This window comes from uncultured Acetobacterium sp., assembly GCF_927416815.1.
Lineage (GTDB): Bacteria > Bacillota > Clostridia > Eubacteriales > Eubacteriaceae > Acetobacterium.
Genome location: NZ_CAKMJU010000005.1, coordinates 1 through 57,671 on the forward strand (window position 1 = coordinate 1; position 57,671 = coordinate 57,671).

At 43.9% G+C, this 57,671-nt stretch carries 52 protein-coding genes, 1 tRNA gene and 1 CRISPR repeat array (1 of these 54 running past the window's edge); of the genes, 6 read left to right on the forward strand and 47 right to left on the reverse strand.

Annotated elements, in window-relative coordinates:
- Positions 1 to 161: direct repeats of the CRISPR family, unit length 31 nt; unit sequence GCCGAACCATAACATAGGATGTTTTTAAATA.
- A gap of 130 nt (positions 162 to 291) precedes the next feature.
- From QZ998_RS00540 to aroF, 17 genes are all read right to left on the reverse strand, one after another.
- A complete protein-coding gene (locus QZ998_RS00540) occupies positions 292 to 795 on the reverse strand; it encodes a GNAT family protein (protein ID WP_296557149.1) in 504 nt (167 codons plus the stop codon).
- A 174-nt stretch (positions 796 to 969) separates the two neighbouring features.
- Entirely contained in the window at positions 970 to 3,147 is a 2,178-nt protein-coding gene (locus QZ998_RS00545; RefSeq protein ID WP_296557150.1) for a PTS transporter subunit IIABC, read from the reverse strand.
- Between the two features lie 302 nt (positions 3,148 to 3,449).
- On the reverse strand, positions 3,450 to 4,352 hold the full coding sequence (locus QZ998_RS00550; RefSeq protein ID WP_296557152.1) for an FMN-binding protein: 903 nt from the start codon (positions 4,350 to 4,352) through the stop codon (positions 3,450 to 3,452).
- Positions 4,353 to 4,493: 141 nt separating this feature from the next.
- Complete coding sequence (locus QZ998_RS00555) at positions 4,494 to 5,084, reverse strand: chromate transporter (protein ID WP_296557153.1); 591 nt, start codon at positions 5,082 to 5,084, stop codon at positions 4,494 to 4,496.
- Entirely contained in the window at positions 5,081 to 5,674 is a 594-nt protein-coding gene (locus tag QZ998_RS00560) for a chromate transporter (RefSeq protein ID WP_296557155.1), read from the reverse strand. Before QZ998_RS00560 ends, QZ998_RS00555 begins: the two co-directional genes overlap by 4 nt.
- Positions 5,671 to 6,423: a 4'-phosphopantetheinyl transferase superfamily protein gene (locus tag QZ998_RS00565; protein WP_296557157.1), complete on the reverse strand. Its 753-nt coding sequence runs from the start codon at positions 6,421 to 6,423 to the stop codon at positions 5,671 to 5,673. The genes QZ998_RS00560 and QZ998_RS00565 overlap by 4 nt, the downstream gene beginning before the upstream one ends.
- 111 nt (positions 6,424 to 6,534) lie before the next feature.
- On the reverse strand, positions 6,535 to 6,744 hold the full coding sequence (locus QZ998_RS00570; RefSeq protein WP_296557158.1) for a (Fe-S)-binding protein: 210 nt from the start codon (positions 6,742 to 6,744) through the stop codon (positions 6,535 to 6,537).
- 106 nt (positions 6,745 to 6,850) lie between these two features.
- A tRNA-Gln gene (locus QZ998_RS00575) sits at positions 6,851 to 6,925 on the reverse strand.
- 99 nt (positions 6,926 to 7,024) lie between these two features.
- Entirely contained in the window at positions 7,025 to 7,813 is a 789-nt protein-coding gene (locus QZ998_RS00580) for a TatD family hydrolase (protein ID WP_296557160.1), read from the reverse strand.
- Positions 7,807 to 9,141, reverse strand: coding sequence for an HD domain-containing protein (locus QZ998_RS00585; protein WP_296557161.1), 1,335 nt, complete (start codon positions 9,139 to 9,141; stop codon positions 7,807 to 7,809). The genes QZ998_RS00580 and QZ998_RS00585 overlap by 7 nt, the downstream gene beginning before the upstream one ends.
- On the reverse strand, positions 9,131 to 9,709 hold the full coding sequence (locus QZ998_RS00590; protein ID WP_296557163.1) for an HDIG domain-containing metalloprotein: 579 nt from the start codon (positions 9,707 to 9,709) through the stop codon (positions 9,131 to 9,133). Before QZ998_RS00590 ends, QZ998_RS00585 begins: the two co-directional genes overlap by 11 nt.
- A gap of 171 nt (positions 9,710 to 9,880) precedes the next feature.
- Positions 9,881 to 10,702, reverse strand: a complete 822-nt coding sequence (locus QZ998_RS00595; protein ID WP_296557164.1) for an aminotransferase class IV — start codon at positions 10,700 to 10,702, stop codon at positions 9,881 to 9,883.
- 28 nt (positions 10,703 to 10,730) lie between these two features.
- On the reverse strand, positions 10,731 to 12,101 hold the full coding sequence (pabB, locus tag QZ998_RS00600) for an aminodeoxychorismate synthase component I (RefSeq protein ID WP_296557167.1): 1,371 nt from the start codon (positions 12,099 to 12,101) through the stop codon (positions 10,731 to 10,733).
- A complete protein-coding gene (locus tag QZ998_RS00605) occupies positions 12,095 to 12,682 on the reverse strand; it encodes an aminodeoxychorismate/anthranilate synthase component II (protein ID WP_296557169.1) in 588 nt (195 codons plus the stop codon). Before QZ998_RS00605 ends, pabB begins: the two co-directional genes overlap by 7 nt.
- 324 nt (positions 12,683 to 13,006) lie before the next feature.
- Positions 13,007 to 13,591 carry an FUSC family protein gene (locus QZ998_RS00610; protein ID WP_296557171.1) on the reverse strand — a complete coding sequence of 195 codons (585 nt, stop codon included), beginning with the start codon at positions 13,589 to 13,591 and terminating at the stop codon, positions 13,007 to 13,009.
- Positions 13,592 to 13,796: 205 nt separating this feature from the next.
- Positions 13,797 to 14,690 (reverse strand): prephenate dehydrogenase, encoded by an 894-nt coding sequence (locus QZ998_RS00615; RefSeq protein ID WP_296557173.1) that lies wholly within the window; start codon positions 14,688 to 14,690, stop codon positions 13,797 to 13,799.
- Positions 14,690 to 15,700: a 3-deoxy-7-phosphoheptulonate synthase gene (aroF, locus tag QZ998_RS00620; RefSeq protein ID WP_296557174.1), complete on the reverse strand. Its 1,011-nt coding sequence runs from the start codon at positions 15,698 to 15,700 to the stop codon at positions 14,690 to 14,692. Before aroF ends, QZ998_RS00615 begins: the two co-directional genes overlap by 1 nt.
- 615 nt (positions 15,701 to 16,315) lie before the next feature.
- On the opposite strand from aroF, the gene QZ998_RS00625 reads away from it, so the two are divergent.
- Both QZ998_RS00625 and metA read left to right on the forward strand, forming a co-directional pair.
- A complete protein-coding gene (locus QZ998_RS00625; RefSeq protein ID WP_296557176.1) occupies positions 16,316 to 17,605 on the forward strand; it encodes an O-acetylhomoserine aminocarboxypropyltransferase/cysteine synthase family protein in 1,290 nt (429 codons plus the stop codon).
- 28 nt (positions 17,606 to 17,633) lie between these two features.
- A complete protein-coding gene (gene metA, locus QZ998_RS00630) occupies positions 17,634 to 18,554 on the forward strand; it encodes a homoserine O-succinyltransferase (protein WP_296557185.1) in 921 nt (306 codons plus the stop codon).
- 390 nt (positions 18,555 to 18,944) lie between these two features.
- On the opposite strand, the gene QZ998_RS00635 is transcribed toward metA, so the two are convergent.
- The 23 genes from QZ998_RS00635 to QZ998_RS00745 all read right to left on the reverse strand — a co-directional run bounded on the left by QZ998_RS00635 (position 18,945) and on the right by QZ998_RS00745 (position 45,379).
- Complete coding sequence (locus QZ998_RS00635; protein WP_366512364.1) at positions 18,945 to 19,049, reverse strand: putative holin-like toxin; 105 nt, start codon at positions 19,047 to 19,049, stop codon at positions 18,945 to 18,947.
- A gap of 148 nt (positions 19,050 to 19,197) precedes the next feature.
- Positions 19,198 to 19,491 carry a hypothetical protein gene (locus tag QZ998_RS00640; protein ID WP_296557188.1) on the reverse strand — a complete coding sequence of 98 codons (294 nt, stop codon included), beginning with the start codon at positions 19,489 to 19,491 and terminating at the stop codon, positions 19,198 to 19,200.
- Positions 19,492 to 19,513: 22 nt separating this feature from the next.
- Positions 19,514 to 19,933, reverse strand: coding sequence for a hypothetical protein (locus QZ998_RS00645; RefSeq protein ID WP_296557189.1), 420 nt, complete (start codon positions 19,931 to 19,933; stop codon positions 19,514 to 19,516).
- 320 nt (positions 19,934 to 20,253) lie between these two features.
- The gene (mtnK, locus tag QZ998_RS00650) at positions 20,254 to 21,525 is read right to left on the reverse strand and encodes an S-methyl-5-thioribose kinase (protein WP_296557190.1); all 1,272 of its coding nucleotides are present in this window, start codon (positions 21,523 to 21,525) and stop codon (positions 20,254 to 20,256) included.
- Between the two features lie 110 nt (positions 21,526 to 21,635).
- Entirely contained in the window at positions 21,636 to 22,409 is a 774-nt protein-coding gene (locus QZ998_RS00655; RefSeq protein WP_296557192.1) for an ABC transporter permease, read from the reverse strand.
- Complete coding sequence (locus tag QZ998_RS00660) at positions 22,409 to 23,029, reverse strand: ATP-binding cassette domain-containing protein (RefSeq protein ID WP_296557194.1); 621 nt, start codon at positions 23,027 to 23,029, stop codon at positions 22,409 to 22,411. Before QZ998_RS00660 ends, QZ998_RS00655 begins: the two co-directional genes overlap by 1 nt.
- A gap of 44 nt (positions 23,030 to 23,073) precedes the next feature.
- Positions 23,074 to 23,895: a nitroreductase family protein gene (locus QZ998_RS00665; RefSeq protein ID WP_296557196.1), complete on the reverse strand. Its 822-nt coding sequence runs from the start codon at positions 23,893 to 23,895 to the stop codon at positions 23,074 to 23,076.
- A 40-nt stretch (positions 23,896 to 23,935) separates the two neighbouring features.
- Positions 23,936 to 24,766 (reverse strand): undecaprenyl-diphosphate phosphatase, encoded by an 831-nt coding sequence (locus QZ998_RS00670; RefSeq protein WP_296557198.1) that lies wholly within the window; start codon positions 24,764 to 24,766, stop codon positions 23,936 to 23,938.
- 233 nt (positions 24,767 to 24,999) lie between these two features.
- Positions 25,000 to 26,244 (reverse strand): serpin family protein, encoded by a 1,245-nt coding sequence (locus QZ998_RS00675; protein WP_296557200.1) that lies wholly within the window; start codon positions 26,242 to 26,244, stop codon positions 25,000 to 25,002.
- A gap of 144 nt (positions 26,245 to 26,388) precedes the next feature.
- Complete coding sequence (locus QZ998_RS00680; RefSeq protein ID WP_296557201.1) at positions 26,389 to 26,961, reverse strand: carbonic anhydrase; 573 nt, start codon at positions 26,959 to 26,961, stop codon at positions 26,389 to 26,391.
- A 25-nt stretch (positions 26,962 to 26,986) separates the two neighbouring features.
- On the reverse strand, positions 26,987 to 28,885 hold the full coding sequence (locus tag QZ998_RS00685; RefSeq protein WP_296557203.1) for an HD domain-containing protein: 1,899 nt from the start codon (positions 28,883 to 28,885) through the stop codon (positions 26,987 to 26,989).
- Positions 28,875 to 31,901 (reverse strand): response regulator, encoded by a 3,027-nt coding sequence (locus QZ998_RS00690; protein ID WP_296557204.1) that lies wholly within the window; start codon positions 31,899 to 31,901, stop codon positions 28,875 to 28,877. The genes QZ998_RS00685 and QZ998_RS00690 overlap by 11 nt, the downstream gene beginning before the upstream one ends.
- Positions 31,902 to 32,028: 127 nt before the next feature.
- A complete protein-coding gene (locus QZ998_RS00695; RefSeq protein ID WP_296557205.1) occupies positions 32,029 to 32,859 on the reverse strand; it encodes a protein-glutamate O-methyltransferase CheR in 831 nt (276 codons plus the stop codon).
- Positions 32,860 to 32,902: 43 nt separating this feature from the next.
- A complete protein-coding gene (locus QZ998_RS00700) occupies positions 32,903 to 34,828 on the reverse strand; it encodes an HD domain-containing protein (RefSeq protein WP_296557207.1) in 1,926 nt (641 codons plus the stop codon).
- 46 nt (positions 34,829 to 34,874) lie between these two features.
- The gene (locus tag QZ998_RS00705) at positions 34,875 to 35,876 is read right to left on the reverse strand and encodes a sensor domain-containing diguanylate cyclase (protein ID WP_296557209.1); all 1,002 of its coding nucleotides are present in this window, start codon (positions 35,874 to 35,876) and stop codon (positions 34,875 to 34,877) included.
- 68 nt (positions 35,877 to 35,944) lie between these two features.
- Positions 35,945 to 37,204 carry a UV DNA damage repair endonuclease UvsE gene (gene uvsE / locus QZ998_RS00710; protein ID WP_296557211.1) on the reverse strand — a complete coding sequence of 420 codons (1,260 nt, stop codon included), beginning with the start codon at positions 37,202 to 37,204 and terminating at the stop codon, positions 35,945 to 35,947.
- A gap of 342 nt (positions 37,205 to 37,546) precedes the next feature.
- Positions 37,547 to 39,952 carry an HD domain-containing phosphohydrolase gene (locus QZ998_RS00715; RefSeq protein ID WP_296557213.1) on the reverse strand — a complete coding sequence of 802 codons (2,406 nt, stop codon included), beginning with the start codon at positions 39,950 to 39,952 and terminating at the stop codon, positions 37,547 to 37,549.
- A 176-nt stretch (positions 39,953 to 40,128) separates the two neighbouring features.
- The gene (locus QZ998_RS00720) at positions 40,129 to 40,812 is read right to left on the reverse strand and encodes a CDGSH iron-sulfur domain-containing protein (protein ID WP_296557215.1); all 684 of its coding nucleotides are present in this window, start codon (positions 40,810 to 40,812) and stop codon (positions 40,129 to 40,131) included.
- Between the two features lie 60 nt (positions 40,813 to 40,872).
- Positions 40,873 to 41,607, reverse strand: a complete 735-nt coding sequence (locus QZ998_RS00725; RefSeq protein WP_296557216.1) for an amino acid ABC transporter ATP-binding protein — start codon at positions 41,605 to 41,607, stop codon at positions 40,873 to 40,875.
- The gene (locus tag QZ998_RS00730; protein WP_296557217.1) at positions 41,579 to 42,364 is read right to left on the reverse strand and encodes an amino acid ABC transporter permease; all 786 of its coding nucleotides are present in this window, start codon (positions 42,362 to 42,364) and stop codon (positions 41,579 to 41,581) included. Before QZ998_RS00730 ends, QZ998_RS00725 begins: the two co-directional genes overlap by 29 nt.
- Positions 42,365 to 42,372: 8 nt before the next feature.
- A complete protein-coding gene (locus QZ998_RS00735) occupies positions 42,373 to 43,185 on the reverse strand; it encodes a transporter substrate-binding domain-containing protein (protein ID WP_296557219.1) in 813 nt (270 codons plus the stop codon).
- A 24-nt stretch (positions 43,186 to 43,209) separates the two neighbouring features.
- Positions 43,210 to 43,509 (reverse strand): cupin domain-containing protein, encoded by a 300-nt coding sequence (locus QZ998_RS00740; RefSeq protein ID WP_296557220.1) that lies wholly within the window; start codon positions 43,507 to 43,509, stop codon positions 43,210 to 43,212.
- A gap of 112 nt (positions 43,510 to 43,621) precedes the next feature.
- Entirely contained in the window at positions 43,622 to 45,379 is a 1,758-nt protein-coding gene (locus QZ998_RS00745) for a GGDEF domain-containing protein (RefSeq protein ID WP_296557221.1), read from the reverse strand.
- Between the two features lie 225 nt (positions 45,380 to 45,604).
- Between QZ998_RS00745 and QZ998_RS00750 the strand changes: the two genes are divergently transcribed.
- Entirely contained in the window at positions 45,605 to 46,774 is a 1,170-nt protein-coding gene (locus tag QZ998_RS00750) for an iron-containing alcohol dehydrogenase (protein WP_296557222.1), read from the forward strand.
- The gene (locus QZ998_RS00755; RefSeq protein WP_296557224.1) at positions 46,752 to 48,248 is read left to right on the forward strand and encodes an HD domain-containing phosphohydrolase; all 1,497 of its coding nucleotides are present in this window, start codon (positions 46,752 to 46,754) and stop codon (positions 48,246 to 48,248) included. The genes QZ998_RS00750 and QZ998_RS00755 overlap by 23 nt, the downstream gene beginning before the upstream one ends.
- A gap of 40 nt (positions 48,249 to 48,288) precedes the next feature.
- Here QZ998_RS00755 and QZ998_RS00760 read toward each other — a convergent pair whose 3' ends face one another.
- Positions 48,289 to 50,172: a diguanylate cyclase gene (locus QZ998_RS00760; protein ID WP_296557225.1), complete on the reverse strand. Its 1,884-nt coding sequence runs from the start codon at positions 50,170 to 50,172 to the stop codon at positions 48,289 to 48,291.
- A gap of 545 nt (positions 50,173 to 50,717) precedes the next feature.
- Here QZ998_RS00760 and QZ998_RS00765 point away from each other — a divergent pair.
- Together QZ998_RS00765 and QZ998_RS00770 are read left to right on the forward strand one after the other, a co-directional pair.
- The gene (locus tag QZ998_RS00765) at positions 50,718 to 51,215 is read left to right on the forward strand and encodes a DUF6323 family protein (RefSeq protein WP_296557226.1); all 498 of its coding nucleotides are present in this window, start codon (positions 50,718 to 50,720) and stop codon (positions 51,213 to 51,215) included.
- On the forward strand, positions 51,208 to 52,569 hold the full coding sequence (locus tag QZ998_RS00770; RefSeq protein WP_296557227.1) for a DUF6179 domain-containing protein: 1,362 nt from the start codon (positions 51,208 to 51,210) through the stop codon (positions 52,567 to 52,569). The genes QZ998_RS00765 and QZ998_RS00770 overlap by 8 nt, the downstream gene beginning before the upstream one ends.
- A gap of 2 nt (positions 52,570 to 52,571) precedes the next feature.
- Here the strand turns inward: QZ998_RS00770 and QZ998_RS00775 are convergent, their stop codons facing one another.
- From QZ998_RS00775 to QZ998_RS00800, 6 genes are all read right to left on the reverse strand, one after another.
- On the reverse strand, positions 52,572 to 53,282 hold the full coding sequence (locus QZ998_RS00775) for a flavodoxin family protein (RefSeq protein WP_296557229.1): 711 nt from the start codon (positions 53,280 to 53,282) through the stop codon (positions 52,572 to 52,574).
- Between the two features lie 92 nt (positions 53,283 to 53,374).
- A complete protein-coding gene (locus QZ998_RS00780) occupies positions 53,375 to 54,010 on the reverse strand; it encodes a TetR/AcrR family transcriptional regulator (RefSeq protein ID WP_296557231.1) in 636 nt (211 codons plus the stop codon).
- A 305-nt stretch (positions 54,011 to 54,315) separates the two neighbouring features.
- Positions 54,316 to 54,705 (reverse strand): PaaI family thioesterase, encoded by a 390-nt coding sequence (locus QZ998_RS00785; RefSeq protein WP_296557233.1) that lies wholly within the window; start codon positions 54,703 to 54,705, stop codon positions 54,316 to 54,318.
- A gap of 24 nt (positions 54,706 to 54,729) precedes the next feature.
- On the reverse strand, positions 54,730 to 55,305 hold the full coding sequence (locus QZ998_RS00790) for a methyltransferase domain-containing protein (RefSeq protein ID WP_296557236.1): 576 nt from the start codon (positions 55,303 to 55,305) through the stop codon (positions 54,730 to 54,732).
- Positions 55,306 to 55,419: 114 nt separating this feature from the next.
- On the reverse strand, positions 55,420 to 56,556 hold the full coding sequence (nspC, locus tag QZ998_RS00795; protein ID WP_296557237.1) for a carboxynorspermidine decarboxylase: 1,137 nt from the start codon (positions 56,554 to 56,556) through the stop codon (positions 55,420 to 55,422).
- Positions 56,557 to 56,572: 16 nt separating this feature from the next.
- Positions 56,573 to 57,671 carry the 3' portion of a saccharopine dehydrogenase family protein gene (locus tag QZ998_RS00800; RefSeq protein WP_296557239.1) on the reverse strand. It continues 101 nt past the right edge of the window, so 1,099 of the gene's 1,200 nt are visible here — the last part of the coding sequence; its start codon lies off the right edge, out of view; its stop codon occupies positions 56,573 to 56,575.

Genomic DNA, 57,671 nt, shown 5'->3' on the forward strand with positions numbered 1-57,671 from the left:
GCCGAACCATAACATAGGATGTTTTTAAATAGAAGATCGCTGAGTTATTCGTGGTCATGACGGCGGCCGAACCATAACATAGGATGTTTTTAAATAAGAACCGTTGGTGCGCCATCCTCACGCTGTCAGCGCCGAACCATAACATAGGATGTTTTTAAATATCGTTATATCTTCATTGGGTACATGGAAAAATTTTTGCCAAACCTTGACAAAAAAATGCTGGATGATTCTTACTCATCCAGCATCTTTTAACTTTTTTTCTGTTTCACTTTTCTGTTTCACTTTTCTGTTTCATTTAATCAAAGCATACATACAATAATCGGTTATCTTTCCATTTTTGAAGATCGCTTTCTTGCAAATTCCTTCCAGTTGGAATCCGGCCTTTTCCAGCGCTTTCCGGGAACCAGTATTGTCGACAAAGGGGCGGCCATAAATTCTGAAAATATCAAAATTAGCGAAACCACTTTCACAGGTTTGAATAATGGCTTTGGTCATAATCCCTTTTCCCCAGAAGGGTTCGCCCAGCCAGTATCCTAGTTCGGCACTTTTACAGCTGACATCATCCTGAATCATCAATCCCACCGAACCAATCGGTTCATTGTCAATGACAATCGCTTTGATTGACTGTTTTGCATGGTCTTTGTGCATGCACATATCAATAAACCTATGGGCATCGTCCAATGTGTAGGGTGATGGGAACGAATTTCTTAAGAAACAGGCCACCTTGGGGTTATTGGCATAACGCACAAGATTTTCCGCATCATCCAGTTTCCAATCTCTTAATTCAAATTTCATCTTTCTTCCTCCTGTATAGAATAAGTCATGTTATGTTAAGCAAAGCTCTGGTGTATGGAAATCTTTAGCTTAACCAGCAACATGCGAACTGACAGATTTTTTGGTAACTGTCGACTATTTCGAACCATCCGATTGCACTGATTTGGTCTGCCTTGTTGTCCGGCTGCCCACGTTTCAGGATTCAATCACAAAGGCCTCTTCACCGCTTTTAATAGCACCCGTTTTAATCAGCTTTATCTTTTGATCTTCAGTTAAGTTAGTCACCACAATCGGGATCGCCGATGAGGGCGCATGGTCGGCAAGATAGTCCATATCGGCCTTCATTAATCGATCACCTTTTTTAACCTGATCCCCGGTTTTTACAAAAACATCAAAGCCCTTTCCGTCCAGTTTAACGGTATCAATACCGACATGAATGAGTATTTCGGTGCCATTTAAACTGGTCAGTCCAATCGCATGTTTGGTCGGAAAAACAACCGTAATCTCGGCATCACAGGGGGCATAGATGGTCTCACCAGTGGGGAATATCACAATCCCATCGCCGACCATTTTGTTGCTGAAGGCCTCATCTGGCGCTGCGGTAATGCTCTGTAAATCACCGTCAATCGGAGCGGTAAAAATTTCCTGGGTTTTAGCTTTACCGTCTTCCGTTTTAGGTACTTGCTCTTTTTCTGGCAATTTCTCAACGATCGGGATCACAGCTTCGCTATCACTTTGCGGACTTTCCAAATACTCTTCCAATTTGGATTTTATCACTGTGACCTTGGGTCCGTAAATAACCTGAACCCCATTTCCTTTTTGAATGACTCCTAGGGCGCCGGATAGTTTGAGAATTTTTTCATCAACCTTTTCCCCATCCAACACCGTCACGCGAAGCCGGGTTGCACATGAATCCAGATCACTGATGTTTGACTTCCCACCTAACCCATTGACAATCATCGCCGATCCAGAGTCACCAGATCCAACGTCCTGTTCCTGGCCTTTGTTTTTTTCTTTATCATAATCTGCCCGGGTATAGAGCTTTGTTTCTTCATCTTCTTCCTCCCGTCCCGGGGTTTTGAGATTAAATTGATTGATCAAGATCTTAAATAAAAAGTAATAAAGTACAAAGTAACCAAGTCCAACAAGGACTATATATATCCAGTTTGTCTTGGCATTTCCCTGCAAGATACCAAATAGCGCGAGGTCAATAATCCCACCTGAAAAGGTCATTCCAACCCCAACATTGAGGATATGCATAAACATATAGGACAAGCCGGCAAAGACACAATGGATGACATATAAAAAGGGGGCGACAAATAAGAAGGTAAATTCAATTGGTTCGGTGATGCCGGTAATCATGGCAGTTAGCGCCGCTGATATCAATAAGCCGCCAACCGCCTTTTGTTTCGTGGTTTTGGCACATTTATACATGGCCAATGCGGCTCCTGGTAATCCAAAAATCATAAACGGAAATTTACCCGACATAAAACGGGTAGCTTCCACTGAAAAGTGACTGACATCAGGGCTGGCCAATTGCGCAAAAAAGATGTTCTGAGCCCCTTCAACTAATACCCCATCGACAACCATCGAGCCTCCCAGGCCGGTTTGCCAAAATGGCAGATAAAAAACATGGTGCAAGCCAAAGGGAATTAAGGCGCGTTCGATAAAGCCATAGATGAAGGTACCAAAATATCCCGATGCAATAACCAAACCGCCAATGGCATAAATACCATTTTGAATAAATGGCCATAAAAAGAACATAAGTCCACCAATAAATAAGAAGACCAGGGCGGTAATAATCGGGACAAAACGGGTGCCGCCAAAAAATGATACGACTGGCGGGAACTCGACCTTGTAAAAGCGATTATGAAGGGCGGCGGTTACCAAGCCAACCAGAATCCCGCCGAATACACCCATTTGTAGCGAGGTAATGCCAACCACCGCAGCGATTGAACCGCTTGGCAAGATCTTACTTGCGACAATCGGAACCATCGCAATGCCGCTGTTCTCAGCTGCCAACCGTGCCAGATCATTAGCGGTTTGCAGGCTTTCTGGCGTATAGGTTCCGGTAATGGTTATCAGCACCCCAATTACCGCATGCATGACTAAAAATCCAATCACACCAGCCAGCGCAGCCACGGCTTTTTCCTGTTTAGCCATCCCGATGGCAACACCCATGGCAAAGATAACCGGCAGATTGGCAAAGATAATATTACCAGCTGCAAGCATGATACTGAGAATGTCATTTATAATCGTTCCCGGACCCATAACCCCCATCAGATTGTAGGATTCCAGCATGGTTACATTCGTAAATGACCCGCCAATCCCCAAAAGCAGTCCGGCTACCGGTAACAAAGCAATCGGTAACATAAACGAACGTCCCACTCGCTATAAAACACCAAAAATCTTATCTTTCATCAGTAATCGCCTCTTTCTCCAATATTCATCTATTTTTCCTATTAATAGTATTACCCCTTTTCTTTTAAAATTAGCACATGTTTTTGCATATAAAAAGACACCCATACCTTTAAATTTGACTTTGTCGGCAAATCTAAGGGTATGGGTGTCTGAACGTTTGATAACATCATTAAAACACTATTCGTTGTCTGAAAAATGATATCTTGATTTCACATTTTTGTCAAGACGTTAATTTACAAAAGCCATCTGAAATTTTACAGACTGGGTAATGTTCCAGAAAGCACCGCTGGCGCCAGAGCATTGATGACGGCCTGCATAATCCCGTTTGAAGTATAGGTTGCTCCTGAAATCGCATCAACTACCGGGGTCTGGGCGGCGATTATCGCTGCCGGCACCGCATCGATGGCCTTGCCGTAATATTTCACATTGTTCTCGTTGTGGGAGACCACTAAAACATCGGTGATCACATTTTCTGCTACCGTTACACTAACGGTCAGCTCCGGGCCATAGGCTTCTGCCACTCCGATATAGCTACCATCCTTCAAATCGACGCTTCCCAAAAATAGATTAGCCTTGCTAACTACCGTATCGGTGACAGTTGCATCCGCCGTTAATGTCGGTGTACTTTCAGCCGGGCTTGAACTTTCTGCCGTTACCAACTCTGTTTGATCCTCCACTTCGCTTGCTGTTACTGTTTGAGTTCCATACAAATTCGCAACTTGCATCTCCACTTCTTTTAAGGCACTGTTAAAAAAAACTACCGGTCCCATAATTCCGCCAACTTCCCAGAGATGGATACCAAAAAAGACGATCAATACTACCGTTAACCAACGATGCGGTTTGATCCAGCTACACTTTCCCGGCAACAATTTTCTGAGCAGATAGGTTAATCCCAGCAATACCCCCATCGCCATGCACAGGGTTCCAAAATTAAATGACAAAATCGCACCTGAGGAAAAAAAACCATGCATGCAGGCGGTGATCACAAAAGCAATGCCCATCGTTTTATGTGAATTTCTCAGCTTTCGGTTGATCCTGGTGATATATTTATTTTTTCTTTGTCCCTTATTGACAATTCGTAGTAAATAGATGATCGTCAGTAAAAATGCAAAAATAACACTTAACCAGGCCGTTAATACGTTAATGATAACAGTCATCACAATCCCTCCTTTTTGATAATCATAACAGACGATTATGACATCTTTGTGTCATTTAAATTAGTTTATCGCACGCTTGTGATGATCATGTGATGAAGTGAATTGTTTAATTTCTATCAAATAATTAAGATCTACTAGCTCCTACCCATTAAATAACATCGGCAATACTCCGAAAAATACCATCCCCAAGGCCGCGGAAATCAGGATTAATTTTATCGGATGTAGTCTAAACCGGAAATAAACAAAGCTGCCAATCATAAAAATAATAATTTCCAGATAGTGAAGACTGGCAAAAAAATCGCTCACCGCGTGAATTTCGGCTCCCTTGATAATAAACCCGCTGACCATCAGCAACCAAACCGCCGCGGCAATCAAACCAATCACTACCGGCCGCATGCCATAAAGCGCACCCTGAACCCATTTATTCTGCTGAAAATTGGTAAATGCTTTGGCAATAAAAAGAATAATGATAAACGAGGGCAGCACCACCGCTATGGTTGTCATCAGGGCTCCCGCAAGCCCACCCATTTCCATCCCGACAAAGGTGGCAATATTGACTGCAAATGGCCCAGGGGTGGACTCGGCCACGGCAATAAAATCGGTCAATTCCAATAAGGTCAACCAACCGTGAGCCACCACTTCCTGCTGGATCAGCGGAATCATCGCGTAGCCGCCACCAATCGTGAATAAGCCAATTTTAAAAAAAGTGATAAATAGCTCCAGATAGATCATTTTCCGACCTCATCATTTTTCTTAGTAATCTGCTTGTTGCTCCGCCAAAGCTGATAAATCAGTCCTGTCACGGCACCGCCTAGCAGCAGATATATAACATTGATATCGGTAAATGAGGCCAGCCCGAAGGCCAGGACTAAGATCAGCACTGTCAGCGGCGTATATGTTCCTTTTTTGGCCATTTTAACGACAGCCCCCAAGATTAACACAATCACCCCGGCTCGAACCCCCTTAAAGGCATAACCGACCCACTCGAGACTTTGAAACTGCTCAAAAAAAAGGGCAATGATACTAATAATCGTTAGTGACGGGATCACTACCCCCAGGGTCGCCAGCAGCGAACCCCAGAAGCCCGCCACCTTATAGCCGACAAAGGTGGCGGTATTGACGGCAATGACCCCGGGGGTTGCCTCAGCAATGGCAAAAATATCTAAAATATCTTTGCTTTCGATCCAGTGATGACGTTCCACCGTTTCATATTCAATTAGCGGGATCATCGCATAGCCACCGCCAAAGGTAAACAGACCGATCTTAAAAAAGGTGATAAATACGGTTAATAGTTTTTCCCGGTAATCATTTTTTTCTTTCAATACATTTCTCCCGATAAGCTGATCGATACTATTCTTTCCTGAAAATCGACCGTATCACTGACACCCCACAAAACATAGTTTTCCAGGATAGGGTAATTTTTAATCACTACTGGCATGCTTTTTCCGTCGATGATGATAGCAGTCTCTGAATTAACGGCCTCTTCATTGTGACAGTCTAGCTGAAAGGCATGCAGCGGCAGTCTAAAGCCCTTGCCAGTATATTTCATATAGGCTTCCTTAAGCGCCCAGAGATCATAAAAACCCCGGCTCTGCTTTTCAGCCGGCAGTGAAAAGAGCCAGTCCGCTTCTGATGGCGCAAAAAAACGCCGCGCCAATTTTAAATTCGGAGTCGCCATTTTTTGAATATCAACCCCGACCGGCTGAGATCCGAGAGCACAGACCACATAATCACCCGAATGGGACAGGTTAAAAAGAATATCTGGATAATTTATCAGCCAAGGTTTTCCATCCGCTCCAGCTTTTATTTCAAGTGATCCGTGAATGCCATAGACCTGGCCTAGCGCTTTTATGAGCAGTATTTCGGCTCCCACTGTCAGCGCCTGGGCAGCTGGTCTTTTAAGTCGCTGGGCTTTATGTCGCCGTTCTTGCGAAACCGCTTCCATTGCTGCTGCCAAGCGGCGGGGCTCATGCAAGGCACTAACATCGGCGATAAAAATTTGGGTTTTTGTGGTTTCCATTTTTTCTCCATCGCTGAGCTGACTCATAATTTGCCATTTTCCAGTTTGCAACCGGCCGGTCTCCTGTCATTTTGCTCAGTTTGATTTATTTTGAACACTTTATTTGCATTATACTATAAAAAGATAAGAGCAGACAAACAATGGTGATTGTCTGACTGCTCTTTAGTCCATATTTTCTTCCATTAATTTCTGAATTTCTTTGCGTTTGTCTTCATTAATTGCGATTCTAAGCGCTGAACATGCGCCGATATTTTTCTTTCGCTGCAATAATTTTTCTGCAAAGGCCATGCAATTATATTCACCGCAGTTCTTACAGCTGGTTTGAGGCAAATATTCATAAATATCAAAGACGCTGATTTTTTGATCTGACATGGTTTTCTCCTGTTTTTTCACTATTTGATGATTGATACCATCAACATCAGCAGCTATAAAAAAACCTGCTTTTTAAGTGATCTTAAAGAGCAGGCTAAATTTCTTTTGGCAGAGGTAGCAGGATTTGAACCTGCGAGTGATGGAGTCAGAGTCCATTGCCTTACCGCTTGGCTATACCCCTTTATTCATTTTCTGTCCCGAAGGTACGCTAAACATTTTATCTGAATTCATATCGATTGTCAAGGAAAATGAATAATTGATTTGCCTTTTTAAACTTTTTTTATATTTGCTTGATCTTCTCACCAATGCCAAACACTCTTTTGGCATTCTGGGTGGTAATCTCGGCTACCTCTTCTACCGCAATCCCCCGAATCCGGGCAATTTCGGCGGCCACGAAATGGACATAGGCAGGCTCGTTTCGCTTGCCGCGATGGGGTGTCGGCGTCAGGTAAGGGCTGTCGGTTTCAATCAGCAACCGGTCTAAGGGCATCATCGCGACCACTTCTGGCAGTTTTCGGGCATTGCTAAAGGTCAGCGGCCCGGAGATTGACAAATGAAAGCCCATCTCCAGAAAGACTTTAGCCATTTCGACCGAACCGCTGTAGCTATGCATAATCCCGCCGTAGGCTGGCGTAAAATATTCTTTTAAGATCCGAACCATATCTTCCATCGATTCGCGGTTATGGATCACAATTGGCAGTTTCACTGCTTTGGCAATGATCAACTGGCGGACAAATACCTCCTGCTGGACATCCCGGGGGGAATAGTCATAGTGATAATCCAGACCGATTTCGCCGATCGCCACGACCTTCTCTTTTTTAGCCCATTCCGTTAGCAGCGGATCGTGTTTTTCGGCGACGTAATCGCTGGCATCGTGGGGATGAATCCCCACGGTGGCATAAACCATCGGGTATTTTTCGCTCATTGCCACCGCCCGATAACTTGAAGCCTCGTCGGCGCCGGGATTAATAATCATCTCTACCCCGGCGTCCTGAGCGTTTTTTAGTACCGCTTCGCGGTCCTCATTAAATTTTTGATCGTCGATATGAGCATGGCTGTCAATTAACATCTTCGCAACTCCTTTGCTTTTTCAATTAAAACTTCTTTTTCGTTTTGATAAACTTCATCGATGACACCTGTTAGCAGTAGCTTAAGAATCCGGCCGATTTCCTCACCGTTTTTGATTCCCAGGCCAATCAGATCATGGCCGTTGACAGCCAGGTCTTTCAGCGAAAAACAGGCCTTCTCGGCAATCACCTGATCAAGCAGCGCTTCCAGTCTTTGCAGTGATTCCAACCGACTATGGTACTGTGAGGCCTTGGCCAGATTATCGCCGCGCTTAATCGCAATCAGATCTCGAAACAAGGGCTCTGAAAGACGATTCAGCCAGCGCTTGACACTTTTTTTATCGACATCAATATGGACGCCGTGATATTTCACCAGTAGACCGACCTGATCAATGGTTACGCTACTGATCCGCAAGGCCCTTAAGCGCTCCCTGGCAATGACTTCAGAGCACTTACTGTGACCTTCAAAATGGCCCACACCGGCAGCGTCCCGGGTAAAGGTCTGGGGTTTGCCGAGGTCGTGAAACAGCATCGCCCACCGCAGCCGTGGTAGCGGTGCCAGCGTTTCCATCGCCACCGCGGTATGGGTCAGCACATCATAACAATGGTAGGGACTTTGTTGCTCAAAATTTTTGGCCGGCAGCAGCTCAGGGATCACTACCCCCAGCACCGCGGTCTCTTCGAGGATGATCGCTTTGACGTTTTTGCCACAGATCAGTTTATTCAGTTCGGCGGCAATCCGCTCGGCCGAAATATTGGCAAGTTGTCCACAATTCTGCCGGATCGCCCTTTGGGTTTGGCCCTCCAGGGCAAAACCCAAAACCGCGGCAAAGCGCAGCCCCCGAAGGATACGCAAGGCATCCTCGGTCATGCGTTTGTGGGGATCACCGACGCCGCGGATGATCTTTTTTTTAATATCTACGACTCCGCCATAGTGATCGATCAGCCCTTTCTGGGGATGGTAGGCGATCGCATTGATGGTAAAATCCCGCCTGGCCAGGTCATCTACTAAGTTTCTGGTGAACTGCACCGCATCTGGATGGCGGCTGTCGGAATAATCGCCCTCGATCCGATGGGTCGTCATTTCGATCGCCATCCCATCAATAATGACGGTCACGGTACCGTGGCGAATGCCGGTTTCAAGAACCCGAAAGCCGGCAAAGCAGGCAATCATTTCGGCCGGAGTGGCATCGGTGGTCATATCAAAGTCGGTCGGCGGGGTGTCAAGCAGATAATCACGGACACAGCCGCCGACCAGGTATCCACAGAATCCACAGCTTTCCAGCCTTTTAAAGGCCTTTTCTACCGGTTTTGGAAGACTAAGCCTCATTACTTCCCAGGCCGATGTCATCAGCAACAGCCCGCATTGCCAGAATCGTTTCTTGCATCAGCTGATCTAGCGAATAGCCGGCCATCTCGGCGCCCTTGGCGACGACCTCGCGATTGACTCCGGCGGCAAAACTGGCGGTTTTGAATTTCTTTTTTACCGACTTCACTTCCAGGTCGTTGACGCTTTTGGAGGGACGCATATAGGCACAGGCGGTGATCAGCCCGGCCAGTTCATCGGTGGCATATAAAATTTTCTCCATCTGATGAGTCGGCTCGACATCCGTACAAATTCCAAAGCCATGACTAACAACGCTATTGATAAAGGCTTTCTCATAATCGTTGGCTTCCAGTATTTCGACCACCTTTTGACAGTGTTGATCGGGATACTTTTCATAATCCAGATCATGCAGCAGCCCGACAATTCCCCAATAATCGGGATCTTCCCCTTCCAGTTTGGCAAAATGCTCCATCACTCCTGATACCGCCAGGCCGTGATTAACCAGCGATTCACTTTCATTATATGCCTTTAACAAGGCTAATGCTTTTTCTCGATCCAATTGAGTGCCCATTTTATCTCCTCGCTCTTCTATTAATTAAGTGTATTTTAACACAGTTTGCCGTTTACTGACAAAGCCTGTTTCAAATTATTAAGCTTTTGTGGTTCACAAAAAGCCCTGCTACGGATTTTGCGATTCCGTTGCAGGGCTGGTGCATAGCTTACTGTTTATGATTCATTCATTTTATTGGGATCTTGAGCCGCGACCCCAGGTTTGCAAAAACAGCGCATCAATCCGATCGGTCAGGGTTTGTCGGCCAATCGGATAGCTCACCTCATCGACCTGATTGACCGGCATGATTTCCATCAGTGAATTGGTAATAAAGACCTCGTCGGCCGCCATCAATTGCGCCTTAGTATAATGGCCCTCTTCGATCGGGATGTGATTAGCTTTTAGCAGCTGGATTACCCGGTTTCTGATAATTCCGGCCAGCAGTCCGCAATCCCTTGCCGGGGTACAGACTCTTCCGTTTTTGATCAAAAAGAGATTACTCATACAACCTTCGGCCAGATGGCCGCGAGTATTATAAAAAATAGCTTCGTTAAAGCCGCGAGCCTTGGCTTCATTTAAGATCAGCAGATTTTCCAGATAATTGTTGGACTTGATCGTAACCAATCGGGATGTTTCATTGCGGATCGCATCATTGCTACAGATTTTCAGACCCTGCTCATAGATCTGGCGGTCGTAATGATTTTCCCGGGCAGTGATTAGCAGGTTATCTGCTTTTAAGCCCTTACTGAGGGTGACCCGCAGAGCGCCGCGATTGATTTCATTTTTTGCGATGATCTGCTGACAGTCGCGCCCGATCTGATCGGGATGGCTGATCAGCTTAAGCCCCATGACCAGGGCACTCTGCTTAAAGCGCTCCATATGATCATTGAAGAAAACCAGTTTTCCCTGAGCCACGTTGATCGTTTCAAAGACCCCATAGCCATAAAGAAAACCCTGATCCAGGGGAATCTCGAGCTCTTTTGAAATTTCTCCGTTATAACTGACGTAGTCCATTGGACTCCCCTCTAAACTGTTTAATCAATTAGTACCGTTTCAATGCGTCCATCAGAGCGCGTCCCTTATCAAAGGTTTCTTGATACTCGGACTCGTTGTCCGAATCCCAGACGATTCCGCCGCCGACCTGAAAATAGCCTTTGCCATCCTTGCAGACAATCGTCCGGATGACAATATTAAGATCAAGATCCCCATTAAAACCAATATAGCCGATCGAACCGGTATAAATGTTTCGTTGGGTGGGCTCCAGTTCGTCAATAATCTCCATCGCCCGGATCTTTGGTGCCCCGGTAATCGAACCGCCAGGGAAGGTCGCTTTGACACAGTCGATGGCATCGAGATCATCCTTTAATTCGGCCGTAACGGTTGAGACCAGGTGATAAACGGTCTGATAGGTTTCTAACTTAAACAATTCCGGAACCTTAACGGTGCCGGTTTTGGCGATTTTACCGAGATCGTTGCGTTCCAGATCGACAATCATCAGCAGTTCCGCCTTATCCTTTTCGCTGTTGACTAGGGTCTCCCGGTTGGCGGCATCTTCTTCCGCGGTTTTGCCGCGGGGCATCGTTCCCTTAATCGGTCGGGTTTCAATGTTGCGACCCTGAACCAGAATAAAACGCTCTGGTGAACTGGAGACAATCTGGCCTTCGCCAAAATCGATATAGCTGGCAAAGGGCGCCGGATTGATTTTCCTGAGTTCGCTGTATAATTCCAGGGGGCTGATTTGTAAATCAGCGTTAAATCGCTGGGTCAGATTGGTCTGATAAATATCTCCGGCTAAAATGTATGCGTGAACCGCATCGAGCGCCTTCATATATTCCGGCTTGGTAAAATTGCCGCGGAATGCGACGTTTTCGTTGATTTTAAAGTCCGAACGGATTGCTACTTTGGGATCGCCGACAAATTTTGCGGCTAAGCGGCTGACGATATCCGCTTCATTTTCTTCAATTCCCAGGGCAGCCAGATAAGTTTTTCCTGCTTTATGATCGATGATCACAATCCCATCGTAGAAACCCATAAAACAATCGGGAATACCGACATCATCGACGGCGCTACGGGGAAAGGCTTCTAAGTGATGACAAAGGTCATAGCCAAAGTAACCCACTGCCCCGCCGATGAAGGGAAACTGGGATTGATAGTCGATTTTATACTGTTTTAAAAGTTTTTGCAGTTCATCAAAGGGATCTCCAGTAACCGTTTGCGTAGCGGTTTTTGTTTTAATGGTGATGGCATCGGCTTTGCTGGTAAAGACCAGCAAGGGATTCGCGCCGATAAATGAATAACGTCCCAGGGTGTCCGGGTCTCTGCCGCTGTCCAGGAAGAAACTATAGGGCTCATCTTTAAATAACAGATAGCTTTCAAAACTGCTTAAGTCGGTTTTTATTTCTTGTATTAACATCTTGCACCATTCGCTTTTGTAGATTGAAAAAAGTTGTCCAATAATTCCATTCCCATTTCAGTGAGAATCGCTTCGGGATGAAACTGAACCCCTTCGATAGGGTAGTCCTTATGTCGCATCCCCATAATTTCATTTTGATCGGTTCGGGCGGTAATCTCAAAAAAATCAGGAATCTTCTGGTTTTCGACCACCAATGAATGGTACCTGGTCACCTTCAGGGGATTAGCAAGACCAGCAAATACGCCAGCATTGTCATGGGAGATGGCATGGACTTTGCCATGAACCGGTTCCAGGGCTTTAGTAATCTTACAACCAAAGGCCTGACCGATGATCTGATGGCCCAGACAAATACCCAGGATCGGGATTTCACCCTTAAAACGGTGCACCACATCCAGACAGATCCCAGACTCGTTAGGGGTGCATGGCCCCGGTGATAAAACAATCATTGACGGTGCCATCGCGGCAATCTCGTCCAGGCTAATTTTATCATTTCTCTTCACAATCACCCTTGCATTTAGTTTTTCCAGATACTGAACCAAATTATAGGTGAAAGAATCATAGTTGTCGATCATTAGAATCAATTTTTATACCTCTTAGTATTAGTCATTTTGTAAAGCATTGTATCACACTCCAGGGATTCAACACAATGCCTTATAGCTGCAATATTTGGCTTGAATTTTTTTACAATCCGCTTTGTTCAGGGAGTAATTCACACCAGAATTTACCCCAATCCAAAGGCTTTTGATAGCGGTTTACTTTTTTCCTTAGCAAAATATGTCGTCTCCCTTATAATAGCAAATAAAAAAAGACCACCTGGTATTAAGGGTGGTCTCTTTTTTAAGGGGAGGGGTAATTATATTTTAAGTTTGTCCAGACGTCACAAAAATCCAGAATAAACGAAAAATCTAGGGTTTAAATATCATATAGAGAAGATTTGATACGTCGAATTTTTTATGACCGCAGTCCGATTTTTCTTTAACAGTAACCAACGCTTTGTCAGTCTCTGTTTGGCTTTCGGCCGCCTTTTCTTCATCACATTCTGGAACCTTGATAAAACGATTAATTAAAAAGGCCACAATAATACCGAAAGCAGTTTCTAGCAGCCTTAAAAGAGCCAGCATATAGGTACCCTTATCCTGGGTATGGGTGGTCATCAGAATCAGAAACACCACCACGGTGATGACGATCGCACCAGACTTATTGATAGTATTACACAGATAAATCAATCCCATAACGCCAAATGGAATGATTAAAACATTGCTAAATTGATAGGGAATTGTATTGGCGATAAAAATGCCCAACATCCCCGCAACTCCGCCAAAGACGGTTCCCAATATCCGATTCCAGCCGGTTTCAATCGAATTTTCAATGCTCGGCCCCATCGTAATCACGGCTGCAATTGCCGCAACCAGTGGATTAAACTCCGGTCCCATGATTGCAAATACAACCACACAGATGAAGACTGCCAACACCGTTTTTATGTTTCTCATACCAATAGCTGGCAGATGACATAATTTCATGATTTTTCAGCTCCAATTATTTTTTTAACTTTTGCCGTCAACATTTCGTTCCCAGCAAAAGTTTTCTAGTAAAAGATTTCTTTATCTAGAGTATACTCCCATATCAGATTAAGTCAATAGGCTAATCCGTTTCTGCCTGATGTAATAGTTTTCACACCGCATCTCTTAAGTAAACTCACAGTTTTTTTAAGCTTTTCGCCTCCCGGATCTCCCCCATGGCAACGCGTTTCTCGCGCACTGACTTAAGTCGGCTGATCAATTCTTCCTTTTCATCTAAACGGATCATTTCTTTCATGACCGCCAGGCTTTGCTCAAATTTCTCAATCTGGGTCAGCAGGTTTTTACGATTGCACATAAACAGCTCGGTCCACATCGGCGCATTGATCATCGCAATCCGGGTCAGATCGCCAAAACTGCCACCCTCAAAATCGGTAATTGAGAGATCATCCTCGCAGTCCACCAGAGCAGCAGCGATCACATGGCAGAGCTGGGAGGTAAAGGCTATTTTTTGATCGTGAATTTCGGTGGTCGTCTCGACGATATGATTAAAGCCCAAGTCCCTTACAATGTCCCGGATCAATTGAATGTTTTCCGGTTGATTGGAAGGTAAGGGGGTCAGAATATAATTCCGATTCATAAAAATACGATCATCGGCGCCGCCAAACCCTTCTTTTTCACTGCCCGCCATCGGGTGTCCGGGAATATAATCGATATCTTTACGCAACAGATTCCCCAGATTCTTAAAGACTATCTCTTTAACCCCGATAATATCGGTGACAATCGCCCCTGTTTTGAAGTCTTCCATATAGAGAGCTAAAAAAGCCAGGGTATCCATCGGTGTCAGACAGATAAAAACCAGATCGCAGCGCGGCAGCATTTTTTGCAGCCCCGCTGAATCCCAGACCCCTTCATCGATCACGCCCTGAGCCTGAGCGGTTTTGATCACCGCCGGATTTAAGTCATAAGCGTAGATTTGCCGGGGCTTCTGCTTCCGGAGTCCCATCGCCAGAGCCCCACCCATTAGACCCAGGCCGATAAAGCCAACGATGGACTCTTCGCGGTTTTTCATTACATCACCTTGTTCTCAAATTCAGCATATTTTTTGACGGTAATCATAATATTATGGAATTGTTCTGGGGTAATCGACTGTTCGCCATCACAAAGCGCCTCTTCGGGATTATTATGAACCTCGATCATCACCCCATCAGCGCCGGCCGCAATGGCCGCTTTTGTTAATGATTCAACGGTCCAGGCCAGACCAGTAGCATGGCTGGGATCAACAATAATCGGTAAGTGGCTCTTCTTTTTAAGCACCGGAATACAACTGATATCGAGGGTATTACGGGTTGCCGTTTCAAAGGTTCGGATCCCTCTTTCGCATAAGATAACCTTATCATTACCTTCTTTCATGATATATTCAGCGGACATCAAAAACTCTTGCATGGTCGATGACATTCCCCGTTTTAGCAGGATCGGCTTGTCAATTTTCCCCAGTTCCCGAAGCAAGTCAAAATTTTGCATGTTTCTTGCTCCCACCTGGATAATATCGACATCTTCAAAGGCCGGCAACTGTTCTAATGACATCAATTCACTGACAATCGGCAGTCCGGTTTCTTTTCTGGCGATTTTTAATAATTCCAGCCCTTCAAAACCTAATCCCTGGAAAGCGTATGGTGAGGTTCGCGGTTTAAAGGCACCACCACGCAGGAAGGTCGCTCCGGATTCTTTGACTCGTTTGGCAATCGCCACGATCTGCTCTTCACTTTCAACCGAACAGGGTCCAGCGATCACACTGATGGTTCCCTCGCCGACTTTTCTACCCTTGACATTGATGATCGTGTCGTCGGGATGGAATAGACGATTGGCTTTCTTATAGGGTTCCTGAACTCTGAGTACATTCTCCACAATACGATTCGAACGGATTTTTTCGACATCTGCCAATGTTGTATCCCCTACTATTCCCAGAATGGTGTGCTCCACACCTTTTGAATAATGAATGCTAAGTCCCTGTGTTTCAATCATCTTGATTAACCTCTGAATATCTTCTTCTTTGGTATTGGGTTTAACGACTATTATCATTTTCTTCCTCCATTTTTTTGTTTACTGACCACTTCGCCTTTTTATCTTCTGTGCACCGAAGACCACCAGAAACCGGTCGACTGATTTCTCGTGATTCGCAGACAGCCGCCAATTTACTAGCATGATCTTTGGCCATTGCCTATCGAAAAAAAAGGAGACTTCCTAAGAAGCCTCCTAAAATAAACTTTTATTCAATACACCTGTATCGCTAAAAATTTCTCATGGAATGGGATTCTCAAAGGAACTTAATTGATTGCACGCAAAGTAACCAAAGCTAAAAAACCAATAGCTTTGGCTGTTAACGTAATAATATTCATTTAAGTTTCTTCTCAACTCTTCCATGATATTCCTCTCAGGACACATTACATTTGAGAAACTATTATTTCTCCCAAAACTTAAACATAACGTGTATTGTTGTGTATTGTTGTTTATTATAGTCTTAATTTTTATCAATGTCAAACGAATAGTTATTATTTTCTGTTAATTTTTCGTTCTTTAATTTCATGTATTGACAAGCTTGGCTATTCGTGTTATATTGCGTATAATTCCTACTGGTTTTATATGTAATAAGGAAAGCTATTTTGAACTCATAAATAAGATCCAAAGGAGAACGTTATGAAAGATACCCGAAAGTTTGAAACCCTTCAGCTTCATGGAGGGCAAAACCCCGATCCTACCACCCACGCCGTTGCTGTTCCCATTTATCAGACCAGCTCATATGTTTTTGACAGCAGTGAACACGCCCAACGGCTTTTTGGTTTAGAAGAACCCGGCAACATCTATACCCGGATCATGAACCCGACCACCAATGTACTAGAAGAACGGATGGCGCTTTTAGAAGGCGGCATTGGTGCTCTGGCCTTTGCTTCCGGTTCTGCTGCCATTACCGCAACCATTTTAAACCTCGCCGGTACCGGTGACGAGCTGGTGGCCGCATCGACTTTGTATGGCGGTACCTACAATCTCCTGAGTGCTACCCTCCCGCGACTGGGCATTACAACAACCTTTGTTAACCCCGATGATCCAGACCATTTCCGCACTGCCATCAACGACAACACCAAGGCCATTTTTATCGAGTCGCTGGGCAATCCGGCCATTAATATTTGCGATGTTAAGGCGATTGCTCAAATCGCCCATGATCATGGGCTACCACTGATCGTCGATAATACCTTTGCTACCCCTTATTTATTTAGACCACTCGATTTCGGGGCAGATATCGTGGTTTATTCAGCCACCAAATTTATCGGCGGCCACGGCACTACCATCGGCGGCATCATCGTTGATGGCGGCACCTTTGACTGGGCCGGCAGCGGTCGCTTCCCGGTGTTCACCACCCCCGACCCCAGCTACCACGGGATCACCTATGCCACCGACATCGGGGCGGCAGCCTTTATCATCAAAGCCCGGGTTCAGCTGCTGCGGGATACCGGCGCCTGCATTAGCCCATTTAATGCCTTCCTGCTTTTACAGGGTCTGGAAACCCTGTCTCTGCGACTCGATCGGCATCTGGAAAACACCCAAAAAGTGGTCGCCTATTTAAGCAATCACCCTCAGGTTGCCTGGGTAAACTACCCCACCCTCCCAGACAATCCTTACAAAGCCTTATCGGATCAATACTTCAAAAAAGGCCCCGGTTCTATTTTTACCTTTGGTATCAAGGGAGGCATTGAAGCAGCGCGGAAGTTCATCGATAGCCTGAGTCTATTTACTCACCTGGCTAATGTCGCCGATGCCAAGTCACTCGTTATTCATCCCGCCACCACCACCCATCAGCAGCTTTCCGGCGAGGATCTGATCGCCGCTGGGGTAACTGAAGATATGATCCGTTTATCGATCGGCTTAGAACACAGCGACGATATTTTGGCTGATCTGGATCAGGCCTTTAGCAAAGCGCTAGTTTATTAATCAACATCAAATCACCCGGAGGTAAAAGATGCCGATAAAAATACCCAATAATCTGCCCGCCAGTCAAATTCTGACCAACGAAAATATTTTTGTGATGGATGCCGAGCGTGCCAGTCATCAGGATATCCGTCCGCTTAAAATTGTGATACTCAATTTAATGCCCACCAAAATTACCACCGAAACCCAGCTCCTCCGTTTATTGGGAAACACCCCTTTGCAAATCGAGGTAACCTTGTTGCAAACCAAAACCCACGAGAGCAAAAACACGTCCTCCGAACATTTAGGCTCTTTCTACTGTTATTTTGAGGATATCCAAGACCAGCGCTTTGATGGTCTGATTATCACCGGAGCACCGATCGAAACCCTGGAATTTGAAGATGTCGATTACTGGGAAGAGCTGACTAAAATTATGGTGTGGAGCAAAAGCAATGTCTTTTCGACCCTCCATATCTGCTGGGGTGCCCAGGCCGGACTTTATTATCACTATCAGATTCAAAAGCATCTATTACCGGATAAAGCCTTTGGTGTTTTTGAGCACCACCTGGAGCACCGTTATATTAAACTCTTCCGCGGCTTTGATGACAGCTTCTATGTTCCCCATTCCCGGCATACCGGGATTCATCGGGAGCCGATTGATGCCCATCCGGAGCTGCAAGTAATGGCCTCGTCTAGTGAATCGGGGGTTTATATCGTCATGGCTCAAAACGGTCGCCAAATTTTTGTCACCGGCCATAGTGAGTATGACCCGGAAACCTTAAAAGGTGAATATGACCGCGATATTTCCCAGGGCAAGCCAATCAATGTTCCCCTCAACTATTACCCTAACGATGATCCCAGCCAGCCCCCAGTGGTACGCTGGCGTGGCCACGCCAATCTGCTTTTTAGCAACTGGCTAAATTACTACGTTTATCAGGAAACACCCTATGAATTGGATCAAACGACCTTTTAATCCCCATTTTCAGCCACTCTTTTAATACTGAATTGTCGTTATATAGTGCAAAATATCGTGGATTATCGCAGCAATTAGAGTAAAAATGGGGTACAGAATCCCCTTAGGTGGGGTACAAAAAAACGAGTGAATCGGATAATTATTAAACAGCATTCTATTATAAAAATGGTATTTATGACTTTGGTTATATGCCATTTTTTATTGCTCATTTGACAAAAACAAAAAAGGCACTCCGAAAGGAACACCTCATTGTTTTCATTAAAATCACTCTTGAAAGATAATCGAATTCATGATATACTATTTTTACAAAAGTGGTACTAAGTTGTACCCCTTGCGAGTCGAATTGATAGAACAAATAAACCGTCCTAGTTTCTCAGGCTAAGGGGCGGTTTATTTATTGTCTTTTCGAGTAATCGTATAGACAAGGCTTATCAAAGCTATTACAAATAATCCGATTTGAATCAGATTTTCATATGTAACATACTGCATAAGCATCCTCCCCCTTTCTCAAGGGGCAACCGTTCCCACTGATAAATATTATATCATATTCTTAACAGTGAATAAACACATACTAATTAATTTCATATTAAACCCACTAAAAAAGAAGCAAACCGCAATGGCCTGCTTCTTTTTCTTTACTTATTTATTTCTGAACAAAGGCATTAAAGGTTGACCCGCTTTGAGAAAAGCTATCACTGCTGAATCCGAAGGAAAAGCCGCTTTTAATTTCCTTGGTCAGCTCCCAAAAATAGATGGTCTGATCCTTTTCACTTAAGAGTATCGCGTTCTCATAATGGATCTTTATTTTGCCGGTCGGGTGTTTAGCATCCAGTAATTCCTGATCCACCGCAATATCTGTTTCTCCACCAATTTTGTGAAGGATTCCAACCTCTTCATATTGTCTGCCAATACTGGCAATGATTCCATTTTTGTCCATTGATCAACGACTCCTCACCGCTTTATTTAACCACAAATTCTGTCACCGTATCCGGTTCTTCGCGGTCATCAATATAGATTTCCACCGCGTAATTGCCCGGTGTCGTGACCAGTTCGGCCGGAAGTATTCCCCATAGCGGGGCGTCGCTGACATCGCCGTTATTGATTGTTACTGAATCCACTTCCTGTCCTTCTAAATACCAGATAAAGGTAATATCGGTGTTGTCCGGGGCATTATGTAATTCAGCCGCTACATAAACATCGGTATTGACCGGAAATTCGGTAACCTCATCAATGGCCATAGAGCTCTCGTCGACTCCCGTCGTCATCACCGCATTACTGACATTAGCCGTGGTTGCACTGCAGCTGGCGCCCATAAAAAGCACTGCAACCATCATTATGGTTACGGCCACCAGATACCGGGTTAGTTTATTTTTTTTCATGACTTTATCCTCCTGAATAAATATTTTTACTCAAATAGCTGGAATCCTTTTTGCATATCATTTTAGTTGCCTGTTACTAGCGTTTAATAAGTCAATCCTGTAACCGATTTCAGCTGATTCCACGGTCAACTCCCGTCTTTTTAATCCCCGCGTCCCCTTAACCCTCCTTTTTACAAAAAGCTTTGAGCGTCTTTCGTTCCAACCTATTTTCGTAACTATTTTACCACATTTTCCAAGAAATAAACATATCCTTGCCGACTTATGACAAACTAAAAAACTCAAGCGCTAAAATCACTCGAGTTTTTATTATCCTGCTTTTATTATTTATTCCGATTTTTTAAGGCTTTCATCACGTCAAAATAGCGATAGGTAATGGTTTCGATTAGCGCAATGATGTCATCGACCGATTCGATTTCTTCCCGCTTCATAATCAGGGCATCGGCAATCAGCAGCGACAGCCGCCGGGCGCAGTTTCGGCTAAGAGGATTTTTGATCGCATCAAAATCCGGTAGCGGCACGATTCCGCCCACCCGACTGACAATCTGACAGCCAGTGAAGCCACAGACCTCTTTAAGATAGGTTTTTAGCAAATCATCCCGATACTCGGTATACTCGCGATACATCGGCTTAGCGTCCTGATCCCAGCACGCACAGTAAACCCGCTGATATTCATTAACCAGGTCGCGGATGGTGTCCAGGATCTCCTTCCGATAAGCTTTTCGCGATGCTTTGCTGCCTTCTTCATGGTGGAACCAGGCAATATACTGATAAAGCAGATTGCCCAGCAGATAGCCAGTATCAGATGAGGAAGGACCCATAAACGGGTATTCCATATCGATGATTTTCATCTCGCTTTGATCGATCATAATATTAGAGGTATGCAGGTCGCCATGAACCAGGCATTCACTTTTCTTCATGAAAATGCCCCGCAGCTTCAGCAATTCAACCCGCAATTCCCGTTTTTCCCAAAGCAGATCGCTCATCGCCAGATGACTTGGATCCCCCGGCGGCAAGTCTACTTCACCCTCGATAAAGGATTCCCGCAAAAACAGGATCGTTTCCATAATGATCCGCATCTCCGGATTCATAAATTTGCAGGTCAGAGCCTTATGAGCAATTTGATCCAAATAAATCTCCGATGTATAGAAATTTGATTTGGCCAGGAATTCGCCCATCTGTTTAGCAAATTTAGGGAAATGTTTTCCTTTGATCAATTCAAAGCGCATAATCCTAAGCCGTCCACAATCTTCATAAATAAAAAGATTATTGTCGGGATCAAGATGATACATTTCCGGCAGGTAGTCTGGGGTAATCGCCGCTCTCAGTTTGATAATTTCGGACTCAAGCTGGTTGCGTTTGGTCGTTAGGGGTGCCACTTCGCCAAAAAGCTTTAGATAGGGTTTGGCCTGCTTAAGAATGACCGACTTTCCGCTTTCATCCCAAACTCGGTAAATATGGTTGACAAAACCATCTCCGTCGTCCTCGCCACCGCCAATCTCATAAACCTCAAGCCTGGCTCCGACCGGAAAAATCCCGGTGGATGTTTTTATATATTCAATGACTCTACTGGGTGTTAAATCTTTATAGGACATCGGCTACCTCGCGATTTTTTGCATCAATTCGATACTTTTGATTCTATCACGAAGCGTGGTGGAAATAAATGAACTAATTATTTGACTAACGGGAATTTTTTGTGCTAAATCTAGAGGCTTAAGCGATCGTAGTCGTCAAAGGCCTTCTTGCGGGTTAACAGAATCGAGAAGTGAATCCCGAAATAACGGGAGATCAAAATCGCACCCATGATCACAATTTGATAAAATATCGCTGTCATTGGCATCGAACCGCCAAGAATCTGACCGGTCATCATCCCTGGCAGGGAGACCAGCCCAATCGTTTCGGTCGAAGCAATAATCGGATTCATGCAGCCAGTAATCGCCTCTTTGTACCAGGGCAGGGTCGATTCCCACTGATTGCCTGACAAGGCCAGCCGATACTGGTACTCTCGTTCATTTTGCTTTAACCCGCTATAAAAGGTATTAATCCCGATAATGTTTCCGCTAAGACTGTTACCTAAGAGCATCCCCATCAGCGGGATATAGTACTGAGCGTCAAAAATATTTGAAAGGCCAATGACAAATTGATTGATAAAGAGAATCATCACCAGATTGGGAAAACCAAACCCAATCACAATCGGCAAAAATTGATTTTTGATCGTCAAGCCACAGGTTTTTACGGTCGATAAAGCGGCCGCCCCAATCATAAAGATAACATAGGCTGAATTAACCCAGAGGTTATTGAATAAGAAGATATACTGCAGAAAAAAGCCTACCAGAACCAACTGAATGGTCATCCGAAAGAGGGCATAGATAATCCGCTTATTGAGTCCAATCCCCAGTTTATAGTTGATAATCGCCATTGGCACAACAAAGATCAGCAGATATAAGGGGGTATAAAAAGGTATTTCCTGAACACCCATTACCAGATCACCTCCCTCAGTCCACGATTTTGATAAACGTCGTCATGGGAAACCACTAAAATGGTTTTGTCGTAGCCGAGTATTAAATCGACCATTTTTGTTTTAAGTTCAAGATCCAAACCGGTGGTAATTTCATCCAGAATCCAGATCTCCCGATCCAGCAGAATGCCGAGAATCAATGCCAGTCGCTGGCGTTCACCGCCGGAAAGGGTTTCGACATTTTTTTCCAGGGTATCTTTTGGCAGCGACATGACATCGAGCCAGTAATTTTTCAAGATATCGGGATTATAGCTTAAATGCCGGTTTGCCTCAAACTTAAATACGCCTTCAAACACATCTCTGACGATTCCCTTGGGGATATCGGTATCCTGACTGACATAGGAAATTTTGCTGCGAATCTGGTTCACCGTTTCCCCCGTCAATGTGATCCCATCAACTAGAATTTCACCGCGATCAGGAACCACAAACCCCAGCAGCATTTTTACCAGACTGGTCTTTCCCCGCCCCGAGGGGGCACAAAAAAGGGTTTTTTCGTTTCGCTCAATTTTTAAATTAAAGTCTGAAAAAATAGTTTGTTGCTGATAGTTTAACTGAATATTTGAAAATTCAAGATACGCCATTTTTCACCTCGTGTTTAAACTGTGTTACAATCAGGTTGATAACCTTATCGCCAGGACACTTGCGGTTTTTTTCGGGGTACGGTTCTTTGATATTTAACATCGGGATATCCTATCACCAGACAGGCGATTACCTCTTTGCTTTCATCAATATCCAAAAAGGCTTTGATTTTGGGATTGCCATAGGCTGCCCTTACAAAGAAACCACTGTAAAACATTCCCAATCCCTGGGCATGGGTCATCAATTCCATCGAGTTGGCCGCTAATCCACCATTTATCGGAGCATCAGAAACCACTAAAATCAAGCCCTTAGCTTTGAAAAAAAGGCTTGTCGGTAATTCCGGATCAGCCAAATAATCTTGATACATTTTGATCCAGCGTTTTGCATAATATTTAAATAATGTGTTTTTGTTTTGTTTATCTTCTAAAATATTTTCTCCCAATTTATTCAGGCCTTCAAGTCCCAGTTCGGTCAGCTTCTGTATCTCATCCTGAACCACAATATATGAAACATTCTGACTATTGCTCCCGGTTGGGGTAAAGCGCCCAGCTTCGATAATCTGTTCAATTTTTTCCTTCTCAATGGCTTGATCTGTAAACTGACGAACCGAACGTCTGAACTTAATATAATTCAGCAGGTTATCCGCTGTGATATCAAAGCTGTCAGCCTGATATTCTTTAACCTCTGCCATACTATAATCGCTTATACTCACCGCATTAACCGGGCAGATGGCAATGCAGTGTCCGCACTTTATGCATGTTCGATTGAGTGGTGCAGCCTTGTCCTCTTTTAAAACTATATCATTGGGGAAACAATCCTCAACACATGCGCCACAGCCAATACATTTTTCCTGATCAACTTTAATCATTTTTTCTTCCTTTCAATATCAAGTGAAATTTAAAGTCAGCCTAATTACCAGTGATAAAGAAATACAGTAATACAATGACCCCTAATGCGATCCGATACCAGCCAAAGACCTTAAAGTCGTGCTTTTTAATATAACTCATTAAAAACTTAATCGCAAATACCGAGGTAATAAAAGCGGATACCATCCCAACTAATAAAATAACCGCTTCCCAGAGGGTAAAGACGAGGCCAAATTTAAGCAGTTTTAAGAGACTTGCCCCAAACATAACTGGGATCGCCAGAAAAAACGTAAACTCTGCTGCCACCGTTCGGGTGGTTCCAACAATCATACCGCCAATGATTGTCGCTCCGGATCGTGATGTTCCGGGAATTAGCGCTAAAACTTGAAAGACGCCAATCATTAATGCTGTTTTATAGGTGATTTGAGAAAGTTTTTTCGTTTCCGGCTTTCTATTCTTATTGTAATTTTCAACCAGGATAAAGAGCACCCCATAAAATATTAACATCAATGCAACTGTTTGATAATTATAAAACACTGCATTAATGATATCGTCGAATGCCAGACCAATAATCGCTGCTGGAATACACGCTACCAGAATTTTCCCCCATAGCGTGACGATATTTTTCTTAATTATAATTTTTTTGTTTCGAAATGTAAATGGCAACAATTTATGCCAATAGATATAGACAACTGCCAGAATTGCCCCTAATTGAATGACCACCAGGAACATCTCCATAAACGCTGCTGACACATTTAACTTGATGAATTGATCGACCAAAATCATATGTCCGGTACTGCTAATCGGCAACCACTCGGTGATGCCTTCGACAATCCCCAGAAAGATTACCTTTAAAATCTCTAAAAATCCCATCTTACCCTCTCTTCTTGCCTGTAATTTTAAGTCCTTTTGTTCCGGAATGAGTCACACTCTGATCATACTGACTGAAACAATCTTCAACTCACGTCAATAAGTTTACTTTTTCATGGCCAAAAATTCAATGTTTTTATCGCATTATCCGACAATATCGAAGCTAATCTTAAAAAATTCAAAGAAAAAATATCCGGTGCTGTCAGTCGAAACAACCCCGGACATTTAATCAATTACTAGCTTGGGTCAAAAACCGCTCCGATAAAGATGATCGCTCCGCTTTCGCTGTCCTGAATGGCGTAGAAAAAGGGTCGGTCAAAGTTGAGTTCGAAGTCGTAAGCCGGCATACTGGTGACGCCAACTTCCACGGATGTCACGGCAGCCGCCTCGGTCCCGACCTCATCGACCTCAATAAAGGTTTTATGCTTGACCTCGCTGATATAAATATTCCCCGCCGTACCGTCCTCAGCCAGCCCCGAAAAATCAGCTTTTCCAGCTTCAAAGGCGATTCCCATCCCCAGCTCCGTTAATGGCTGGTTTAATGATTTTTCATATGCCATGGTGAACTTCGGAAGCATCAGGCTGCCCTCCTTTTGTTCAAAAAGACTGATCCATTTTGACCAATTATCGCCATTGAGCTGTTTCTGGAATTCCTCCAGGCTGACCCCTTCATTGGGTAAAAAAAGCATCATTGCAATCTGCTCATCTTCACCGTAGGGAAGCCGTAGCGCCTGAAAATCGGCTGATTTTAAATAGTCAAAGGAACCACTCTGGTACATTGTCGGTACTGTCACAGTCTGCCCATCGGCCAGTTTAAAAGGCTGATCGGTGGTCAGTTCCTTTTCAAAAGGACTGGTCCAGGCGCCCTTAAAATAAACAGCATTAATCAGAAACATGATCGTTTCCGGGTCAATTGGCGGGGTGACAATCTGATCGATGGTTCCCTGGGTTTGATCTTTTACCCATTTGTTAATCACCTCTGCCGATTTGGGATCAGTAAAATCGAGCTTTTTTGCTTCGGCCTGATAGCTATCTTGAACCGTCTCTAAAAAGACTTCCGAAAATTTAAAATCCTCAACCATCCAGATCGAATTGGCAATGTTCAGGTTTACTTCAGGGGCGGCTGTCGTTAAAAAATAAATCAGCGCGCGGTTGTTTTTGTTGAGTTGCTCAACATCAATGCCCTGAATGTTTAGTGCCTTTGCCATCGCCTCGCGGGTCGCTCCGGCGGCGCCATTGTAGGCCATCTCCATTGCCAGCGATACACTCACCGGAGAAATCATCATGTTTTCATTTTCCAAGGCCAGATTTTTATAGAGATTGAATCCGAAATCATTGCTTTTTTCAACCATGTCAGCATCAAAAGCATTAAGTACCTCCGCATCCGGTTTTGATATGTCCGTTTTTTTACAGCCCGCTCCCATCAATAGTAATGCCGCCATACCAAGCACACCGACCAAAACTGCTAGTCTTCGTTTCATATTAATCCCCTTTCATCTTTGTGCAATCTCACTTAATACCCTTTTAATCTCATCCCATTAACTTCACTCCAATTAACTTGATGTCATTTAACTTGATGTCTTAGCGGTCTTAACAGCAAAGCACTTTTATGATTTACAACAGCTCTACTGAAAAAATTCCACCACGCCGGTTTCGATATCATATTTTCCGGAAATAACCTTTACTTGACCTTTGTTAATAAGATCCCTGATCAGTTGACTCTCATTAATTCTGCAAAAACCATGTTCAATGTTTAAATTTTCGCATTTTCCCGCATCTTTTTCGCCTGAAATAGCGGGCATTATTTCATCGAGTATCTTTTGGGTATGACCCCCACCATGACCTTCCATCGCTGCCGCCACTGCCCCACAGTGATTGTGCCCCAATATTAAAACCACCGCTGTTCCCAAATGTCCCACGGCGTATTCAATACTGCCTAATTCAAAATCACCGATCACATTACCAGCGGTGCGAATGACAAAGAGGTCGCCGATTCCAGCCGAAAAAATATGTTCCGGGGGAACCCGGGAATCCGAACAGGTGATCACCACAGCGTAGGGGTTCTGGCCATTTTCGGCCACGATCGTCTTGATCGCCTGGTGGCTATAGCCCTCTTCTTTGGTGCTCAAAAATCTTTGGTTGCCGATAATTAATGCCTGAATTGCTGCTTCGATTCTGTTTTCTTGGTTATTTTTCAATGTCTTACTTTCTTTCTTAGATTTTTTAAATTTCGGTCAGTACCTTTTCAATAAATACACGAGCCACATGCGGATCAAACTGGGTGCCGGCACATTTTCTTATTTCATCTACCGCTTCTGCCACACTCAGCCCCTTCCGATAAGCCCGATCACAGGTCATCGCATCATAGGCATCAGCGACGCCAATAATTCTAGCCTGGATAGATATTTCATTCCCAATCAACTGTTTCGGATAACCTTTTCCATCCCACCGTTCCTGATGCTCCAGCACATATCGTGCCAATTCTGAAAATTCGCTGGAGGAGCTTAAAATCCGATACCCAATCTCCGGATGGCGCTGAATTTTTTTCCATTCATCGGGATCCAGTCCACCGGGCTTATTAAGGATCTTTTCATCAATCCCCATTTTTCCGATATCATGAATTAATCCGGCAGCCTTGACCTGGCTGATGTCATCCTGGTCAAAATTCATTTTCGCGGCAATTTTTTCGCAGATGTCGCTGACTCTTTTCGAGTGCAGCATTTCGCGACTACTTTTTTCATAAAGGGTATTCATAATTAAATCGATGGTCTTGTTCTTGATGCTGGCGCTTTCATAAAGCTTATGCCGATACATATTATCTTCGGCGTTTTTTAACACTTCCTGGATATTTTGATCGCTCCTCGTTTTAGTTTCATAGCCGAAGGAAATCGAGAAATCAATCGCCCCGACCGACTGTTGCTGAGCGGCGCCTCTCATCTGTCTTACCATTTTCGCGGCCTGCATTTCATCGGTCTTCGGCAGCAGAATAACAAACTCATCACCACTGAGCCGGGCTACCACGTCCTGCTCACAACATGCTTCTCGGATTACTCCGGCTACTTTTTTGAGGAGTTCATCTCCCACCGCATGTCCAAATGATTCATTCACCAGCTTTAGTCCATTGACATCGGAAATAACCAGACTCAAGGGCAGGTTATCTTCAGTATCAATGCTGGCTAAAGCCTCTTCGTAATAGCGTCGGTTGAAAACTCCGGTCAGATAATCATGATTACTTAAATAGCGAATCCGTTCCTCGGTTTGCTTTCGTTCAGTAATATCAGAAATAATGACCGCTACCTGTTGGGGCTCGGGCGAATAGGCCACCACTTCAAAATATTTTTCAAACTGCTTAAAATACTTTTCATAGCGTACTGACTCTCTTGTCGCTATTAATTGCGCATATTTTTCAACCAGAAAATCTTTTGAATCCGGCATGATCTCAGTCAGGGTTTTTCCGAGAACTTCCCGACTCTTTAAGTTAGTCAACCGCTCAAAGCTGGCATTCACATACAAAAAGTTACAGTCAAGAGCTTTCCCTGCACCATCGATTAGCAACTCATGGACCGCCAGACCCTGTTCCATTTGGGTTATCAGCCGACGGTTCTTTTCTTCACTGACCTTGAGACTTTCTAGCAGTTGGATGGTTTGCGAATGAGCTTTTTCTAATTCTGCCGTTTTTTCAGCCACCATCAGGGCCAACCGACCCTGTTCATCTTGCTTTTGGCGATTAGCCGCTTTAATTTTTACCATCGCCCTGATCTGTGCTGTAAGCTCCGATTCATCAATCGGTTTGGCCAAAAAAGCTTCCGCTCCCGATTCAAGCGCTAAAATGCGATGTTCCCGATCGCCCTTGATGGCCGTTACAAAGACCACCGGAATTTCTTTTGTCGATTCTTCCGCCTTCAATTTCTGACACACCTCAAATCCATCCATTCCCGGCATCACAATATCGAGCAAAATCACATCCGGATCTTCTTCCCTGGCGATCGCTATTCCCTTGATACCATTAGTGGCAGTGTAAACCTGCGCTTCGGGAAAGGCTTCCCTTATCAGCGCCCGCAGGGTGATCAGATTATCTTGATTATCATCGATTGCTAAAAATTTTAATGATCTATTTTCCATAGAGCACCTCGTGAATTACTTTTAAAAACTCCCGTTCGATAATGGGTTTGGCGATGAAGGCGTCAAACCCCTGACTCAAAATTGCTTCTCGATCCTCGGTCATGGCACTGGCGGTCAATGCAATGACAGGGACATTTTCCAGGCCGGGGAGCCTTTTAATCCTTTCAAAAGCCTCAAGGCCATCAATTCCCGGAAGGGCAATATCCATCAGGATCAAGTCTGGCCGATACTGTTTTGCCAGTTCAATACTCGCTGATCCGTCAGCCGCCTCTAGCACCCTAAAATGATCGCTCAGCAAGGCCTTTACCGTAATCATATTATCGGAGTTGTCTTCGACCGCCAGCACCAGGGGTTTACGCTGATCCGTTCGGGACATAAAGTGCTTGACCTTTTTTTCTCGGGTTTCCGGATAAAGCATCGAAGCGATCGCTTTTTTCAGTTCTTCTCTGTTTACATCCCCTTTCTGGATTAACTGATGAATATTATTTTTTGTCAGATATCTCAGCTCGTCTTTGGTAATATGTTTAGCGGTCAGTATCAGCACCGGTATATGCGCAGTGGCTTCGGCTTCGCGAAGGGTTTTTAGTAATTCAAAGCCATCAACTCCCGGCATCATTAAATCTAGTACCATCGCATCCGGAATAACCGCTGCCATAATTTCCAGGGCTTCTCTGGCATCTCTGGCCACTTTTATGGTATAGCCGCTTTCGGCTAACAGATCTGTGATCTGAATCACTGCCGGTTCACTATCTTCAACCATCAACAAGGTTTTAGTTGATCGCTCCTCCGCTATTTTGGTGGTCTGGACCGATGCTTTCACGGACAATTTCGGCATGTTTGCTTTTGCCACTGCTTTTTCCGCCTGTATAAATGCTTCCTGCTCTGCTTCCTCGGCTTGGTCAATTATTCTATTTTCTGGCACATAATTAATCGGTAGAGCAAGGATAAATTCAGAACCCTGGTTGACCACACTTTTTACTGTGATTGTCCCACCCAGGAGGTTGGCGTATTTTTTGGCAATCGCCAGACCCAGTCCGGTTCCGCCAAATTTGCGCGAGGTGCTGCCATCTGCCTGTCTGAATTCATCAAAAATAAATGGTAGATAGTTTTCATCGATCCCGATCCCGGTATCCTTAACGCGAATTTCGATTACTTGGCCCTGCTGACCAACGAAGAGCTCAACCTTACCTTTTTCGGTAAATTTAACCGCATTGCCAGCCAGATTTTCGAGAATATGACGGCACCTGTCGCGGTCACTGTTGATATAAACAGCGGTGTCCTTTGCCCCATTGATGCACATGACACTTTTTTCATTGGCCTGGGGAGCCAGCATTTCAACGACCTCATTGATCAACTGGTTAATATTAAAGGTGGTAATCTCAATTTCTTCGCGGCCGGCCTCGATCCGTGATATGTCCAGGATATCATTAATCAAAGCCAGCAGATTTTTGCCATTGCGTTCGATAACCTCCAAATAGCTGTATTCTTCTGCTGCTATTTCATTCTTAAGCCGGCGGTTTAAAATCCCCGAAAGGGCAATCACTGAATTAAGCGGGGTTCGCAATTCATGACTCATATTGGATAAAAAATTGGTTTTAAGCTGATTACTATTATTGAGCTCTTTTTTCTGCATTTCCAGTTCAATATTCTGATGGATCAGTTCGACTGACTGTTCTTCCATTTCGTTCTTTTGGGCATCCAGTTCGCGGTTCTGTTGCTCCAATTTCTCCGAAAACGCTTTAATGGTGCGATAGGCCAAAATTCCTTCAATTCGGGCACTCATGGTGCTGATGGTTTTTTCAATAAAATCAATCGCTTTTTGACTATATTTGCCAATCGCCGCCAGCGATATCACCGCAACGACTGCATTGCCAAAAACAAACGGGATGGTAATGATCTCACGAGGAATAAATTTTCCACTGACCGTATAAAAGGCAAACCGCGAATCCTCGGGAATATCTTTGATATGGGTATACCAGCCACTAGCGATCGATGCTCCAAATTCCCCTTCTAAGGTATCCTCGCCAAATGCTGCTCTGCCCTTTTCACCCAGACCGATCGATTCAAAATGTTCAAACTGATGGTTATCGCTATTTAACAGATACACAGCCGCAACCTGGGAGTCGGTGTAACGGGAAAGGGTATTGAGGGTCTTTCTAAAAAATTTTCTGGCATCATCTTCTCCCAGCATAATCTTGGTAAAATTGCCCGTTCGTTCGTTGATCTCCATATTTTTCTGAATATCATCAGCCAGCGCATTAAAGGATTCCGATAAGATCCCAAATTCATTGCAGTAACGATAGTTGCTTCTGGCATGATAATTGCCGTTTTGAAATTCATTGGTTACACGGGTGAGCTCATTTAAAGGTTCTCTGGTATTTCTAAAGATGATATAGCTGACCAACATCGATAAGCCAATAATAAAGATGACCAGCAGGAACAATTGCCTTGTTATTTTTGCATACAAGTCGTTTGAGTCCTGATATAATTCATTAGCCTTGTTATCAGCATAGGTTTTCACAATTGTCATTTTTTCATTTAAGGCATCCCGATAAATGCCGACCTTTTCGCCTGGTAGCAAATCTTTTTTTGCGGCTTCCAGATCCCCAGCCAGGGTGCTTGCGACAATATCAGATCGGGCAGTTTCCCAGTTGATATAGGCTCGATAGGCCGCATCAACATCCTGTCTTGGGCCTAGGTATTGATCGCGCAAGGCATCAAATTGAACCTGGATCTCGGCATCGTATTGATCCATCAGTTCAATCGCGTTTTCCCGGTCTTGCTGGGTATTGGCCAGCATCAGATCTCTTACCCCCACCCGCATCCCGACAATTGCAGCATCCAGCCGGTAAATTGTTTTCGTTACCTGAAAGGGGTGGTTATACATCGATTCAGCCTGCTTGACGATGGTATTGGTTTGTACATAACTAATGATCCCCAATAAAATGACGAAAAATAGAATGCTCGAAAAGCCAATAATAAGCTGTGTTTTTACCTTTAAATTCTTTATGTTCATCTTTTCTCCCTGAACCATTTATCTGAAGTGTCACCATTTCGGTTCATATCGTATCTTCTTTATTGATCTTTAATCTTAACACATCAGTTAAGCGGATCAGCTTAAAGCACCAGATTAGCACCCACTATCAATTGATCTGAAAAACAGGAGCGCTTGCTGATAGCATCTTTAAATTCTGATCGTTTCCCATGAATAACGACTCGGCCTCACCGGTAATGAGAAAGCCCCCCTCAGCCAGCGAACGCTTCAATTTTTTGACGATTGATCGTCTCACCGGCGTTTGGTAGTAAAAAAGGAGGTTACAGCAGAAGATCATATCAAAATCACCATAAATACTATCGGGGGGATTCGTGGAGTGGGCATCTAACAAATCATACTGCGAAAAAACAATCTTTTCTGTTAATCCGGGGACAATCTGATAGGCTGCTCCCATTTTTGAAAAATAACGCTTGATATATTTCATTCGGACATTTGACAAGCTATCCTCATCATAAACACCAGTTCTGGCGGTGTCAAGCACTTCACTTGAAAGATCGGTGGCAAAAATTCGAAAGCGCATCGGTTTTGACGAAGATATTAACAGCTCTTCCAACAAAATCGCGATCGAATAGGCTTCCTGACCAGTCGAACAGCCAGCTGACCAGACCCTAATTTCGCCATTTTCTGGTTTATGACTAAGCAGCTGTGGTAAAACCAACTGCTCTAATACGGCAAAGGTTAACCCATTCCTGAAAAACTGACTATAACTAATCTGAAACGATCCCACTAAAGACTCTGCTTCATCGCGGTTTTTCTGCAGATATAAAGCGTAGTCCGACGGATTGATAGCAATGGCTGCCATCCGTCGCCGCAGCGTTTTAACAAGAAAGGCTTCATCATAAATGGTTAAATCTTTTTCATAGCGGGCTTTCATAATCCGCATGATCTCAAAAACGGTGTCATCGACCTGTCTTTCCATTGGCTTCCTCGGTATCTATTTATTATCCCTACTGTGTTGCTTGCTAATGAACCATTTCCGTATGAACCACTTCAACCAGCATTCTTGCTACCAGCGGATCAAAATGGCTTCCGGCACAGCGTTTGATTTCGGCAATCGCCTCATTTTGAGCCAAACCTTTGCGATAGGTTCGGTCACTCGTCATCGCATCAAAGGAATCTGCCACCGCCACAATTCTTCCTTGTAGTGAAATCTCTTCGCCTTTTAAGCCCTTGGGATAGCCTTGGCCATCCCAGCGCTCATGGTGTTCTAAAATACAATTGGCCATTTCCGAAAATTCATTCACTGAACTGAGAATCCGATAGCCGATTTCCGGGTGCCGCTTTATTTCACTCCATTCCTCATCACAGAGAGCTCCGGGTTTGTTCAGAATCTTTTCATCAATTCCCATTTTTCCGATATCGTGGATCAGTCCGGCGGTTCGAATCTGATTGATCTCATCTTGATCAAGCTTCATCCTGATGCCAATTTTTTCACAGATTTGACCGACCCGGTTAGAATGCATCATTTCCCGATTGCTCTTTTCATAAAGGGTGTTCATAATCAGTTCAATGGTTTTGCTACGCATGCTGGCACTTTCATAGAGCTTATGACGATACATATCATCCTCAGCATTTTTAAGGACTTGCTGGATACTCTCTTCTTTCCTGGTTTTTGTTCGGTAGCCGAAAGCAATCGAAAGCTTCAGTCCGTATATTTTTTCTTGCGCCGCTAACATTTCCAGTCGTTTGATAATCAGTGCTGCCGTTTCAGCATCGGTTTTAGCTAAAATAATTACAAATTCATCCCCGCCCAGTCTGGCAATCACATCATTTTGTCGGCAACCACGCTTAATAACATTAGCCGCCATCTGCAGCAGTTCATCGCCCACTGCATGACCAAAAGAGTCATTGATCATTTTCAAACCGTTGACATCAGCCATCACCAGGGTCAATGGGTAGTTTTCTTCGGTATCCAATTTGATCAGCACCTCTTCATAAAAACGCCGGTTAAATAAACCGGTCAGGTAATCATGATAGCTCAGATAGCGGATCTCCTCCTCGGTTTTTCTAATCCGGGTAATGTCCTGAATGGTTCCAAAATTGCCGATATGATCTTGACGGTCATCAAATTGGGGAATCATCCGCATATTGATAATCCGCTCTTCACCATCCTGCCTGAGAATCCGGAAAATAAAATCAGCAGTGGATTTTTCTTCCATCACCTTGTTGATGTTTTCTATCACCCCGGGAACCTCATCAGCATGGACAAATGAGAGTAAGCAATCCCTGGTATTTATCTCTTGCTCTGAATCAACCCCAAAAATATTCAGCACTTCTTCAGAGCAATTGATTTTGTCGGTTTTAAAATTAATCTCATAACTGCCCAGATGGGCGAGTTTCTGAGCTTCAACCAGTGCTTTTTCGCTTTTTTTGCGGGCTTCATTTTCTTTTTCCAGCGATTTTAAAAGCTTCAAGGTACGGGCATGGGCAACCTTTAATGCCTCGGTCTGCTTTCTGACCCGGCTATCAAGGCGTATTTTTTCATTGCGCTTGAGAATATTGGCATGTCTGATCTTCTCCATCGCGCGAATTTGAGAAATCAATTCCTGCTCATCAATCGGTTTAGATAAAAATCCTTCTCCGCCGCATTCCAGCGCCAGGATCCGATGTTCCTTATCACCCCGCGAGGCGGTCACAAAAACGACCGGGATATCAGCCAGGTCGGTACTGGCTTTTAATTTTCGACACACATCAAAACCGTCCATCCCTGGCATAATTATATCCACGAAAATAATATCCGGGTCTTCCGCCTCAGCCATCTCAAAGCCGACTTGTCCACTAAAGGCCATCAAAACACTGGCTTCCGGAAAGGCATCCCCGATCAAAGCTTTTAAAACAATCACATTATCGCGGTTATCATCAATCACTAGAATCTTTAATTGTCTCATATCCACAGGTCACCTCGTCCATCATTTTTTCCTTTGCCATCTTTCACTACTGACATTCAACCCTGTTTCTGCCCTTTTCTTTAGCTCGGCTGCGAGCGGCCTGAGCCCGTGAAATCAGGGTTGCCGGCAGTAAGTCTTTGCGATAGGCCGATACTCCAAAACTAGCTGTTAATTTTCCAACGATCTTAAACTCACTTTCTTCAACAATTGTCCTAATCTTTTCAGCCAGCGTTACCGCCCCCGCTTCATCAGTATCCGGAAGAATCACCAAAAATTCTTCACCACTCCATCTGCCGATAAGATCTGTCCCCCGGACATTTTGCTTTAGTATCTCTGCAATTGCTACCAGCAATTCATCTCCGATCGGATTTCCGTAGGACTCATTAATATTTCTCAGTGAATCGATATCTACCAGGATGATTGAAAAAGGAGCCTTGGTACGCTCAGAACGTTCGAGTTCTGATTGCAGAAATTCATCGAGTTTAGGCCGATTAAAGACCTGGGTCAATTTATCCTTGATTGACAATTGTATGATCTGTGCTTCCAATTCTTTGATTGCGGTAATGTCCCGGATCACGCTGAGGATATGGGGTTTTCCCTCAATGTTAATCGCTTGGGCTGACACCAGACCGACAAACATTTCGTCATTGACATCGTTGACCGTAATCTCCATATTTTCGCAGACCCCATTTTGTTTTAACTGTGCGACTAACTGTTCTCTTTTATCCAACTCAAAATATAAATCATGAATATTCATTGACTCATCAAAAATCGTCTTCCCACGGGTCTTTATCAACTTTAAAAAGGCCCGGTTATAGGCCAATAATTTTCCATCCTCCATGGTGGTGATGATGGTTGGGTCTGGAAATAAATCAAAGATCATTTCAAAGTGTTTTTTGCAGGCACCTCGGATTCCCCGTACCAGCCCATTGAGTTCAATAAAGTCAGGATCATCCCGGTACTTTTCTATCACACCATCATCCGGTTTTTCTTCCGCAACGATATTTTTCAGATAGACAATCAATTCTTTGATTTCGGTATTTAACATATTTTTACCTGCATCACTTTCTCATTCATTATCGACGTATTACTGTAAGCCGCCAGCTACTTCTTTTTTTAAATCATGACATAATAGTAAGAGTCCAACAGGTAGTTCAGTTCATACTTTACCGTCATCTTCCATAGATTTTTCTTCACCTTTTTGATTGACGCTTCGCCTTTTTCATATTGATCCAGAAGTTTTAAGAAATACTTCTTTTCACTGGGTAAGGCCATCGTTCTAAAATACCCCCAAATGTGCTGGGCGACATTGATCGAGTTGCCAATGGTGGTTTCTTTCAAGAAGGCGGTTTCAACGAGATTATAAAAATCGATGCAGGGGTAGCTGTCTTTATTGTTTAGCAGTTTTCGGATCTCCAGATAGTCAAGTGGCGATCTTTCCAGTACAGCATACTTATACTTGCTCCACTCATGCTCCAGTTGATTGATTTCTTTTTTTGCGGTGGTACAGTTAATGCATTTAATCGCTGACAGATTCTTATCCTTAACTTCCAGCATGATGTCGAGATCGCGGCTCTTTAATTCTTCATAAAATGACATAAATTCGGTGATTCTGATCGTTTTCGAATGAGAACCCGGTTTTTTTTCTGGATGCTGTTGGGAATAATGAATCTTCTGCTTGCCATCCTGACTTTTCCAGGTGTGTTTACAGGCATCAATCCAATACGTATCGGGATGATTTTCCTCACAGGGATTGACCTGGTGATGAAGATTGTCAAAGACAACCGGAATGTCCAGAGCCTTCCCGATGATCAGAACCTCGCTAATGGTGTAGGATTTATCATCATTTTCAATGACCAACCGTTTCTTAACAGCTTCACCCAAACCCTGATAATGACTTAAAAATCTTTTAATCGCCTGTTTTTTATCATTGTAAACCCCTCCGACGTGGAGGATAATCTTATTTTCTGAACCCAGTAAAAGGCTGTCCATGATCCGGGCATGATAATTAAGGTCGGCGATGGCGTTAGCCACGATATGTTCATCAGCTGAATTTAAAACGGTGTACTGTCCCGGATGCATCGAAACCCGCATCCCGCTTTTGGCAATTTTTTTGCCGATCTTTTTCAACTGCTTTTCAAATATTTCCCACCAGATGATCCGGTTAACAGGATTTGAACCAAAAGGGATCAGTGATGAGCTGATTCGAAACAATAAAACCCGATTAGCAATGTTGTAGTCAACCATATTTTCGAGCGCGTTTAAATTATGCCTGATCAATTCAGTCAATTTTTCATCGGAAGCATTTTTTAGTAGGCAGGTTTTCAGTTCAGTATTTGGTACGCCTACCGTTAAACATGCATATCCTATCCTCATAATAACCTTCTTTCCTATCCGTTCCCATCATTTATTCACTTAATATACCTGCTCATCCAAACCCTAAAACAACCACGATCACCCACTCAGATTTGCTGATCCAATACTGCAAGAAGTGGTTTACTGCTGCTATTTTTTATCATTTTTTCATTATATCAGAAATGAATCTGAATATGAAGCAAATTGGGTGTAAAATCACTGAAATCTCGGTTAATTTTTAACTAAAAAAGAGCCTGCATCCAGACTCCTTCAAGCTTGTCCCACAAACCCCGGTGAGATCAATCATTACTTCTTTTTTCTCCACTCCATAATAATCGACTAGTCTATCCTTTTTTCGAATATTCAATACGTTTCGCCGAGAACCCTTTCCACAAATATCTGTGTCACTTCCGGATCAAACTGCGTTCCGGCATGCTTTTTCAACTCGCGAACCGCTTCTGCTTGGGTCAGTCCTTTGCGGTAGGTGCGATCACAGGTCATCGCATCATAGGCATCTGCGACCCCAATAATCCGAGCCTGAATGGATATTTCTTCTCTTGCCAACTTCTTCGGGTAACCTTTTCCATCCCATCGCTCATGATGTTGATAGACATATTTGGACATTTCTGAAAATTCATTGGAAGAGCTGAGAATTCGATAACCAATCTCGGGATGGCGCTGCATCTCCTGCCACTCCTCAAAGTTTAGATGGCCTACCTTATTAAGGATTTTTTCATCAATTCCCATTTTTCCAATATCATGCATCAGACCGGCGGTACCAATTTGATTGACTTCATCCTTGCTCAGCCGCATCTGGACCGCAATCGATCGGCAGAGCTGGCTGACTCTCCGGGAATGGAGCATCTCCCGGCTACTTTTTTCATAGAGGGTATTCATAATCAGTTCAATGGTTTTATTCTTGATGCTGGCACTTTCATAGAGCTTATGCCGATACATATCATCTTCCGCCCGTTTATAAATATCCTGGATATCCTGATCTTCCATTTCCTTAATTTCATAGCCAAAGGAAATGGAAATCTCAAATGCCTCGATTTTTTCATTGGAGGTTTTTTCTTTCAGATTATTAATTACCTCAACCGCCTCAAAAATATCGGTCTGCGGCAAGATAATAATAAATTCATCGCCGCCCAGCCGGGCAACAACACTGCCCTCGGGAACGGCTTCTGTGATCAGCCGGGCGGCTTTTTTCAAAAGCTCATCACCCATCGCATGTCCAAAAGAATCGTTAATCAGTTTCAAACCATTAACATCCGCCATAATCAGCGTAATCGGCAAATTATCAGGTACGTCCAGTCGCCCCAGTTCTTCTTCATAAAAGCGACGATTATAAAGGCCGGTGAGATAATCATGATAACTTAAATATCGGATTTCCTTTTCTGCCTGCTTGCGCTCAGTGACATCCGAAATAATCACCGCAAATTGTTTGAATCGGGGCGAATAGGCAACCACTTCAAAATATTTATCGAGCTCCTTATCATAGTGATCAAAGTGCGTCGGCTGGCCGGTCATGGCCACCTGGCCATATTTCTTTATCCAGCTTTTGTCCATCTCCGGCTTTATCTCCAGGGCGCGTTTTCCGATAATATCCTGCCGTTTCAGACCAACTAGCTTTTCATAGCTGTCATTGGCATCGAGGTAGCGAAAGTCAACCGGATTCCCCGACAAATCAAAGATAAGCTCATGCACGGCCAAACCCTGGGTCATTTGCGTGATTAACAAGCGGTGTCTTTCTTCGCTGGCTTTTAAAGCGGTTTCCGCCTGATGGCGTTCGGTAAAATCAACCAGCATATAGCTAACCAGATTACGTTTAGGATCAAAATTATTTTTATTGACATACAACCATCGAATATCTTCGCCAATCTTTATTTTTACCGGTTTTCGTTTATGATCGCCCTGATCAAGAATTTTTAGGATGTCTGAAACACTTTCTGTTTTTCCATCAAAAAAAAGATTTGCAATGGGATTCATGCTAATAATTTCATGGTCGGGATTCGTCAAAAAGGCCACCTCCCCAAGATTCCAAAAGGTTTGTTTCCAACGATTGATTTGCAGCTCAAACAGATCGTTTCTTACCTCATTTAGGCCGATCATGGCTAAGATAACCAGAATCACTACCGGGGTAGGGTCAATATACGTGTCAAAACCCATTAGAATTACCAGCATCGCAAGCCAGGATATTTGAATTGATCCAAGAAAAAACCGATAGCTCTTTATCAGACTGGCGGACTGGGATTTTTTAATGGCTTTAATCAGTGCTATCGTAGTCGATACTAAAAAAACGCCATAATAGCCCAGAATCAGAAAATAGCCAATGTTTTTTGAGGTACTGGCCACAGAAAAGCCGTTAACCTGTATCAACTCGACCCAGTTGAAGGTTAGCTGATGAAGCGGATTGGTGATATAAAGGAGCCACAGGATACTGGAAACGGCTACTGAAAAGGCCTTTTGCCGATATGAAATTTTCTTTTTGACAAATTGCGCAACAAAAAATATTCCAAATGTCGGAATAAAGATTACCCCCAGGTTAGCAAGGTTCCGAGCAAAAATCATCATTTCGATATTCAAAGAATTAAGCGAAAGAAAATAACCAAATGCATAAATGGCCGCAGCAAACATCAGTGCCGAAAAATAATTAAACTCCCCACCAACTTTTTGTTTTAAGAGTTTAAGCCCTGTAAAAATATAAATAATAGCGATAATCGGCAATGCATATACAATTAAATTCAACAACACATTTTGAAGATTCATACCCTTCCTCATTCCGGAGAGCAACCGGCAAAATTATGGCCACTCACCGTTCAACCCATACAAAGACAGATCTAATTATTTTTGGCTAAGTACTGATCATACTACACTAAGGTTAAATAATCCTTTCGCTAGCCTGATATCTGATATCATCAATATCGAAATTTTCCCGGGACGGATTATTGTTCATCCAGGAATTTGATGTGTACATGGGTGGCATCACAAAAGGGCTTATTAACAGATTTGCCACAGCGACATAAGACAAATCGATTTCGTCTTTCGTAGATAGTCCCATCCGCCGCTTGCAAGGGAATCCCGCCTTTAACAAAAATGCCACAGCTCACCCCCCGCTCAGGATCCTGGAGAATGACAATCTCCGGTTCATAATTGGGTTCGATAGCGCTACCCTTCTTGTCGATTGCAACCAGGCGACCGGCCGGACATTCACTGGCTGCTTTAATGGCTTCTTCTTTGAGTCTCGGATCACTTGATTGTTTGATCAGCTGCCAGGCGGTTCCATCGTTGCGGTGACAGAATCTGGCAAAGGCACAGCGATGATCATCCATCATATCCAGATCTGCTCCAATTAGAAACTCTGCCCGATCAACAAAAACAACTTTTGAGGCCATCTCATCACCATGAAAATCGCATTTTGAATGGGTGCCATCACAAAACGGCGGATTCTTAGACTTTCCGCACCGACATAAGGTATAGGTCTTCGCCTGGGGCAGATTCCGTCCTTCCCGGTAGACATAATCTTTTCCCCGTGAAGTGATTATCTTCTCAGACAGTTTGATATTCCCGGAAACGACATAGGGTCCGGCTTTTACAATTTTTATTTTTCCAGTTATTTCTTTTTCCATCGATAAATCTCCGCATTTAATAATGAATATCGAGTTGTTTTAAAGGACTGTTCTCCTCGATCAAACCTTCCATTCAAGAATTTTATTTAAAAAAGCTTGTAACTCCTCGGTTTGAGGATGCTTGAATATCTGGGAACTATTGCCGCTTTCGACTATTCTATTTTGCGCCAAAAAAATCACCTTTTCACAGGCATTTTTAGCAAAACCCATCTCATGGGTTACAATTATGGTTTTTAATCCATCATTTTGAAGCTCCCCCAGCATATTCAATACTTCGGCCGTATACTCCGGATCCAGTGCCGAAGTCGGCTCATCCAGTAGCAAGAGCCAGGGCTTTACCGCCACCGCCCTGGCGATAGCAATCCGTTGCTGCTGACCACCAGAAAGCTGAAAGGGGTACTTGTTTTTTTCATCTGTTAGTCCAAAGCGTTCAAAAAGCTTACTGCTGACCGCGACGGCCTCAGTTTTTCCCATTCCAAAGGCGTGGATCAAAGGCAATAGCATGTTCTCGATGGCGGTGAGATGCTCAAACAATCCTTTGGACTGAAAAACAAAACCAATGTTTCGACGATAGTTATGGAGATATCTTTTGCTGAATTCAATGGTCTCCCCATCAATTTTCAAGGCTCCTGAATCTGGCGTCAGAAGCCCTCCGATAATCCGCAACAAGGTCGATTTCCCCCCGCCCGATGGTCCAATAATGGCAATCGAATGAATATCAAAGGAACCACTGACATCCTTTAAGACCAGTTCATCCTGAAAGGTTTTACTGATATTGATTAACTCGATATTCATGGTTGTACCGCCTTTCCAGTCCGCCTGAAAGCAACGAAACACTGAAGGTCAGAATAAAGTATAAGACCCCGACAAAGAGATAGTTTTCAAACATTCTAAAATTATCAGCAGAAATTTCCTGAACCGTTTGGGTCAGTTCGATAACCGCAATCACCGATAATAATGATGAATCCTTAATAATTGAAGCAAACTGACCCGCTAAAGCCGGCAGAATCCGCGCCATCAAGATCGGAAAGGTCACCAGTTGCAGGGTTTTTGCCGGCGTCAAGCCAATCGACTTGGCCACCTCGTATTGCTGACGATCAATGCTGGCCAGCCCCCCGCGGATGATTTCCGAAATATAGGCTCCTTCAAAAATCGATAAGATCAGCACCCCGGCCAGATAACGGTTATTGACACCCCAGGCAGTACCGATGATGTAGTAGAAAAAATAAATCTGGACCAGCAAGGGGGTTCCCCGAATAATCTGAACATAAGCCTTGCAAAAATAACTAATTACTAAGATCCGGGAATTTTGACCAAGAGCACTGAGCGAACCGAGCGCCAGACTGACAATCAAGCTGGCCACTGAAATAGTCACGGTCATCCAAAATCCTTCCCAAAGCCGATAACGGTATTGATATAAGGTTGAAAAGTCCAGCTTTAGATTAATGGCATTGACCGAAAACCAGAGAAAACCAATCAGGATAATGGCTACAAAAATAGCACTGGCAATTTTTTTTGATCGGGAAGGCTCTTTACTCAATGTTTGTTTCATCGATCAGCCTAATTAAAAAACCACGGAAAGCCAAGGGCATCAAAGGTTTCTTTTTCTTCCTTCAGGTATTTTTCAGTCAATTCAGCAAAGCCACCCTGCGCTTTAAATTCTCCGATAAAGCTGTCAATCTCTGCTAGCAACTCTTGATTGTCTTTATTTACTGCCATTCCCCAGCTTTCACTGTCCTGAAAAGGAATCAGGATCGCTTCGGTGGTATCGGGATTGGCTTGATTTTGTCGGTAAATCGTCAGCTGATCATAGATAAAGGCATCGGCTTTTCCTTGAGTTACCTCAGTGACACAGGCGTTTTCTGACGACAGTGCATTAACCGTGGCCTGACTTAAATTTTTTGTAGCATAGATATTCCCGGTCGTTCCCTTTTTGACATCGACTATTTTTCCCGCTTGATTCAAATCCTCGACCTGCTTGATATTGGCGTTTTTATTAACCAGTAATCCCAGATAAGAACGGGCATAAGGCACTGAAAAATCGACAACTTCTTGTCGTTCCTCGGTAATCGTCATCGATGAAATCACGACATCGACTTTGCCGGTCTGAAGTGATGGAATCAATCCATCCCAATTGGTATTTTCAATCTCAACCGGCCGACCCAGGTACTCTCCCAGGGCATAAGCCAAATCAACACTGACCCCACTGGGATTACCCTGATCATCCTTGGTTTCGAAGGGTGGATAAGCCAGTTCCATCCCCACAATCAGCGGCTTTTCCGCGCTGATCTGATCCTTACTGTTGCTATTGCAGCCGATCAACAGCATTCCAGCAATAGCCAGCACCATTATAATTAATACACGTTTCTTCATTGTTGATACTCCTTTTTCATAAATCTAATAAAACACGCACAACCAGATACAGGGTGGATCTGCCGAAGTAGCGGCAACACGATGCTGCTGGTGGGGTGGAATCAAAAGCGTATCCCCTTTTTTCAGGATGATCGTCTTGCCATCTGCAAAGGCCAGTTCTGCACTTCCCTGTAGCAGAATCACATACTCAGTTTCTTCCTGATCATACCAGTCCGATTGCTGACCGGTACTGATAATTCGTTCGATTCGAACCCGATCATTCTGAGTCAGAATAGTGATCACTTCATTTTTTATGGGAAAGCCGGGCAGTTCATAAATATTCATGTTTACCTCGCTTTTAGATCATATCATAAAATTGCGTTGAAAAACAGTTCCCTCATAAAAAAAAGATGCGCTTTGCGCATCTCTTTCTTATCTTTGCAGAATCCATTCATGATTAACCCAGCAGGTAATTACTGCCCTGTTTCTTCTTGCATTTCTTTTTTATTTTAGCTGCTGTTTCGGCCAGTTCATAGATACTTTTACTGTGATCGCTGGCTATCCCGGCAATAGAAACCGAGAGGAAGGGGAAGTTTTCCTCGACATCCTTGCGGTCTTTAGAGGTGATATATCCTTTTTTGATATCTTCTTTATTATAGTATTTTACCACTGCATCATTAAATGCATGCATGACACTGATACATAATTGCTCGCTTTTCTTTTTGGGGACTATCGCAATAAAATCATCGCCACCAATGTGACCAATGAAATGTTCCGGCGGAATCCGGGTTTTTAAGATTTCGGCAAACTCCTTTAATACCCGATCGCCATTTTCAAAGCCATAAAGATCATTATAGGCTTTGAAATTATCGAGATCAAAATAGAGAATCGTTTTTTTATCCTTGGCTTTAAGCGCCTTATCCAATTGCTGCTCAATCATCAGATTACCGGGTAACTCTGACAGCGGGTTTAAGTGCTTGGCATAAACAAATTCGATTTCGATCAGTTTTTCCATCAGGTCTTTAACCGTCACCGTTCCCTGAAACTGATCGTCACGGGTCACCACAATAAAGTCATAAATCTTGTCATAATCGCGCTGCATGGCGTTCTTACCGACAACATCAATGGTCGCCAGGCAATCGACATGCATAAAATCGGTATCCATAATATTACGAACCGGTTTATTAGCATAAAGAATATACCCGTATTGTCCACTGATTCGTTTATACAAGGCATTTCGGGTGATCACCCCAATTGGCATCTGGTCTTCGACCACACAAAATCCCGAGAGCGTTTCATTTTCTTTAAACATTTCGTGAACCTGTGAGACGAGGATATCCGGTGGAATTGTTTTATCCAATTTACAGATCGACTCAATGCGGTCATTAAGCACCCGATTATCCAGCAATTTTCTTTTATTGGCATTCTCTTCCATGACGATTTCAACCACATCCTTCGAGATTGAATTTAGAATTCCATTAGGCTTTTGAATAAAATAGCCCTGACCATACTGAACCCCGATTTCGATCAAGGTCAGCAATTCTTCCTTTGTCTCGATCCCTTCGGCAATCAGCGAGGTTTCGGTGTGTTCCGAAAACTCATTTAAACACCTTACTAGGGATTGTTTTGTCATGTCTTTGTCAATATCGCGGATCAGCTTCATATCGAGTTTAATATAGTTGGGGTGAATATCGGAGATCAGATTAAGGCCGGAATAACCGGCGCCGGCATCATCAATGGCAATTCGATAATCCTGCTCCTTATAATTATCAATGGTTTTAATAAAATCGGCCAGGTGATTTATCGCCTCGCTCTCGGTGATTTCAAAGATGATCCGTTTGGGGTCAATCGCAAATTTCTCCAGGTATTCCTTGGTAAACCCTTTTCTAAATTGAACATCCTGCATGATATTGGGGTTGACATTTAAAAACAGTTTAAACTCACTTTCTATTTTAAAGGCCGCCTCAAAGGCCTTTGAACGGCAGAGAAATTCCAGCTCCCAGAGTTTATTAAACATTTGGGCACATTTAAACAGCACATCCGGGGAATGGAGAGCCGAATCTTTTGGGCCGCGGCTAAGCGCTTCGTAACCATGAACCGTGCCATCGAGCAATGATACAATAGGTTGAAAAACAGTCGTGATTTTTTTCTGATAGAGTATTTCTAAGAGCTCCCCTCTCAACCGCTCTTCTTCTTTATTCTGATTGATATCCAAAGACATTCCTCCCGATCGTTGATATCACAAATTATAACCATGATAGCCGGTTATTTATATTAGCAACCTGTTAATTTTTCGTTAAATTTTATCAGACTCGGGTATACAGTATTAACTAAGCCTTTCTATTTACACGATTTAGTGCCACCGAAATGTTTACAGATAGACTTGTAGCTGTTATACTGAAAATAACAGCTTTTCACAAGAGAATGAGAGGTTATCAAAATGTCTGAGACCCTATTGGAATTAAGAAAATTTGTGATCCCGGAAATAATTATTGGTGTCGATGCGCGATTGTTGATTGATCGTTACATCTCACATTTTAATGCAAAAAAACCGATGCTTGTTACCGATAAAGATATCCAACACTTTGAATGGTTCCACGAAACCATTGCCCTGATTCGCCCCCACGTTGAAAATCTTTTCTTTTTTGATGACACAACCCCCAACCCCAAAGATGTTGAGGCGATGCTCGGCGCTAGTCTTTTTTTATCGCTCGGTTGTGACCTGATCATTGCCATTGGCGGCGGTAGCGTGATCGACTGCGCTAAATGCATCAGTATTGTCGCTTCCAATGGCGGCAATGTTTTGGATTACGAGGGCGTTGATGAGGTTCTCATGCCCGGGCCACCGCTGATCTGCATTCCTACCACCGCTGGATCTTCTGCCGATGTTTCCCAGTTCGCGATTATTAAGGACACTTCTGCCAATATCAAACGGGCGATTATCAGCAAAAAAGTAGTGCCAGATCTGGCACTGATCGATCCGGTTCCGCTGATGTCGATGGATCCCTATTTAACCGCCTGTACCGCCATGGATGCCCTGACCCATGCGATTGAAGCCTATGTATCGAGTACCCATTCCGCCCTGACAGACGTTCACGCTCTGGAATCGATCCGGCTGATTAATCAGGTGATTGAAAAATCAGTGCGCCCAGACCGAACCATCGAAACCATGTTTCAGCTAATGCTTGGTTCGCTCCAGGCTGGTTTGGCCTTTTCTAATGCCAGCCTTGGTGCCGTCCACGCCATGTCCCACTCCATGGGCGGTCTTCTGAATTTACCCCATGGCGAGTGTAACAGTATTTTGCTTGAACACATTATCCGCCTTAATTTTGAAACCGTTCCCGATCGCTATCGCGACATCGCCAGACAATTGGATTTATTGGTCGACAATGTCAGTGATGCACTGCTACTTGAGATGATTATTAACCGGATCGTTGCGATGCGGCAAAACGTCAATATTCCGGCCAGCATTAAGATGGACGCGCTTGAAGAAGCCACCGTGGACTATTTGGTGGAGAATGCCCTGAATGATCCCTGTATGGTAACCAACCCCAGGACTTTGACAAAAGAAGAGGTGAGAATTATTTATGGACGAGTATTACAAACCTAAAAACAAAAAAGCGATTACCCGTGAGTCAATTATCGGCCTGGGTGAAAACTCCTTTAAAAAGAATTACTATTCTGAACTCCAGACAAAACTGCTCGATCTGGAACGGATCAACAGCCGCACCCGCGCTTTAATCGCCACCATTCCCGATATTTTGCTGATCAGTAATAACCAAGGCCAGATTACGCCCCTAAACCCTTCTTTAAATAGTGCTTCGTATGCGCTGCTTGAAATCATGCGCAACCAGATTCTGATGTCTGACTTGAAGCAGGTCATTGAACTGGTGATGCACTCGCGGGCTTTGTCTGACTATTATTTTTCGATGCCCTTCCAGGAAGCGCTTCACTATTTTGAAGTTCGGGTTCAAATTTCGACCTTTGATGAGGTCCTGATCATGATTCGGGATATGACCGAACGGGTAATCATGGAAAAGCAACTACGCGATCTGGTCGACAAGGATACCTTAACCAACATTTCCAACCGGCGTTTTTTCGAAGCTGAATTGGAACAGCTCAACAACCGGAGTATTGAGAATTTAACCCTTCTGTTACTCGATATTGATGGCCTCAAGTTTGTCAATGATACCCTGGGGCATTTAATGGGCGACCAGGTGATCGTATCAGCCAGCCAGGTCGTTGTCCGGTGCTTTCAATCGATGGGAATTGTTTCCCGGGTTGGCGGTGATGAATTTGCCGTGATTGTCAAGAAGCAAGAGCCAGAGACCATCGAAGCGGCTCTTGAAAAGATGAATGCCCATTTAAAGTGTCTAAATGAACTGCCGGAGGCAACCTTTAAAATCTCGCTTTCCTACGGCTATTCCCATCACGCTTCCGGTTTGGTCAATGCCAATTTTCTCTTTCAGGAAGCTGACAATAATATGTACCAGAACAAGCTGCTCAAAGAATCCAGTACCCGCAACAATCTCGTAAAAACCCTGATGAAAGCCCTGGAAGTCAAGGATTATATCACTGAAGGTCATACCAGTCGGATGGACACCCTCGCCACCCTGATCGGCCAAGCATTGCGTTTGCCGCAAAATATGATGGATCGCATTCAATTGCTGACTAAATTTCATGATATCGGCAAGGTCGGGGTTCCTGACAGCATCCTGAAAAAACCAGGTGCTTTAACCGCTGATGAGTGGAAGGTGATGAAAACCCACTGTAGCATCGGCGAACGGATTGCCAATGAGTCCTCGGAACTAAAGGATATTTCTCAGCTGATTTTAAAGCATCAGGAAAAATGGGATGGCAGCGGCTATCCATTAGGGCTCGCTGGTGAAGAAATCCCGATTGAGTGCCGAGTTTTAGCAATCGTCGATTCCTATGACGCAATGACCAATGACCGACCTTACCGCGCCGCACTCGCTCCTGAAACAGCAATCAATGAAATTATTGCCTGTTCTGGATCTCAATTTGACCCGGACATGGTGAAAATTTTCTGCCAAGTCATTAAAAAACACCTAAGACCTCAGTAATGAATCATTACTGAGGTCTTAATTTATATGCTTTTGACCCTTATCGGGTTACCTTGGTGGTATAGGTTTTTTCTTCGATAATTACTTTTTCCAGCGCCGCTACCACTTCCGGGTCGTAATGGGTACCGACATTCCGTTTCATTTCATCGAGGGCTTCATTAATACTGATGGCTCCTCGATATTCTTTATCGGTTGTCATATCATCAAAACGCTCACCAACTGCAATAATCCGCGATAATTTGGGTGTTTCTTTACCCTTGAGTCCCTGGGGATAACCGGTGCCGTCCCAACGTTCATGATGACCGAGGACAATATTAGCCAGATCGATGGTATGGTCGAAGGCATTCAAAATCCGATAGCCGACCACCGGGTGCATTTTCATTTCTTTAAAGGTCTCATCAATCACATATTCATTTTTGCTGGCGACCTCTTTATCCAGAGCGACCTTTCCAATATCATGGAGGTAGGCCGCCTTTGATACCTTGTTGACATCAGCTTCCGGTAAATTCATTTTGCGGGCAATTTTTTTGCAAACCTCGCTGGTTCTTCTGGCATGTTCAGCTTCTACCGGCAATTCGCCGTATAACTTATCCAGAATAATATTGAAGGCGTCTTCCTTCTTTTTGCCCCGATTGAGGGTTTTTTTCATATACATGTTGTCTTCTGCGGCGGCAATGATGACTTCAATATTCTCTTCTGGCTGATACTTGGTTGCTACGCCCAGGGAGACATTTCCCTGGATCGATTTTATTTTTTCTTTGCTGAAATTATCTTTGATCCGATCTGATAACTTTTGGGCATCTTTCTTTTCGGTTTGTGGTAGCAGAATCGCGAACTCATCGCCACCCCAGCGGGCGATAATATCATCAGCCCGACAGACCTTTTTAAATATTTCCGAAACCTTTTTAATTAATTCATCACCGGCTTCATGACCAAAGATATCGTTTGTCAGTTTTAGCCCATCGACATCACCAATAATAACTGAAAGGGGGAGATTTCTTTCGGTATCCAGCCGAACCAGTTCTTCTTCAAAAAACCGCCGGTTGTATAACCCGGTTAGGGCATCATGGAAGCTATTGTATTCAATCGCTGCCCGCTTTTCTTTCTTTTCGGTGACGTCTCTGAAGATGACAATTGCCCCGTCGATATGCCCTTCGTCGTCGCTAATCGGAGCAATGCTGTCTTCTAGATGGATCTTGCGGCCATCTCTGGAAACCAGTACCGCATGGCTATCAAATTCTTTCATGGTATTGTCATTAAAGGCTTCGGCAATCGGATCGGGAACGATGCCACCTTCCTTGTCAGCTTCTAAAACAAAAACTAGCGAATAGTGTTTTCCCATCGCTTCCCTGGCCGTCCAGCCAGTCATTTCGGCGGCGGTGGCATTGAGCATCTCAATCCTACCCATGGGATCAACAATCATCACCCCATCACTGATTGACATCAGTGTTTTTAGATATTTTTCACGGTTTTTTTCCGAGACCGAGCGGATATAGGCGCCGACGCCAAACCTGCCATTGAGCAGATCCACGGGAAATTTGGTAGTCTTAAAAACCTTACCGCGCCACAGCATCTCATCGGTAACAAAGGTTTTTGTCGCCAATACTTTCTTATCGGTCTGCCTTTCTTTAATGGCCATCTTTTCTTCTAGAATTTCAAAATCATCCTGTCCAATGATATCCTCTGAGCCAATTCCATAAAAATCTTCCATCGCCAAATTGACAAAGATATAGTTAAACGCATCATCTTTTAGGGAAACTGGGATCTCTTCTGACTCAATGAAGGTCTGAACCAGCTCATTAAAGCGCCGGATTTCCCGTTCTTTTTTTCTTTTTTTACCTTTTTTGAGAATAAAGTACAGCCCCAGCCCAAATACAAAAAGAATAATCAGGATGATTGCAATATTTAGTGCTGTTATTTTCATAATTTTCCTTCTTTAATCATCGGTCAACGCTAACCGACGTGATCGCTTCCTGTTATTTCGGATTTTGTGCAAAGATCGGTATTGCTGAGTTTCTTAGATCGATGAAGCTCACCTTATTCCATTCTATGCGATTTGCCATAGATCTTTTATATCGTATCATTTTCACTGTACTTGTTTATTATAGCAGTTCCACATTATGATCTGTTTAAAGAAATGTATTTTTCTGAACAACTTGTTATTTTAAGATCCTAATTAATCCTAGTATGCCATTTTTAAGCATTGATCGTCAATCAATTTAATAAAATTCAGCAACGTTATTGATAATTTTATTGCTGCTTTCATTTCTCATGATAAAAAAAACAGGTGCCGCTTCTTAACAACACCTGTTTTATATAAAAATCATTGATTTATTCAGTTTTTCGTGATATTATTGATAACATACGCGCAATTAACCCATTTTATTATTTTACAAACAAATGATACCATATATTGCCTGCTTTGTCAATATCCTTTATTTTTTTGTATTACTCCAGAGAGGTAACCCTATGTCGTTTGAATTGATGCTGTTTGATAATTTTCTGATCGAAAAACAGGCCGTTTCGGAAGTGTTATTATGCAATAAAATTACTGAAGACTATTCACTGGCACTGTCCGAAGAACAGGCGCTGGAACTGGTTGAGACCCGCTCCGATTCGTTGAAAAATTATGGCCGAATCGAGTTTGGCAGCGGAATCATTGAAAAAGTCATCCTGACCTTTGCCGACACCCCCTATATCTCGCAATACCGCTATGCCGAATTCTTGAATGAGCTGGTCGAGATATTTTATTATTTCAAGAATGAAACCCTCGATTTAATCAGCGATGATGACCTGATTGGTACGATGAAAAAATATTTTGACGGAGTCTGTCAAGGCTCTTTGGATCAGCTTAAATTTCGGGAGCTGGAGCGGATGGCTAAAAATGTTCGCCTGGGACTAGATCCTGATTATAATGATCTTTATGATACCGAAAAATTAAGAGAAGCTGAGGATGACGATGAATAGTGTAAAAAAAACGACAAAGATTGATGTCGATAAACTAAGTGGCGAGTTTTATTTTCAGTCACTGCTCCAGGAGGCCTATGTCAAGGGTGTGCTTAGCCCTAAAGAATCTGAGCGCGTTCAACTGGAGTGTCTTAAACTGCTAGCCGATTGTACCGAACGATTTACAAAAGGAAAAAGTAGCTCGGTCCGGGTTGAAATCGCCCAGGGGATCATGGCTTCCAACCTCTATACCATCGGCATCCACCTCAAATCACTAGCTGATGTCGACGACGCCCTCTTTCAAATTGAAAATGAATCGATTGAAAATCTCTATGAATATGGCTTACAAGTGCTCAAGCGAAAAATAAAGGTGGCCAGCTATTTTTATAATCGGGTTTGCAAAACCAAGCTCAAAACCCCCAACCAGGCCTACAACATCACCATTGACCAGGGTTTCAAGCCTTTTTTTGAAAACTATGAAATCAATTTTCATGCCCATGAGATCCCCAGCGACATCGACTACCAACTGATCCATCCGGTTACCGATCTGGCCGGAGTTGAGTTTGTCATCAAGTATTTAGAAAATCTGTATTATGAAAACTTGTTTTGTTCGTATTTTGATGCAGACATCATCGATGAAGTGATGAGCGGTTATCATGCCTCCTACCGGAATCTGCTTGATAATATCTGCAAACAGGTTTTTCACAATGCGCTGGGTTGCCAATTACTAAATGTCCCACTGCACCCGCTCGATTTTAGCCTGGCTGATCTTGATGCCCTGGATCAACAATTAAAAAAGCACAGTCAGGCAGAGCTCCAAAGGCAACTAAAAACAGCAGCCCAAGAGCTTATCACCCAGCTCCAACTAACCAATCCGTCCCTGAAAAAATACCTGATCGCCGCTCTCCCGGAGATCGCCACCACTGTTTTCAAAGGGCTGGTTACGCACACCCTTAATAAGGTTTTTGTACCCCGGAATAATCCCAATATTAAACCCATTAGGCACTACAATATGGGCATTAAAATGGATGATGCGGCCTATCGGGAAATGGTCACGGAGTTTTTGTCCTGCCGCTTTTTTAATGATAAGCTGGCTATTATTAAAGAACAGATTAAAACCCTGGCCGATATGGAAGACCTGCTCATTGCCGCTGAACTAAAGGCCGCCGAAGCCGCCATGATCTTTGATCTGCTAGAAGATATTGAACTGGCCGTGCTGACCAAACGTCATCCCCTCCATCCGGCCATCGATGCCATTGATTATTCAGCTTCCGAAGTCCAGATGCAGCAAAATTTGAACGCTTATATGCGCGCGCTGCCCCGCGATCGGTTGGCCAAAATTCTTGGCATGACAACCACCATCGAGGTCGTCTGACTTTAAAAGGGCTTGGTTCCGCTTAACCAGCCATTGGCTTCCCAGTGATTGCGATCGGTGGGGTTCCAATCATTCTTTTTCATCATCTTCCTCATTGCCTTAAACACAATTTTTCTAAATAGCGGAGCGGAGCTGTGCTCAATATTAGCCACAGCTTTCGTGGCTTTTTGGGCCAGTTGTGCCATATCTTTTTCGATTCGGGCACGCTTTTTATCAGTTATGTCACTCCATTTCATGGCCGCCACTGCCTGCTTACTGGCAAAGCGTTTCTTTACCCCCCAGAATTTTAGACTATTCTGCATCGTTTTGGTGGTGTGGGTAAGACCAGCTCCGGCAGTGGTGGCAAAACTGATTCCCACTGTATTAAACATTTTCGGATTAGGGCGATGGCTGAGCCACATAAAACACAAATGATCCAGCAAGGCTTTTAACGAACCGGTAACATCCAGTGCATAAACCGACGAGGTTAAGATCACCAGGTCAGCTTCTTCCAAAGCAGCAACAATGGGCTGGATCTGGTCTGCATGAGGGCAGCTATTTTCCCCCTTTAAGAAGCAGGAAAAACAACCCGTACAAAAATTCGACATGTCTTTGGGTAGATAAAACTCCCTGACCTGAGTTTCTTCCAACTGCGAAATCTTTTCAAGTAGCAAATCCTTACAATGCCAGGTGCTACCATGGCGCATGGTTCCATTGATTACAGTTATCTTCATCTTCTCTTCCAGTCCTCTCATATCCTATCATTCAAAACTCTAGGCCTATACCAAAACAGACCAAACTGCCTTTAAAATCTGACGCATTCGTTTTATTCTACTTTTTTAGTGTATGTTTTGTGAAAATGTTCAACATGCCTGATCATTAAATTTTTAGCTTCCTCCCAATGTTCTTCATTGTTATCATATTTATAAAAAACAAGAAAAATAGGAGCAAAAAATTCCAGCGCCAGAATAGCGGGATCTGCTTCAATAAAGATACCTGCTTTGATCATACCTTCAAACAGCCTGGTCTGGTAGTCAAGACTGCTGTTAAAGGACAGATTTCTGAACAACTGCGAAATCTCCGGACTGCGATACTGTTCTATTGTCAGCATTTTTCTGAGCTGCACATTAATATCATCCCTAAAGTAAAATTCGAAGATGATCAAGCTTAACTCCCGGAATTTATCAATCGTCATGTTTTTATAAAAATTCACGATCCGCTCATCCACTGTAAAGTTTTTGTCTGCTTCGGTAATCTGAAGCTGATAAAAAAACTGATCGCCCCGTTTTGAATAGTTTTCGATGATTCTGTCAAAAATATCCTGCTTATTTTTAAAATGATTATAAAGCGAGCTCTCTTTTATGCCCACCGCTTTAGCAATTTCTCTCACCGATACTGCATCGTAACCCTTACTCGAAAATAGGTTAAGGGCTTCATCCATAATTTTTTCTTTGGTACTCATTTCTTACCGTCACTCTCTCAGACTAATACGTGTTAGTTTTATAATAACTAACGTTCGTTAGTTTGTCAATTTTTATTTTCATTAATCGCAAAAATCTATATTAGATATCGATATCTCCAAAAATATGTTTGCCTTCACCCGAGAATCTGTTCTGTCTCCAAAAATTATTGGTTCCACGCTGGCATTTCTGGTTTTGGTAGTCGTCCTTAACGATATCTGGGGCATAAAAAAAGTGATGGTTCAACCATCACTTTTTTTATTTTTCTGTGTAGTTCCGATTTTTCTAGAATCTCTACCAGAACACTTTAGTTCTTAATAAAACCGGTAGCATTAAATTTAGCGACCAGCACGGCATGATCTTCATCAAAAATATCCACGGTATAGTTGCACAGGCTTCGGCTTGACGAGGTTTCGGTGGCCTTGGCCAAAAGCGTTTTCCCCTTGGCTGGTTTGGAATAGGTGATATTAGCATTGATGCCAATGGTCACTTTTCCACCGGCGTTTGCTGCCGCCGCAAAGGCATAGTCGGCCAAGGTAAAGAGTGCGCCGCCCTGGACGATGCCAACCCCGTTTAGGTGCTTTTCCTCGATCACCATCCTTACTTCTGCATATCCCTGTTCGACCTTTACCAGTTCCAGTCCGACAAGCTTGGCAAACTGATCGTTTTTTATAATCTCAACCATTCCTTTTTCCATCCGATCTCCCTTGTTGATGCAACCCTAATTATGCTTCAAAAAAACCAGGCCATAAAAGGTTTCGGCAAAATTCATTGTCTCCTGACATACGAAGCCGATCTCATTTAGCATCGTCTTCACCTCATCGCTGCCAATCCGGTGATCAATCGGGGGACCTGTCTTGGTTTCCGCTTTCTCCCAATCAATAATGGCCAACTTGCCACCAGGTTTTATAATCCGACTGCTTTCTTCCAGAAACTGGGTTTTATCAACAATTTCATGAATCACATTGACCATTAGTCCAAAACTGACCGTTGCATCGGGAATTATCAGATCCAACTCCTGGGTTTTTACGGTCGCGATATTGTTTAATCCCGCTGCCTTACTACGAAGTTCAAGTTCCGCCAGCATTTCTGGCGAGGTGTCCAACCCGTATACCGTGTTGCTACCAATCAGTGCTGCTGCCGGAATCGTAAAATAACCGATTCCGCAACCGATATCCGCAACACTATCGGTTGCTTTAAGACCTAATTCTTTCAGTATTTCAACTGGCGGCAGGTTTTCCCGGCGCCACTCATTATCGAGCTTTTCTTTGTTTTTTGGGTCAAATTTATGTACCATCATGTTTCTCCTGTTCGCGATCTAAGCTTTCTAGAATAATTCTAATTTGAGTTATTATATCACAAAGACAGGCTGCGATAATAGCAAAATTTACCTGAAAAAACCGACTGCCTTTTAGGACAGTCGGTTTTTAAAGTCGTGATATCCAAATTGTTTCACCATCACGATGGTTTTTTCCTGGGTGAAAGTGGCAATCGCGGGAAGATTCATGCCGTTAAAGTTGTTGGTTTTCACCATCGAATAGATGGCCATGTCGCAAAATACCAAGCGGTCGCCAATTTTTAGTGGCTCATCAAAGGCGTAGTCACCGATAATATCACCGGCCAGGCAGGTCGGTCCACCCAGCCGATAGGTAAAGCGTTTTTGATCCGGCAAGGCGGCCCCAATAATGTTGGGCCGGTAGGGCATTTCCAGCACATCCGGCATATGACAGGCGGCGGAGGTATCGAGGATGGCATTGTGAACACCGTTGTCAACAATATCCAGCACCGTCGCCACCAGAAAGCCCGTGTTAAGGGCTACCGCTTCGCCAGGTTCCAGATAGACCGTTAGCCCATAGCTTTCCTGAATCCGCTTGATACAGGCAATCAGTTTATCAACATCATAATCATCCCGGGTGATGTGATGGCCACCCCCAAAGTTGAGCCATTTCAATTGTGGCAAAAATTCGCCAAACTGGTCTTCCACCGCTTTCAGGGTCTCTTCCAAAGCATCGGCATTCTGCTCGCAGAGGGTATGAAAATGCAGACCACTGATCCCTTCCAGTAGCTCCGGCACAAACTGGGCTCGGGTTACCCCCATCCGTGATCCCGGTGAACAGGGATCGTAAATGGCGTGTTCCTGAGTGGAGCATTCCGGATTGATCCGGATCCCGCATTCCCGACCGGCCAAGCGTGCAAGCTCCTTGTATTTTTGCCACTGGTTAAAGGAGTTAAAAACGATATGGTCACAGAGTGCAACGATTTGCTCAAATTCATCTTCCCGATAGGCGGTCGAAAAGACATGGGTTTCCCCGCCCATTTCTTCATAGCCCAGCCGCGCTTCAAAGAGTCCACTAGCCGTAGTACCAGCCAGGTAGCTGCCGATCAGGGGGTAAAGTGAAAACATCGAGAAAGCCTTTTGCGCCAGCAAAATCTGACAACCGGTGGCTTTTTGAACCCGGTCGAGAATTTTTAAGTTTTTAATCAGCAGGCTTTCATCGACAAGATAGCAAGGCGTCGGTAGCTCCTTAAAGGCGTCTCTTAATTCCATCGGTGCTTGACCCTGCTTAATCAACCAGCTCTGGGTCAAAGCTTTCCTGCCAGGGTAGTCCCCATTTGTTGAGGGCTTCCATAAATGGATCGGGATCAAACTCTTCGATATTGTAAACCCCGGGTTTTTGCCACTGGCCGGTCATTACCAGCATCGCGCCAATCATCGCCGGCACCCCAGTGGTATAAGAAATCGCCTGGGAACCGACCTCTTTGTAGCATTCTTCGTGATCACAGACATTGTAGAGGTAGTAGCTTTTATCCTGACCGTCTTTTTTGCCCTGGAAGATGCAGCCGATATTGGTTTTTCCTTTGGTTCGCGGACCCAGGGTCGAAGGATCTGGTAATACGGCCGCTAAAAACTGCAGTGGCACAATCATTTTGCCATCAAATTCGATTGGCTCAATGGCCGTCATACCGACGTTTTCCAGGCATTTGAGGTGGGTCAGATAGCTTTGTCCAAAGGTCATAAAGAAGCGAATCCGCTTGATCCCCTTAATATTAAGACCCAGTGACTCCAATTCCTCGTGGTGAAGTAAATACATATCTTTGGGGCCAATTTCCGGGAAATTGTAAACCCGCTTGATTTCCATCGGCTCGGTTTCAATCCACTGTCCGTCTTCCCAGTAGCTGCCGTTGGCAGTAACTTCGCGAATATTTATTTCCGGATTAAAGTTGGTCGCAAAGGGATAGCCATGATCGCCGGCATTGGCATCGAGAATATCGATGTAATTGATTTCGTCAAATTGATGCTTCATCGCATAGGCTGAGAAAACGCCAGTCACGCCGGGGTCAAAGCCACTCCCCAGCAGGGCGGTAATCCCGGCTTTTTCAAAGCGTTCCCGGTATTCCCACTGCCATTTATATTCAAACTTAGCGGTATCTTCCGGCTCGTAATTGGCAGTATCGACGTAATGGGTTTTGGTTGCCAGACAGGCGTCCATAATGGTCAAATCCTGATAAGGCAGAGCCAGATTTAACACCACATCCGGAGCGAAGTCTTCAATCAGTGCAATCAGCTCATCGACGTGATCGGCATTGACCTGGGCGGTGGTGATTTTGGTGGCACCGCCATCCAGTTTTGCTTTTAATGCATCGCACTTACTTTTTGTCCGG

What these genes read in the sequence shown, in the direction of transcription:
- QZ998_RS00540 (WP_296557149.1), bottom strand. Translation starts at nt 795, where the DNA reads ATGAAATTTGAATTAAGAGATTGGAAACTGGATGATGCGGAAAATCTT.
- QZ998_RS00545 (WP_296557150.1), bottom strand. Translation starts at nt 3,147, where the DNA reads ATGTTACCGATTGCTTTGTTACCGGTAGCCGGACTGCTTTTGGGGATT.
- QZ998_RS00550 (WP_296557152.1), bottom strand. Translation starts at nt 4,352, where the DNA reads ATGACTGTTATCATTAACGTATTAACGGCCTGGTTAAGTGTTATTTTT.
- QZ998_RS00555 (WP_296557153.1), bottom strand. Translation starts at nt 5,084, where the DNA reads ATGATCTATCTGGAGCTATTTATCACTTTTTTTAAAATTGGCTTATTC.
- QZ998_RS00570 (WP_296557158.1), bottom strand. Translation starts at nt 6,744, where the DNA reads ATGTCAGATCAAAAAATCAGCGTCTTTGATATTTATGAATATTTGCCT.
- QZ998_RS00580 (WP_296557160.1), bottom strand. Translation starts at nt 7,813, where the DNA reads ATGTTAATTGACAGCCATGCTCATATCGACGATCAAAAATTTAATGAG.
- QZ998_RS00585 (WP_296557161.1), bottom strand. Translation starts at nt 9,141, where the DNA reads ATGAGGCTTAGTCTTCCAAAACCGGTAGAAAAGGCCTTTAAAAGGCTG.
- QZ998_RS00590 (WP_296557163.1), bottom strand. Translation starts at nt 9,709, where the DNA reads ATGGGCACTCAATTGGATCGAGAAAAAGCATTAGCCTTGTTAAAGGCA.
- QZ998_RS00595 (WP_296557164.1), bottom strand. Translation starts at nt 10,702, where the DNA reads ATGGACTACGTCAGTTATAACGGAGAAATTTCAAAAGAGCTCGAGATT.
- pabB (WP_296557167.1), bottom strand. Translation starts at nt 12,101, where the DNA reads ATGTTAATACAAGAAATAAAAACCGACTTAAGCAGTTTTGAAAGCTAT.
- QZ998_RS00610 (WP_296557171.1), bottom strand. Translation starts at nt 13,591, where the DNA reads ATGAGAAACATAAAAACGGTGTTGGCAGTCTTCATCTGTGTGGTTGTA.
- QZ998_RS00615 (WP_296557173.1), bottom strand. Translation starts at nt 14,690, where the DNA reads ATGAAAAACCGCGAAGAGTCCATCGTTGGCTTTATCGGCCTGGGTCTA.
- aroF (WP_296557174.1), bottom strand. Translation starts at nt 15,700, where the DNA reads ATGATAATAGTCGTTAAACCCAATACCAAAGAAGAAGATATTCAGAGG.
- QZ998_RS00625 (WP_296557176.1), top strand. Translation starts at nt 16,316, where the DNA reads ATGAAAGATACCCGAAAGTTTGAAACCCTTCAGCTTCATGGAGGGCAA.
- metA (WP_296557185.1), top strand. Translation starts at nt 17,634, where the DNA reads ATGCCGATAAAAATACCCAATAATCTGCCCGCCAGTCAAATTCTGACC.
- QZ998_RS00635 (WP_366512364.1), bottom strand. Translation starts at nt 19,049, where the DNA reads ATGCTTATGCAGTATGTTACATATGAAAATCTGATTCAAATCGGATTA.
- QZ998_RS00640 (WP_296557188.1), bottom strand. Translation starts at nt 19,491, where the DNA reads ATGGACAAAAATGGAATCATTGCCAGTATTGGCAGACAATATGAAGAG.
- QZ998_RS00645 (WP_296557189.1), bottom strand. Translation starts at nt 19,933, where the DNA reads ATGAAAAAAAATAAACTAACCCGGTATCTGGTGGCCGTAACCATAATG.
- mtnK (WP_296557190.1), bottom strand. Translation starts at nt 21,525, where the DNA reads ATGTCCTATAAAGATTTAACACCCAGTAGAGTCATTGAATATATAAAA.
- QZ998_RS00655 (WP_296557192.1), bottom strand. Translation starts at nt 22,409, where the DNA reads ATGGGTGTTCAGGAAATACCTTTTTATACCCCCTTATATCTGCTGATC.
- QZ998_RS00660 (WP_296557194.1), bottom strand. Translation starts at nt 23,029, where the DNA reads ATGGCGTATCTTGAATTTTCAAATATTCAGTTAAACTATCAGCAACAA.
- QZ998_RS00665 (WP_296557196.1), bottom strand. Translation starts at nt 23,895, where the DNA reads ATGATTAAAGTTGATCAGGAAAAATGTATTGGCTGTGGCGCATGTGTT.
- QZ998_RS00670 (WP_296557198.1), bottom strand. Translation starts at nt 24,766, where the DNA reads ATGGGATTTTTAGAGATTTTAAAGGTAATCTTTCTGGGGATTGTCGAA.
- QZ998_RS00675 (WP_296557200.1), bottom strand. Translation starts at nt 26,244, where the DNA reads ATGAAACGAAGACTAGCAGTTTTGGTCGGTGTGCTTGGTATGGCGGCA.
- QZ998_RS00685 (WP_296557203.1), bottom strand. Translation starts at nt 28,885, where the DNA reads ATGGAAAATAGATCATTAAAATTTTTAGCAATCGATGATAATCAAGAT.
- QZ998_RS00690 (WP_296557204.1), bottom strand. Translation starts at nt 31,901, where the DNA reads ATGAACATAAAGAATTTAAAGGTAAAAACACAGCTTATTATTGGCTTT.
- QZ998_RS00695 (WP_296557205.1), bottom strand. Translation starts at nt 32,859, where the DNA reads ATGGAAAGACAGGTCGATGACACCGTTTTTGAGATCATGCGGATTATG.
- QZ998_RS00700 (WP_296557207.1), bottom strand. Translation starts at nt 34,828, where the DNA reads ATGAGACAATTAAAGATTCTAGTGATTGATGATAACCGCGATAATGTG.
- QZ998_RS00705 (WP_296557209.1), bottom strand. Translation starts at nt 35,876, where the DNA reads ATGTTAAATACCGAAATCAAAGAATTGATTGTCTATCTGAAAAATATC.
- uvsE (WP_296557211.1), bottom strand. Translation starts at nt 37,204, where the DNA reads ATGAGGATAGGATATGCATGTTTAACGGTAGGCGTACCAAATACTGAA.
- QZ998_RS00715 (WP_296557213.1), bottom strand. Translation starts at nt 39,952, where the DNA reads ATGAATCTTCAAAATGTGTTGTTGAATTTAATTGTATATGCATTGCCG.
- QZ998_RS00720 (WP_296557215.1), bottom strand. Translation starts at nt 40,812, where the DNA reads ATGGAAAAAGAAATAACTGGAAAAATAAAAATTGTAAAAGCCGGACCC.
- QZ998_RS00725 (WP_296557216.1), bottom strand. Translation starts at nt 41,607, where the DNA reads ATGAATATCGAGTTAATCAATATCAGTAAAACCTTTCAGGATGAACTG.
- QZ998_RS00730 (WP_296557217.1), bottom strand. Translation starts at nt 42,364, where the DNA reads ATGAAACAAACATTGAGTAAAGAGCCTTCCCGATCAAAAAAAATTGCC.
- QZ998_RS00735 (WP_296557219.1), bottom strand. Translation starts at nt 43,185, where the DNA reads ATGAAGAAACGTGTATTAATTATAATGGTGCTGGCTATTGCTGGAATG.
- QZ998_RS00740 (WP_296557220.1), bottom strand. Translation starts at nt 43,509, where the DNA reads ATGAATATTTATGAACTGCCCGGCTTTCCCATAAAAAATGAAGTGATC.
- QZ998_RS00750 (WP_296557222.1), top strand. Translation starts at nt 45,605, where the DNA reads ATGTCTGAGACCCTATTGGAATTAAGAAAATTTGTGATCCCGGAAATA.
- QZ998_RS00755 (WP_296557224.1), top strand. Translation starts at nt 46,752, where the DNA reads ATGGACGAGTATTACAAACCTAAAAACAAAAAAGCGATTACCCGTGAG.
- QZ998_RS00760 (WP_296557225.1), bottom strand. Translation starts at nt 50,172, where the DNA reads ATGAAAATAACAGCACTAAATATTGCAATCATCCTGATTATTCTTTTT.
- QZ998_RS00765 (WP_296557226.1), top strand. Translation starts at nt 50,718, where the DNA reads ATGTCGTTTGAATTGATGCTGTTTGATAATTTTCTGATCGAAAAACAG.
- QZ998_RS00770 (WP_296557227.1), top strand. Translation starts at nt 51,208, where the DNA reads ATGAATAGTGTAAAAAAAACGACAAAGATTGATGTCGATAAACTAAGT.
- QZ998_RS00775 (WP_296557229.1), bottom strand. Translation starts at nt 53,282, where the DNA reads ATGAAGATAACTGTAATCAATGGAACCATGCGCCATGGTAGCACCTGG.
- QZ998_RS00780 (WP_296557231.1), bottom strand. Translation starts at nt 54,010, where the DNA reads ATGAGTACCAAAGAAAAAATTATGGATGAAGCCCTTAACCTATTTTCG.
- QZ998_RS00785 (WP_296557233.1), bottom strand. Translation starts at nt 54,705, where the DNA reads ATGGAAAAAGGAATGGTTGAGATTATAAAAAACGATCAGTTTGCCAAG.
- QZ998_RS00790 (WP_296557236.1), bottom strand. Translation starts at nt 55,305, where the DNA reads ATGGTACATAAATTTGACCCAAAAAACAAAGAAAAGCTCGATAATGAG.
- nspC (WP_296557237.1), bottom strand. Translation starts at nt 56,556, where the DNA reads ATGGAATTAAGAGACGCCTTTAAGGAGCTACCGACGCCTTGCTATCTT.